The organism is Planococcus sp. CP5-4_YE (assembly GCF_019042655.1).
Taxonomy (GTDB): domain Bacteria; phylum Bacillota; class Bacilli; order Bacillales_A; family Planococcaceae; genus Planococcus.
In genome coordinates this window covers 1-52098 of sequence record NZ_JAHPZO010000016.1, presented here as the reverse complement: position 1 = coordinate 52098, position 52098 = coordinate 1, and the positions used below count along the sequence as shown (strand labels likewise).

The 52098-nt window shown below is 49.1% G+C and carries 47 protein-coding genes, 1 tRNA gene and 2 rRNA genes; 45 read left to right on the top strand and 5 right to left on the bottom strand.

What is annotated here, in order from left to right; all coding sequences use genetic code 11:
* Window positions 1-99: 99 nt before the first annotated feature.
* From rrf to rsmI, 12 genes are all read left to right on the top strand, one after another.
* A 5S ribosomal RNA gene (gene rrf / locus KTG14_RS15040) occupies window positions 100-215 on the top strand.
* A gap of 143 nt (window positions 216-358) precedes the next feature.
* On the top strand, window positions 359-1777 hold the full coding sequence (locus KTG14_RS15035; RefSeq protein ID WP_216971657.1) for an aminotransferase class I/II-fold pyridoxal phosphate-dependent enzyme: 1419 nt from the start codon (window positions 359-361) through the stop codon (window positions 1775-1777).
* Window positions 1778-1839: 62 nt separating this feature from the next.
* Window positions 1840-3366, top strand: a complete 1527-nt coding sequence (ppx, locus tag KTG14_RS15030) for an exopolyphosphatase (protein ID WP_216971656.1) — start codon at window positions 1840-1842, stop codon at window positions 3364-3366.
* A gap of 25 nt (window positions 3367-3391) precedes the next feature.
* Window positions 3392-5509: an RNA degradosome polyphosphate kinase gene (locus KTG14_RS15025; RefSeq protein ID WP_216971655.1), complete on the top strand. Its 2118-nt coding sequence runs from the start codon at window positions 3392-3394 to the stop codon at window positions 5507-5509.
* A gap of 84 nt (window positions 5510-5593) precedes the next feature.
* Complete coding sequence (tmk, locus tag KTG14_RS15020) at window positions 5594-6226, top strand: dTMP kinase (RefSeq protein ID WP_216971654.1); 633 nt, start codon at window positions 5594-5596, stop codon at window positions 6224-6226.
* A 173-nt stretch (window positions 6227-6399) separates the two neighbouring features.
* Window positions 6400-6729 carry a cyclic-di-AMP receptor gene (locus KTG14_RS15015; protein ID WP_058382245.1) on the top strand — a complete coding sequence of 110 codons (330 nt, stop codon included), beginning with the start codon at window positions 6400-6402 and terminating at the stop codon, window positions 6727-6729.
* Between the two features lie 84 nt (window positions 6730-6813).
* Complete coding sequence (gene holB / locus KTG14_RS15010; RefSeq protein ID WP_216971653.1) at window positions 6814-7806, top strand: DNA polymerase III subunit delta'; 993 nt, start codon at window positions 6814-6816, stop codon at window positions 7804-7806.
* Window positions 7807-7810: 4 nt separating this feature from the next.
* Window positions 7811-8623: a PSP1 domain-containing protein gene (locus KTG14_RS15005; RefSeq protein ID WP_216971652.1), complete on the top strand. Its 813-nt coding sequence runs from the start codon at window positions 7811-7813 to the stop codon at window positions 8621-8623.
* 13 nt (window positions 8624-8636) lie between these two features.
* On the top strand, window positions 8637-8996 hold the full coding sequence (yabA, locus tag KTG14_RS15000) for a DNA replication initiation control protein YabA (protein ID WP_058382242.1): 360 nt from the start codon (window positions 8637-8639) through the stop codon (window positions 8994-8996).
* A gap of 196 nt (window positions 8997-9192) precedes the next feature.
* Window positions 9193-9933, top strand: coding sequence for a tRNA1(Val) (adenine(37)-N6)-methyltransferase (locus KTG14_RS14995; RefSeq protein WP_216971651.1), 741 nt, complete (start codon window positions 9193-9195; stop codon window positions 9931-9933).
* Window positions 9917-10189 (top strand): GIY-YIG nuclease family protein, encoded by a 273-nt coding sequence (locus KTG14_RS14990; protein ID WP_216971650.1) that lies wholly within the window; start codon window positions 9917-9919, stop codon window positions 10187-10189. Before KTG14_RS14995 ends, KTG14_RS14990 begins: the two co-directional genes overlap by 17 nt.
* Window positions 10186-11058, top strand: coding sequence for a 16S rRNA (cytidine(1402)-2'-O)-methyltransferase (rsmI, locus tag KTG14_RS14985; RefSeq protein ID WP_216971649.1), 873 nt, complete (start codon window positions 10186-10188; stop codon window positions 11056-11058). Before KTG14_RS14990 ends, rsmI begins: the two co-directional genes overlap by 4 nt.
* Before the next feature lie 44 nt (window positions 11059-11102).
* On the opposite strand, the gene KTG14_RS14980 is transcribed toward rsmI, so the two are convergent.
* On the bottom strand, window positions 11103-11381 hold the full coding sequence (locus tag KTG14_RS14980; protein WP_058382238.1) for a transition state genes transcriptional regulator AbrB: 279 nt from the start codon (window positions 11379-11381) through the stop codon (window positions 11103-11105).
* Between the two features lie 309 nt (window positions 11382-11690).
* On the opposite strand from KTG14_RS14980, the gene metG reads away from it, so the two are divergent.
* The 18 genes from metG to KTG14_RS14890 all read left to right on the top strand — a co-directional run bounded on the left by metG (window position 11691) and on the right by KTG14_RS14890 (window position 31851).
* On the top strand, window positions 11691-13658 hold the full coding sequence (metG, locus tag KTG14_RS14975; protein ID WP_216971648.1) for a methionine--tRNA ligase: 1968 nt from the start codon (window positions 11691-11693) through the stop codon (window positions 13656-13658).
* 193 nt (window positions 13659-13851) lie between these two features.
* Window positions 13852-14619 (top strand): TatD family hydrolase, encoded by a 768-nt coding sequence (locus KTG14_RS14970; protein WP_216971647.1) that lies wholly within the window; start codon window positions 13852-13854, stop codon window positions 14617-14619.
* Window positions 14620-14705: 86 nt separating this feature from the next.
* Window positions 14706-16106: a G5 and 3D domain-containing protein gene (locus tag KTG14_RS14965; protein ID WP_216971646.1), complete on the top strand. Its 1401-nt coding sequence runs from the start codon at window positions 14706-14708 to the stop codon at window positions 16104-16106.
* Window positions 16107-16222: 116 nt separating this feature from the next.
* Complete coding sequence (gene rnmV, locus KTG14_RS14960) at window positions 16223-16783, top strand: ribonuclease M5 (RefSeq protein ID WP_216971645.1); 561 nt, start codon at window positions 16223-16225, stop codon at window positions 16781-16783.
* Complete coding sequence (gene rsmA / locus KTG14_RS14955; protein WP_216971644.1) at window positions 16780-17658, top strand: 16S rRNA (adenine(1518)-N(6)/adenine(1519)-N(6))-dimethyltransferase RsmA; 879 nt, start codon at window positions 16780-16782, stop codon at window positions 17656-17658. The genes rnmV and rsmA overlap by 4 nt, the downstream gene beginning before the upstream one ends.
* 161 nt (window positions 17659-17819) lie before the next feature.
* The gene (veg, locus tag KTG14_RS14950; protein WP_058382232.1) at window positions 17820-18083 is read left to right on the top strand and encodes a biofilm formation stimulator Veg; all 264 of its coding nucleotides are present in this window, start codon (window positions 17820-17822) and stop codon (window positions 18081-18083) included.
* Window positions 18084-18224: 141 nt separating this feature from the next.
* The gene (gene ispE, locus KTG14_RS14945) at window positions 18225-19088 is read left to right on the top strand and encodes a 4-(cytidine 5'-diphospho)-2-C-methyl-D-erythritol kinase (RefSeq protein ID WP_216971643.1); all 864 of its coding nucleotides are present in this window, start codon (window positions 18225-18227) and stop codon (window positions 19086-19088) included.
* Window positions 19089-19145: 57 nt separating this feature from the next.
* Window positions 19146-19970 carry a pur operon repressor gene (gene purR, locus KTG14_RS14940; RefSeq protein ID WP_216971642.1) on the top strand — a complete coding sequence of 275 codons (825 nt, stop codon included), beginning with the start codon at window positions 19146-19148 and terminating at the stop codon, window positions 19968-19970.
* Between the two features lies 1 nt (window position 19971).
* Window positions 19972-20349, top strand: a complete 378-nt coding sequence (locus KTG14_RS14935; protein WP_216971641.1) for a RidA family protein — start codon at window positions 19972-19974, stop codon at window positions 20347-20349.
* 147 nt (window positions 20350-20496) lie between these two features.
* Window positions 20497-20781, top strand: coding sequence for a septation regulator SpoVG (spoVG, locus tag KTG14_RS14930; protein ID WP_211652810.1), 285 nt, complete (start codon window positions 20497-20499; stop codon window positions 20779-20781).
* Window positions 20782-21081: 300 nt separating this feature from the next.
* A complete protein-coding gene (gene glmU / locus KTG14_RS14925) occupies window positions 21082-22452 on the top strand; it encodes a bifunctional UDP-N-acetylglucosamine diphosphorylase/glucosamine-1-phosphate N-acetyltransferase GlmU (RefSeq protein WP_216971640.1) in 1371 nt (456 codons plus the stop codon).
* A 17-nt stretch (window positions 22453-22469) separates the two neighbouring features.
* Window positions 22470-23432 carry a ribose-phosphate diphosphokinase gene (locus tag KTG14_RS14920; RefSeq protein ID WP_216971639.1) on the top strand — a complete coding sequence of 321 codons (963 nt, stop codon included), beginning with the start codon at window positions 22470-22472 and terminating at the stop codon, window positions 23430-23432.
* A 96-nt stretch (window positions 23433-23528) separates the two neighbouring features.
* Window positions 23529-24182, top strand: coding sequence for a 50S ribosomal protein L25/general stress protein Ctc (locus tag KTG14_RS14915; RefSeq protein ID WP_216971638.1), 654 nt, complete (start codon window positions 23529-23531; stop codon window positions 24180-24182).
* Between the two features lie 109 nt (window positions 24183-24291).
* Window positions 24292-24852: an aminoacyl-tRNA hydrolase gene (gene pth / locus KTG14_RS14910; RefSeq protein ID WP_216971637.1), complete on the top strand. Its 561-nt coding sequence runs from the start codon at window positions 24292-24294 to the stop codon at window positions 24850-24852.
* Window positions 24853-24961: 109 nt separating this feature from the next.
* Complete coding sequence (gene mfd, locus KTG14_RS14905) at window positions 24962-28495, top strand: transcription-repair coupling factor (RefSeq protein WP_216971636.1); 3534 nt, start codon at window positions 24962-24964, stop codon at window positions 28493-28495.
* Between the two features lie 16 nt (window positions 28496-28511).
* On the top strand, window positions 28512-30092 hold the full coding sequence (locus KTG14_RS14900) for a putative polysaccharide biosynthesis protein (RefSeq protein WP_216971635.1): 1581 nt from the start codon (window positions 28512-28514) through the stop codon (window positions 30090-30092).
* 3 nt (window positions 30093-30095) lie between these two features.
* Window positions 30096-31574, top strand: coding sequence for a bifunctional methyltransferase/pyrophosphohydrolase YabN (gene yabN, locus KTG14_RS14895; RefSeq protein ID WP_216971634.1), 1479 nt, complete (start codon window positions 30096-30098; stop codon window positions 31572-31574).
* Window positions 31561-31851 (top strand): RNA-binding S4 domain-containing protein, encoded by a 291-nt coding sequence (locus KTG14_RS14890; RefSeq protein ID WP_068487915.1) that lies wholly within the window; start codon window positions 31561-31563, stop codon window positions 31849-31851. The genes yabN and KTG14_RS14890 overlap by 14 nt, the downstream gene beginning before the upstream one ends.
* 856 nt (window positions 31852-32707) lie before the next feature.
* Here the strand turns inward: KTG14_RS14890 and argF are convergent.
* The 3 genes from argF to KTG14_RS14875 are packed head-to-tail and all read right to left on the bottom strand — an operon-like array spanning window position 32708 to window position 37813.
* Window positions 32708-33658: an ornithine carbamoyltransferase gene (gene argF, locus KTG14_RS14885; protein ID WP_216971633.1), complete on the bottom strand. Its 951-nt coding sequence runs from the start codon at window positions 33656-33658 to the stop codon at window positions 32708-32710.
* Entirely contained in the window at window positions 33655-36753 is a 3099-nt protein-coding gene (locus KTG14_RS14880) for a carbamoyl-phosphate synthase (glutamine-hydrolyzing) large subunit (RefSeq protein ID WP_216971632.1), read from the bottom strand. Before KTG14_RS14880 ends, argF begins: the two co-directional genes overlap by 4 nt.
* Window positions 36746-37813, bottom strand: a complete 1068-nt coding sequence (locus tag KTG14_RS14875; RefSeq protein ID WP_216971631.1) for a carbamoyl phosphate synthase small subunit — start codon at window positions 37811-37813, stop codon at window positions 36746-36748. Before KTG14_RS14875 ends, KTG14_RS14880 begins: the two co-directional genes overlap by 8 nt.
* A gap of 241 nt (window positions 37814-38054) precedes the next feature.
* On the opposite strand from KTG14_RS14875, the gene KTG14_RS14870 reads away from it, so the two are divergent.
* The 3 genes from KTG14_RS14870 (at window position 38055) to KTG14_RS14860 (ending at window position 39439) form a co-directional block, all read left to right on the top strand.
* Window positions 38055-38471, top strand: a complete 417-nt coding sequence (locus KTG14_RS14870; RefSeq protein ID WP_237150299.1) for an FtsB family cell division protein — start codon at window positions 38055-38057, stop codon at window positions 38469-38471.
* Window positions 38472-38585: 114 nt separating this feature from the next.
* Complete coding sequence (locus KTG14_RS14865; RefSeq protein ID WP_058382215.1) at window positions 38586-39005, top strand: S1 domain-containing RNA-binding protein; 420 nt, start codon at window positions 38586-38588, stop codon at window positions 39003-39005.
* Between the two features lie 251 nt (window positions 39006-39256).
* Complete coding sequence (locus KTG14_RS14860; protein ID WP_216971630.1) at window positions 39257-39439, top strand: hypothetical protein; 183 nt, start codon at window positions 39257-39259, stop codon at window positions 39437-39439.
* Window positions 39440-39628: 189 nt separating this feature from the next.
* On the opposite strand, the gene KTG14_RS14855 is transcribed toward KTG14_RS14860, so the two are convergent.
* A tRNA-Met gene (locus tag KTG14_RS14855) sits at window positions 39629-39702 on the bottom strand.
* 121 nt (window positions 39703-39823) lie between these two features.
* On the opposite strand from KTG14_RS14855, the gene tilS reads away from it, so the two are divergent.
* The 12 genes from tilS to KTG14_RS14795 form a co-directional block, all read left to right on the top strand.
* Window positions 39824-41215 (top strand): tRNA lysidine(34) synthetase TilS, encoded by a 1392-nt coding sequence (gene tilS / locus KTG14_RS14850; protein ID WP_216971629.1) that lies wholly within the window; start codon window positions 39824-39826, stop codon window positions 41213-41215.
* A 22-nt stretch (window positions 41216-41237) separates the two neighbouring features.
* Window positions 41238-41789: a hypoxanthine phosphoribosyltransferase gene (gene hpt / locus KTG14_RS14845; RefSeq protein WP_216971628.1), complete on the top strand. Its 552-nt coding sequence runs from the start codon at window positions 41238-41240 to the stop codon at window positions 41787-41789.
* Window positions 41790-41910: 121 nt separating this feature from the next.
* Window positions 41911-43926: an ATP-dependent zinc metalloprotease FtsH gene (gene ftsH, locus KTG14_RS14840; RefSeq protein ID WP_216971627.1), complete on the top strand. Its 2016-nt coding sequence runs from the start codon at window positions 41911-41913 to the stop codon at window positions 43924-43926.
* 105 nt (window positions 43927-44031) lie between these two features.
* On the top strand, window positions 44032-44799 hold the full coding sequence (locus KTG14_RS14835) for a type III pantothenate kinase (RefSeq protein ID WP_216971626.1): 768 nt from the start codon (window positions 44032-44034) through the stop codon (window positions 44797-44799).
* A gap of 16 nt (window positions 44800-44815) precedes the next feature.
* Window positions 44816-45697, top strand: coding sequence for an Hsp33 family molecular chaperone HslO (gene hslO, locus KTG14_RS14830; protein WP_216971625.1), 882 nt, complete (start codon window positions 44816-44818; stop codon window positions 45695-45697).
* Window positions 45678-46610, top strand: coding sequence for a peptidyl-prolyl cis-trans isomerase (locus tag KTG14_RS14825; RefSeq protein WP_216971624.1), 933 nt, complete (start codon window positions 45678-45680; stop codon window positions 46608-46610). The genes hslO and KTG14_RS14825 overlap by 20 nt, the downstream gene beginning before the upstream one ends.
* Before the next feature lie 97 nt (window positions 46611-46707).
* Window positions 46708-47649, top strand: a complete 942-nt coding sequence (cysK, locus tag KTG14_RS14820) for a cysteine synthase A (protein ID WP_216971623.1) — start codon at window positions 46708-46710, stop codon at window positions 47647-47649.
* Between the two features lie 558 nt (window positions 47650-48207).
* Window positions 48208-49014, top strand: a complete 807-nt coding sequence (gene folP / locus KTG14_RS14815) for a dihydropteroate synthase (RefSeq protein ID WP_374939905.1) — start codon at window positions 48208-48210, stop codon at window positions 49012-49014.
* A gap of 2 nt (window positions 49015-49016) precedes the next feature.
* Window positions 49017-49379 (top strand): dihydroneopterin aldolase, encoded by a 363-nt coding sequence (gene folB, locus KTG14_RS14810; protein WP_216971622.1) that lies wholly within the window; start codon window positions 49017-49019, stop codon window positions 49377-49379.
* Window positions 49376-49882 carry a 2-amino-4-hydroxy-6-hydroxymethyldihydropteridine diphosphokinase gene (folK, locus tag KTG14_RS14805; protein WP_216971658.1) on the top strand — a complete coding sequence of 169 codons (507 nt, stop codon included), beginning with the start codon at window positions 49376-49378 and terminating at the stop codon, window positions 49880-49882. Before folB ends, folK begins: the two co-directional genes overlap by 4 nt.
* Window positions 49883-50024: 142 nt before the next feature.
* Window positions 50025-51509, top strand: coding sequence for a lysine--tRNA ligase (gene lysS, locus KTG14_RS14800; RefSeq protein ID WP_216971621.1), 1485 nt, complete (start codon window positions 50025-50027; stop codon window positions 51507-51509).
* A gap of 350 nt (window positions 51510-51859) precedes the next feature.
* A 16S ribosomal RNA gene (locus KTG14_RS14795) occupies window positions 51860-52098 on the top strand; the annotation flags it as partial.

The following is a 52098-nucleotide window of genomic DNA, read 5'->3' as shown; positions in this document are numbered from 1 at the left end:
GACGAATACTAATCGATCGAGGACTTAACCAATAACTGAAATGCGTTTCCATAATTCAATGTCGATTTATCCAGTTTTGAGCGAACAAGCTCAAACCAGTCCAGTGATGATGGCAAAGAGGCCACACCCGTTCCCATCCCGAACACGGAAGTTAAGCTCTTTTGCGCCGATGGTAGTTGGGGGTTTCCCCCTGTGAGAGTAGGACGTCGCTGGGCAAGTTGAAAGGCCGTTACCGGTTCATTCCGGTAACGGCTCTTTTTGTATTGTTTTTGTAAAAACGCAGCCTGCCTTTTCGAAAAGGCGCCGCGTTCGGTATAATAGAATAAACTATGAATGAAAACGTGAGGATGCAAAAATTATGACTCAAAGACGTCCAGTGGTGGATGCTTTATTGGAATTTCAGAGAAGACGGCCGATTTCGTTTCACGTGCCCGGCCATAAAAATGGCCTGCTATCGGGTTTGCCGAAAGAATTAAAAGCGGCACTTGTCTATGATATGACAGAGTTGGAGGGCCTTGATGATTTGCACGCCCCCAGTTCGGCAATTAAGGAAGCGGAAGATTTGCTAGCCACGGCATACGGTGCAAAAAAAAGCTATTTTCTAGTGAATGGCTCAACTGCAGGGAATTTGGCGATGGTTCATGCGATTTGTGGAGAAGGAGATCATGTGATTGTGCAGCGCAACTCACACAAGTCTATCTTTCATGCGCTTGAACTTGCCCATGTAAAACCTGTTTATGTAGCGCCTGAATGGGATGAAGTCTCTAAAAGTGCAGGAGCTGTTGCCTTATCTACGATCGTGACCGCCATTGATGAGTATCCGCAAGCGACAGCGGTTGTTTTGACGTATCCGAGTTATTACGGCGTTGCTTCTACTGAGTTGGAAGCTATTATTGATTATTGTCATGAACGTAATATTCCGGTGCTGATCGATGAAGCACACGGGGCACATCTGGCAGCAGGGGAGCCGTTCCCTGTGAGTGCGCTGGCTTATGGAGCTGATGTGGTCGTGCAGTCTGCCCATAAAACTTTACCTGCGATGACTATGGGCTCTTACCTTCACGTAGCTGGAGGGTTGGTGAATGAAAGGATGATCAGCAAGTATTTACGGATTTTTCAATCGAGCAGCCCTTCTTACCCCATCATGGCTTCGCTTGACGATGCCAGGGCGTATATCCAGAATTATTCGGTTCACGATAAGCGGGATTTTCTAGAAAAACGCCTTTATTTCATTTCCAGTATTAGACGGATTCCTTCTCTAGAAGTAGTAGAGACGGACGATCCGCTGAAGTTACTGCTGCGTATCGAAAGCAGAGGGGGCTTTCAATTGAAAGCGGCATTGGAACAAGCCGGTATTTTTGTAGAATTGGCGGATCCTTTTCAAGTCTTGCTGATTTTGCCCTTATCCAAGCCGTGGCATGCCTATCCGTATGCAGATATACGCAGTCGGATTAAAGAAGCTGTGCAAGGTGTGCGGCTATTAGAGAAGGGTACGCCAAGCTTCCGTCCCAACAATCCTCCACGGGTGACAGTGCCGGAATTGTCGTTTGAGGAAGTGGATTTATCGGTACAGGAATGGGTGCCTTATGAGAGAGCGATCGGCCGGATCTCAGCAGCTATGGTGACACCTTACCCACCCGGTATCCCGCTCGTCACGGCAGGAGAAAAATGGACGGTCGAAAAAGTGGAGGAGCTGTCGGATTATCTAGGCGCCGGTGCGGAGATACAAGGGGAGCATCGCTTAGCAGAAAAGCTGGTTTCTGTCATTCCGTGGTGAGTAGAACGAACGCTCGGGTGGTATACACTAGCATATGCGATAGCGAATATGGGGGTAATAGTATGGAACAGGAAAAGTACGCAATTATTGATATTGGCTCGAATACCATCCGCTTGGTTATTTATACGCGGGATAAGAGTGGCCGTTTTTCAGAAAGCGAGAACGTTAAGGCGGTCGCCCGTCTGCGCAATTATTTAACGGACGATTTGACGCTTTCTGAAGAAGGCATAGCGGTATTGATCGATACCTTGAAGAGTTTTCAGGAAGTGACGCGCCACCATCAGCTCGAAGCGATTAAATGTGTGGCAACGGCTGCTGTACGGCAGGCGAAAAATCAAGAATCCATCATCGAGCGTGTTGGAGAAGAGACGGATTTTACGATGCGTATCTTATCGGAATACGAGGAAGCGCATTACGGTTATTTGGCGGTTGTCAATTCGATGTCGTACAAAGAGGGCATCACGGTTGATATTGGCGGTGGCAGTACCGAATTGACTTTATTCGAAGGCCGTGAACTCATTCATTTCCACAGTTTTCCGTTCGGTGCCCTATCATTGAAGAAGCAATTTATTGAAGGCGATACACCGAAAAAGGGTGAGTTGAAGGCGTTAAGGGAATTTATTGAAAGCCAGTTCTTATCGCTCGACTGGATCGAAGGAAAGAAATTGCCGTTGATTGGCATTGGGGGAAGCGCACGAAACTTGGCGCAGGTTCACCAGGAACAAATCGACTATCCACTATCTGGTGTGCATCAGTATACGATGAAGCGGAAAGATGTGGAAGAAACGAATAAATGGCTTGGGGCAATGGAATTCGATGAGTTGCAGCGTGTAGAAGGTTTGTCGCGCGACCGGGCAGATATTATCATTCCTGCGGTGGAAGTGTTCAATTGTCTAATGGACTTAATCGATGCTGAGCTCTTTGCATTGAGTCGAAAGGGCTTGCGGGACGGTGTGTTTTACGAAGAAATGACCAAAGACTTCGAGATGCCAGTGTTTCCGAATGTCATTGAAGAAAGTTTTTACGATTTGGCAATCGACTACGATATCAACTTGACGCATGCCATCCATGTGACCAATAGTGCCTTGATGATCGTTAGAGAGCTGGTAGACGAAGGATTTCTTGAATTGTCCGAGAGCGATCACCGCTGGGTCCGTCTCGGCAGTTCCATGTACAATCTCGGTTCGTATATCGACTCCGAATCAAGCAATCAGCATACATTTTATCTATTGGCCAACCGGACCATCGATGGGCTTTTGCATAAAGAACGCATTATCGTCGCGTTGCTTGCTTCCTATAAAAACAAGAACTTGTTTAAGCGCAATGCAGCGCTTTATGAAGACTGGTTTACCGAAGAAGAGCTGGATAAATTCAATATCATGGGTGCAGTCATTAAATTCGCCTACAGCTTGAATGCGACCAAACGCGATATTGTCAAAGACATTCAAATAGAAGACCAAAAAGAAGAACTTGTTTTTTCTATTCAATGCCGGGAAGATTGGAAACCTGAGCAATACCAGGTCGAGAAGCAAAAAAAACATTTGGAAAAATTATTTAAAAAAACCATTACCGTCGACTTTCATGAATAAATGAAACCTGAGGGGGAGTTGTGCCGTGGGAAAGAAAAAAGAAGATATGGTCCAGTTGAACAGTCCTTCCTATTACAATAACCGCGAATTGAGTTGGTTGGCATTCAATGAACGGGTGTTGCAGGAAGCGCTCGACCCGCGCAATCCGTTGCTTGAAAAGCTAAAGTTTCTGGCGATTTTCAGTTCTAATTTGGATGAGTTTTTCATGGTGCGTGTAGCGGGATTGCAAGACCAGGTAAAAGTGGGTTTTAATAAGCCTGAGAACAAAGCCGGGATGACACCGAAACAGCAATTGCATGAAATCGCTATGAAGAACCATCAATTGGTGGATTTGCAATACGAAACTTTGCGTAAAATCGTGTATCCCAAGCTTCAGAAAGAGCACGTCCATTTCCTGAAGGTAAGGGAATTGAGCGATACGCAGCGAGAGGCTTTGGAGACTTACTTTGATGAGCATATTTTTCCTGTGTTGACCCCGATGGCAATCGATGCCTACCGACCGTTTCCGATGTTGCTGAATAAAAGCATCAATTTGGCGGTGGTCTTGGAAGATACCGCAAAAGAAGAGGATTCTGAACAACGGAAGCGAACAGCCATCGTCCAATTGCCTGCGATGCTTGAGCGGTTTGTCCAGTTGCCGGAAAATGGTGGCTTACGAAAGTTAATGCTGCTCGAAGACGTTATCGGTTTCTTTATCGGCAAGCTGTTTCACGGCTATGAAGTCAAATCGACGACTGCGTTCCGCATCACCCGCAACGCTGATATGACGATACACGAAGAAGGCGCGCGCGACTTGCTTAAAGAAATTGAAGAAGAGTTGAGAAAGCGCAAATGGGGAGCTGCTGTCCGGCTCGAAGTGCAAAAGGATGGATTGGATCCTGTTATTTTGGATTATTTAATGGAAGAGTTGGAAGTGCATCCGAAAGATGTCTACGAAATTGATGGATTTTTAGATTTGACGGTGTTTTTCAGTTTCTACAAGAAAATGGCCCCGATATGGGAGCATTTGGTTTACGAAGGAAAAATTTCGCAACTGCCAGTAGGGATGGAAAACGGCAAGGCAATTTATGCGAAAGTCGCAGAAGAAGACGTGTTCTTGCATCATCCGTACGAGTCGTTTGAGCCTGTCGTGGAGTTTATTTCGGAAGCGGCCGATGATCCGGACGTGCTTGCGATCAAACAGACTTTATACCGTGTCAGTGGAGATTCACCGGTGATCAACGCCTTGAAACGGGCAGCGGAAAACGGCAAGCAAGTGACGGTGCTTGTGGAATTGAAGGCTCGTTTCGATGAGGAAAATAACGTGCACTGGGCGAAAGAGCTGGAAAAAGCGGGCTGTCACGTGATTTACGGCATGACCCATTTAAAGACCCACAGCAAAATTACTTTAGTGGTTCGTAAAAAACAAGGGCGCATCGAACGTTTTGTCCACCTCGGTACCGGCAATTACAATGACCAGACAGCCAAAATCTATACGGACATGAGCTTGTTTACTTCTAAAAAAGAAATCGGCATAGATGCCACGAATTTTTTCAATTACTTAAGCGGGTACACGGAAAAGCCGGAATTCCATTATCTATCGGTGGCACCGTTTTCGATCAGGAAAGATATTCTTCATTTAATTGATTCTGAAATTAGGTACGAAAAGAAATATGGCAATGGCCATATTGTGGCTAAAATGAATTCCTTGACCGATAAATCGATTATCATCAAGCTTTATGAGGCCTCACGTGCTGGAGTCAAAATCGATTTAATCGTCCGGGGCATTTGCTGTTTACGGCCGGGGATCCTGGGAGTGAGCGACAATATTCGCGTGCGCAGTATTGTCGGGCGCCTGCTCGAACATAGCCGTGTGTATTATTTTCATCAGAACGGAAAAGAAAAAACTTTTTTGTCCTCTGCAGATATGATGACGAGAAACCTGAACAACCGCATCGAAATCCTTTTCCCGATTCTCGATAAGTGGGTGAAAGGGCAAGTGTGGGATATTCTTGAGCTCGGGCTGAGAGATAATGTTAAAGCCCGCGAACAAGACGAAGAAGGCAATTATGGCTATGTCCGGAGAATCGAAGGACAAGCAGTGATTGATAGCCAAATGGAACTGTTCGAGCGCGCATACCAAGTGGCTGAAGACGAGGAATAAGGTCAAAAGGAAGTTGTGAAACCGCTCGTTTTTGCGTTATAGTGGATAAGGTTTTAGTTAAAAGATAAGGAAACAGGTGAAAATATGAGTTATTTTATTACGCTAGAAGGCGGCGAAGGTTCGGGTAAGACAACGGCGCTGGTAAAGCTGGCAGAACGTTTGAAAACTGATGGGTTTGAAGTGTTGACGACGCGTGAACCGGGGGGCATTGAAATCGCGGAAAAAATACGCGAAGTCATCCTGGACCGGACGCATACGGCGATGGATGCCCGCACGGAAGCGCTATTATACGCAGCGGCACGGCGCCAGCATTTGGTGGAGCGCGTAATGCCGGCGCTTCAAGCAGGGAAAATCGTGTTATGCGACCGTTTTGTCGATAGCAGTCTGGCATACCAGGGCCATGCGCGCGGGCTTGGCCTGGACGATGTGCTGGCAATCAATGAATTCGCTATTGAAGGACATATGCCTGAGTTAACTTTGTATTTTGATGTCAATCCGAAAACGGGGCTTGCGCGCATCGACCTCGATCAAGGCCGTGAATTCAATCGCCTGGACGAGGAGTCACTGGCGTTTCATTACAAAGTAAGAGAAGGTTATTTGCTATTACTTGGCCGTTACCCGGAACGCATGCAGTTGATCAATGCGGAAAATGAGTTGGATGAAGTGGTAGCGGATGCGTATGAAGCATTGCAGCGCTTTTTAGCCGAAAAACAATAATGAAGTGCCTGCAGCCCTGTTCGTCAAGGGCTGTTTTTTCATGGACGGAATGAAAGGCTTTGTGCATATAGTCATGAATTTTTCGCATCGCCTAAAGGAAAGATGTGACGGCACCTTCGCCGTTCGTGTTATACTAATACATAGACAAGCAACCAAAAAAGGAGTGAGTGCTGATGAAACTCGTCGTTGCAGTAGTACAGGATCAAGACAGTAACCGCTTATCCAATGCGTTGACGAAAAATGATTTCCGGGCTACCAAGCTTGCCAGTACGGGAGGGTTCTTGCGCTCAGGAAATACCACCTTTTTGATCGGGGTAGACGATAGCCGTGTCCCGAAATTAATGGATTTGATCCGCGACAATTGCCGTGCGCGCGAACAGATGGTGGCGCCGGTTTCCCCGATGGGCGGAAATGCGGATTCCTATATACCGTATCCGGTCGAAGTGGAAGTGGGCGGGGCGACGATTTTCGTCTTGCCGATCGAACAGTTCCAGCAATTTTAAGAAACAGCCATGTTGTTTCTTCGTCCGCACTACCCGTGATCCATCTGGAACACGGGATTTTTTGCAAAGTTTGAAGGTGGAATCATGCACAAAACCATAGAAGAATTACAGGACATGCAGCCTGTCGTATTGAAGAGACTGCAAGGGGCGTATGCCAATGACCGTCTGGCCCATGCGTATTTATTGGAAGGGCCATCGGGTTCCGGAAAAAAGGAATTGACTCATTTTTTCGTCAAATTATTACTATGCGAAACACCAATCGACAATGTTCCATGTGAAACATGCCGCAGCTGCAAATTGTATGAAAGCGGCAATCACCCGAATATTTTGTTCATCGAACCGGATGGCCAGAACATCAAAATCGACCAGATCCGCGACTTGATTTATTCGATGAATAAAACGGCGTTAAATGCTGGGCGCAAAGTCTATGTTATTGAGCAGGCAGATCGGATGAACAATTCTTCCGCCAATGCCTTGCTAAAGTTTTTGGAAGAACCGGAAGCGAATGTAACAGCGCTACTGCTCACAGAACGCTTGAACGCCATCATGAGTACGATTCGCTCCCGCTGCCAGTTGCTATCATTTCAGCCGCTCTCACGACCTAAGTTGATGGAGCGATTGATAGCGGAGGGCATGACAGGATCGATGGCTGCTACAGTGAGCATGTTGACGCAAAGCGAACAGGAAGCAAAGCGATTGAGCGAAGAAGAACAGTTTGCTGATGAGCGGAAATTGGTGTTGAAGCTGGTCGAGACGGTAGGAGGCAATGTCCATGAGGCATTACTTTTGATCCAATCTGATTGGCTTCCCTTGTTCAAGGAAAAAGAAGATGCCGAAAGAGGTCTCGACATGTTATTATTTGCATATCGGGACATCGCGACAGTGAAAGCGGGTCTTGAAACTGCACGCACATATCCGGACATGGAAGAAACTTGGAAGCAGATGGCGCTTCAACGTTCGTTCGATGTATTGTCCAGGCAGTTGCAGGCAGTGTTACAAGCCAAACAGCAATTGCCGCGCAATATGAACCGGACACTGTTGATGGAGCAATTAATGCTGAATCTGCAGGAGGGGTAGACAATTGTATAAAGTAATAGGAGTCCGCTTCAAGAAAGCGGGTAAAATATATTATTTCGATCCAGGCGAAGCCGTGATCGAAAAAGACGATTATGTCATTGTGGAAACAGCGCGGGGCATTGAATATGGCAAAGTGGTCGTCCCTGTGAAAGAAGTCGGCGAAAACGATGTCGTTCTGCCGCTTAAGCAAGTGGTTCGCGCCGCCACTGAGCGCGACCGCTTGCAAGTAGAAGAAAACCGCTCGGAAGCGGAGCGCGCGTTTGAAGTCGGAACGGAAAAAATCGAGTCACATCGTTTGGACATGAAGCTGGTCGATGTGGAATACACATTCGACCGCAATAAAGTCATTTTCTATTTCACCGCAGAAGGTCGCGTCGATTTCCGTAACCTGGTGAAAGACTTGGCATCGATTTTCCGTACGCGTATTGAACTGCGCCAGATCGGCGTGCGCGACGAGGCGAAAATGCTCGGCGGCATCGGGCCATGCGGGCGCATGCTATGTTGTTCGACGTTCCTCGGCGATTTTGAGCCAGTGTCGATCAAGATGGCGAAAGACCAGAACTTGTCGCTGAATCCCTCAAAAATCTCAGGGCTTTGCGGGCGTTTGATGTGCTGCTTGAAATACGAGAACGACGAATACGAACAAGCGAAAAAGGAAATGCCGGATATCGGTGCGCGTGTCGAAACGCCAGATGGCACTGGCCGCGTTGTCAGCTTGAACTTGCTTGAGAGAGTATTGAAAATCCGCCTGGCAGAACAAGACCAGACGCTGGAATATACATTGGATGAAATCATGAACCAAGGGACGAGAGCGTGAGGTGGTGGTATCAGTGAAAGAAAAGAACTTTTTGGATACAGTCATGGATTTTGAACAGCAATTGGAATCGATGCAAGAGCAGTTCCGTGATTTGAAAACAGTGGTAGCGCGTACGATGGAAGAGCATCATGCGCTGCAATTGGAAAATCACCATTTGCGTGCCCGCCTCGATGAACTGAACGAAAAAGTGCCGGAACCGGAAAAAGTCGACCCGGTCAAATTGAAGAAAGCCGTGATGGACATCGGCGAAGGCTACGATAACTTGGCGCGCCTGTACCATGAAGGCTACCACGTCTGCAACGTCCATTTCGGCAGTTCCAGAAAAGGCGACGACTGCTTATTCTGCCTATCGTTCTTGAACAAGCAGAATTAATGAAGAAAAGTGAGAGCAGCCGTTTAGACCCGACAAGCACAAGACGGTTTGCTGGAGCGGCGTCCTTTGCCGCATAAGCAAACTGGCTTGTGACCTTGAGGGTCTGGTTGCTGCAGCTAGACATAAAGAAATAGAACCAACAGGCTTCCGACACTCCGTGTGGCGGCAGCCTTTTATTATGGCAGGAGTGAACGACATGTTAACAGACGATGAACGCTTGGATTATTTATTAGCGGAGAATTTACGCATCATCCAGAGTCCTTCGGTATTTTCCTTTTCCTTGGACGCGGTTTTATTGGCGCGTTTTGCGTATGTGCCGAAAAAGCGGGGACGGATTGTCGATCTATGCACCGGCAACGGCGCAATTCCATTGTTTTTGAGCGACCGCACTGAATCAACGATTACGGGTGTCGAATTGCAGCCCCGCCTGGCGGGAATGGCGCGCCGCAGCATCGAATTCAACGGCCTCGAAGAACAAATCGATATCATCGAAGGCGATGTGAAGGAAATTCCGACGCAACTCGGCTACGAGAAATTCGATACGGTGACTTGCAATCCGCCGTATTTCCCTGCCCATGACATGAGCGATAAAAACTTAAGCGAGCATATGGCAATCGCGCGCCACGAATTGCATCTGACCTTGGATGAAGCGGTGCGGTCTGCAAGCCAGCTGTTGAAGCAAGGCGGCAAGGCGGCGTTTGTGCATCGTGCGGGAAGATTGATCGACATCATGGCGGCGATGCGTAACAACCGCCTGGAGCCAAAACGTATCCGGCTCGTCTATCCAAAAGCCGGCAAAGAAGCGAATACCTTATTGATCGAAGGCATCAAGGATGGCAAGCCGGATTTGAAAGTGTTGCCGCCGTTGATTGTTTACGGGGAAGACGGTGAATACACGGAAGAAGTGCGGGGCTTGCTGTATGGAAGTGAACAATGAGCATTATTTCTACGTGCTTGAATGCGGGGACGGGTCGTATTATGCCGGATATACAAATGATTTAGAGAAGCGCTTGGCAAAGCATGAAAGCGGAAAAGGCGCGAAATATACGCGCTCCCGCGGCCCGCTTACGCTCATTTACCACGAGTCATTCGAAACAAAGCCGGAAGCGATGAAAGCGGAATATGCCTTTAAACAATTGAGCAAGGCAGAAAAAATCGCCTATATTCGGGATGGAAAGGCGGAACGGATATGAAATCACAGAAAAGTTTCAGCGGCGAACAAACGACGCTTTATTTAGTGGCGACGCCGATCGGTAATTTGGAAGATATGACGGTGCGAGCGTTGCGGCTGTTGAAAGAAGTAGACGTCATTGCGGCGGAAGATACACGCAACACAAAAAAGCTGTGCAATTATTTTTCCATCGACACGCCGCTAGTCAGCTATCATGAACACAACCAGGACAGTGGGGGAGAGAAAATCCTGCACTATTTGGCGCAAGGCAAGTCGGTGGCGCTCGTCAGCGATGCCGGCATGCCATGCATTTCCGACCCAGGAGAAGACATTGTGAAAAAAGCAGTCGATGCGGGTTACCCGGTCGTCCCGGTACCGGGTGCGAATGCGGCACTCAGCGCATTGATCGCTTCTGGCATCACGCCACAGCCGTTTCTGTTCTACGGGTTTCTATCGCGCAATAAGAAAGCGCGCCTTGCGGAACTCGAAAAATTGAGCCAGAAAGAAGAAACGCTGCTATTTTATGAAGCGCCACATCGTTTGAAAGACAGCTTAAAAAGTTTGGTGGCCACATTTGGCAGCGAACGGCGCGTCGTGTTGGCGCGGGAAGTGACCAAAAAGTTTGAGGAGTTTCTACGCGGGAGCTTGGAAGAAGCTGTTGCCTGGTCAGAGTCGAATGAAATCCGCGGTGAGTTTTGCTTGGTTGTTGAAGGCAACTCGGAGCCTGATGTACTGGAAATGGATGAGTGGTGGAAAGAACTGACATACGCACAGCATGTCACTCAGTTAATGGAACAAAAACAAATCTCTTCAAAAGAAGCGATCAAGGAAGCAGCGAAAGCGCGCGGCCTGCCGAAGCGGGATGTATACGAAGCATTCCATAAAGACTGAATCGAGCCCATAAAAAAAGCCGGTGTGCATAGGCACGCCGGTTTTTATTTCTTCAAATTGCTTTGGATTTCTTTAACAAGCTGTTCCGCGCCTTCTGGGCTGAGGATCAATTTGCCGCCAACCAATTGCATGTTCTCATCGGAAACTTCGCCAGTTACCGCACATGTCATATTTGGCATATACTTTTTCAAGATAATTTTGTCGTCGTCGACATAAATCTCCAACGCGTCTTTCTCTGCGATTCCAAGCGTACGACGCAATTCAATCGGAATAACTACGCGGCCGAGTTCATCTACTTTACGAACAATACCAGTCGATTTCATAATCATTAGCCCCTTTCAATTTTAGCGGTAGAATTCGTCAAAATTCGACATTTACCACTTCTTGTCATAAATCATACCAAGTAATGTCAATTTGGTCAATAAAAAACTATGGATTTCATAATAAATTTTGGGTTATTGAGGCAAATACCCATTATTTCGTTGTTTTTTTGTCAATTATTTTCCTGCAACCCTGTTTTGGGAAGAAGATCCAATTCTGGAACTGGGCTTTTCCTAGGGGGAGGAAACATTGTACAAAATTCGTGACTTCGTTAAAATAAAGGATATACAAAAAAACTGGAGGGATTTTTCGTGACTGCCAAGAATAAGACATTTTACCTGACGACTCCCATTTACTATCCGAGCGGAAAATTCCATATCGGGACGGCTTATACGACTGTTGCCTCCGATGCAATGGCCCGTTACAAACGCCTGCGCGGCTTTGATGTCCGTTTTTTGACGGGCATGGATGAACACGGCCAAAAAATTGAAGAAAAAGCCCGCGAAGCTGGCAAAGAACCGCAAGTCTTTGTGGATGATATGGCACAAGCGGCGAAAAAGGTATGGGAAGTCATGGACATCAGCTATGACGACTTTATCCGGACGACTGAAGCCCGCCATAAAGAAGGGGTAGAGAAAATCTTCCAAACCTTTCTCGACAACGGCGATATCTACAAAGGGGAGTACGAAGGCTGGTATTGCACGCCTTGCGAATCCTTCTTCACTGAATCTCAGCTGGAAGACGGCAATTGCCCGGATTGCGGACGCCCAGTCCATAAAGTAAAAGAAGAATCATATTTTTTCAATATGAAAAAATACGCCGACCGCTTGCTCGATTACTACGACAAACATGTCGAATTTATCGAGCCGGAATCGCGCAAAAATGAAATGGTCAATAATTTCATTAAGCCAGGCCTTGAAGATTTGTCTGTTTCCCGGACTTCATTCGATTGGGGCATCCCAGTCCCTGGAGATCCAAAGCATGTCATCTATGTATGGGTCGATGCATTGTCGAATTACATCACGTCACTCGGCTATGGCTCGAATGACGAAACCAATTTCAATAAATACTGGCCGGCGGATGTGCATGTGGTCGGGAAAGATATCGTGCGTTTCCATACAATCTATTGGCCGATCTTCCTGATGGCGCTTGACTTGCCGTTGCCGAAGAAAGTATTCGCACACGGCTTCATCATGATGAAAGACGGCAAAATGTCGAAATCGAAAGGCAATGTCGTTTATCCGGAAATGCTCGTGGAGCGCTACGGGCTGGATGCGGCGCGTTATTTCCTATTGCGCGAGCTGCCGTTCGGATCCGACGGCGTGTTTTCCCCGGAATCTTTCGTCGAACGTACCAATTATGATTTGGCGAATGATCTGGGGAATTTATTGAACCGTACTGTCTCAATGGTCAATAAATACTTCGATGGCGAAGTGCCGCAAGTTGACGGTTTTAAGACCAATTTTGATGAGACTTTACAAAACGTCGCGAAAAATACAGTGGCCGTTTACGAAGAGCATATGGAAAAAATGCAGTTTAGCCTCGTGCTTAGCGAAGTGTGGACTTTGATTTCCCGCACGAATAAATACATCGATGAAACACAGCCCTGGGTACTGGCAAAAGATGAAGGTGACCGCACGCAACTCGCATCGGTCATGGGGCATCTCGTGGAGAGCCTGCGCATGACAGCTGTTATGCTGCAGCCGTTCTTGCCGAATGCACCGAAGCAAATCATCGAGCAGCTCGGTCTTACGCCGGAATTCCTCGAATGGCAGACATTAGAATCATTCGGCGCGATTCCTGCAGGTACGACCGTCGTGAAAAAAGGCACGCCGATTTTCCCGCGTCTTGAAGTGGAACCGGAAGTGGCGTATATCCGCGACCAAATGCGCGGAGGGGCAGCGCCGAAAGAAGAGCAAGCATCTGTAGAGACCGTCCCGGAAAAGCCGGAGACCCCTGAAATTGCGATCGATGATTTCATGAAAGTGGATCTGCGGGTGGCAACAGTTACGGCATGCGAACCGGTGAAGAAGACCGATAAGTTATTGAAGCTGCAAGTGGACATGGGCTATGAAACGCGCCAAGTCGTATCCGGCATCGCTGAGCATTACAAACCGGATGAACTCATCGGCAAAAAAGTCATCCTTGTCGCCAACTTGAAACCGGTCAAGCTACGTGGTGAATTATCGCAAGGCATGATTCTTGCTGGACAGCAAAATGGCTACTTAACCATTGCTTCCGTAGACCAAAAGTTACCGAACGGCACACAAATTAAGTAAATATTCACGTGACAGCCTGCTCAGTTGAGTAGGCTGTTTTTTTGTGTTTTGTGACTTAAAGACTATTAAAACAGCTAAAAATGGCGAAATGACTTCAAAACATCATGTTTTGTAATCCAAATGTAATATGGCTGTGAAGAAAGAAATGGCCTCAACCCGTACAATGTAATCTATGCAAAGGAGACTGATGAAGATGTTTATCGATACCCATGTCCATTTAAACGCCGATCAATACGACGAGGATTTGCAAGAAGTCATAGATCGTGCGCTAAACAGCAAGGTGGAGAAAATGGTCGTCATCGGTTTTGACCGGAAAACGATCAAACGCGCTATTGAATTGGCTGAGCACTATGACTTTATCTATGCCGTCGTCGGCTGGCATCCTGTCGATGCGATCGATTGCACGGATGAAGACCTCGAATGGATCGAACAATTGGCCGCACACGAAAAAGTGGTCGGCATCGGCGAAACGGGCCTCGATTACCATTGGGATAAATCACCCAGAGATATCCAACAACAAGTATTCCGCAAGCAGATCCAACTCGCGAAACGCGTCAAGTTGCCAATCATCATCCATAACCGGGAAGCGACAGAAGACGTATTGACGATATTGCACGAGGAAGACGCACAGGAAGTCGGAGGCGTCATGCATTGCTTCGGCGGCAGCGTCGAAACAGCGCAAGAGAGCATCAAGATGAATTTCATGATTTCGCTTGGTGGGCCGGTAACATTCAAAAATGCCAAAAAGCCAAAAGAAGTGGCCGCTGAAATTCCGCTGGAGCATTTGATGATCGAAACCGATGCGCCTTATCTCGCACCGCATCCTTACCGTGGCAAGCGCAACGAACCTTCGTATGTGCCGCTGGTGGCGGAAGAGATCGCCCGCTTGAAAGAGTTGCCGGTCGAAACGGTCGCTGAAGCAACAACGGAAAATGCAAAACGATTTTATAAGTTGTCATAAATGCTGGTTAATTAAAAAAACATATGCGTTGACATGCAAGTGGGGCGCACCTATAATCACTCAGGTGTATAAAGGAGGAGTTATTTTTGACAAAAGAGGAAAACAATTCCAATAAAAATAAATCATTTAAAAGAAAGTCGGCAGCAGTTAGCATCGCGACGGTTCTCTTGTTTGCCGCAGTATTGGCTTTCGCGATTTTCGAAGGCACTAAAAATACGGTAACAATTACAGCGAACGGGGAAACAGAAGAAATTCGCACACATGCTGAAACAGTTGGCGATGTATTGAGCGAGCAGGCGATTGAAGTCGGGAAAGACGATTTCCTTAGCCAATCAGCCGATACAAAGATCGAAGGCGACGCCGCGATCGAATGGGATGAAGCAGAACAATACGCAGTAACCGTTGACGGAGAAACCCGTTCAGCGTGGACGACTGAGAACACCGTCTCCGCTATTTTGGAAAAAGCGGAAATTGAAGTGACAAAGCATGACAAAGTAAGCCCTGCACTCGATGAAACCGTCGATGAAGAAACAGTGATCGACGTAGAGAAAGCGTATGAAGTAACCATCGTGGATGGCGGAAAAGACAAAAAAGTCTGGTCCACTTCGACTACGGTCGCTGACTTTTTAAGACAGCATAGTATTGAGCTAAGCAAACTGGACCGCGTAAAACAAGATATGGAAGAACTCGTTCTTCCAAACTCGGAAGTTGAGGTCGTGCGTGTAGAAAAAGTCACCGATGTAGTGGAAGACGCTGTGAAGTATGCAGTGGAAACGAGAAAAGATTCTTCTCTCTTGAAAGGCAGCGAAAAGCTCGTCCAAAAAGGGCAGAATGGGTTGGTTGAGAAAACTTACGAAATCGTGAAAGAAAATGGCAAAGAAGTAAAACGTGAATTGAAAAAAGAAAAAGTTGTCAAAGAACCGAAACAGCAGATTTTGGCTGTCGGTACGAAAACAGTTGTAGCTAGCGTTTCGCGCGGCACAGCGAAAAAAGAAACAGTCGCGCCTAAACAGGCATCGGTGAAAAAAGCGGCAGCGCCAGTGAAAAAAGAAGCAACACCAGTGAAACAAGCTTCGGTGAAAACCGAGAAAGTTGCAGCTCCAAAAGCGGTAGTAAAAGCTCCTGAAAAAGCTCCTGAAAAAGCGAAAGCTGCACCACAGCCAGCGAAAAAAGAGGCAGCTTCTGAACCTGCAGGCGGCAAGGAATTCTATGTCTCTGCAACAGCTTACACGGCTAGCTGCACAGGCTGTTCCGGCATCACGGCAACGGGCATCAACTTGAAAGCGAACCCAGGCCTTAAAGTGATCGCAGTTGACCCTAGCGTCATTCCACTCGGTTCTAAAGTATGGGTGGAAGGCTACGGCAATGCCATCGCAGGCGATACGGGCGGAGCGATCAAAGGCAACAAGATCGATTTATTCATGCCGAACCGTTCCGATGCCATCGCATTCGGGCGCAAGCAAGTGAAAGTTAAAATCCTTAACTAATCGAATAGAGTATTATTATAGAAGGAAAAGCTTTCCCGGAGTGTCGGGAAAGCTTTTTACATGTTTGCCGGAAGCGCGGTAAAATGGATGAGATCTGCAGAAACGAGGAATAGACCATGAAGATACAAGAAGTGATTGTAGTCGAAGGAAAAGATGATACAGTGGCGATTAAGCGGGCTGTAGGCGCCGATACGATTGAAACGAACGGGTCCGCCATCTCAAACGAGACCTTGCGCCGCATTATGCATGCCCAGGAGAAGCGAGGCGTCATCGTCTTTACCGACCCCGATTATCCGGGCAGGCGAATTCGTGCTATTATTGAAGAACATGTGCCGAAAGCCAAGCACGCCTTTTTGGCGAAAGAAAAGACCATCGCCAAAAACGGCAAAGGGCTGGGCATTGAACATGCCAGTGATGAAGACATCCGGCAGGCTCTAGAGGCGGTCTATACGCCGCTTGCTGCAGAGCGGCCGGTGGAGATCACCTTAGAGGATTTGATCGCCGCCCGGCTCATCGCCCATCCATCAGCGAAAGTTCGCAGGACCGAGCTCGGGGAAGCGCTCAACATCGGCTATACGAACGGCAAGCAGCTGCACAAGCGCCTGCATGTGTTCGGCATCACCAAACAGCAGTTTATCGACGCAGTGCAAGCGTTAACCCAGGAGGACAGAACATGACCAAAGATATAGCAACACCGATCCGTACGCAAGAGATCATGGCCAAACACGGCCTGACGTTCAAGAAGAGCCTCGGCCAGAACTTTTTGATTGACCCGAATATTTTACGCAAGATCGTCTCGCAAGCGGGCCTTACAAAAGACTCGGCCGCCATTGAAATCGGCCCCGGCATCGGTGCATTAACCGAACATTTGGCGAGAGACGCCGGAAAAGTATTGGCGTTTGAAATCGACCAGCGGCTATTGCCAGTATTGGCGGACACCTTGTCGCCTTACGACAACGTCAAAGTGATCCATTCCGATATTTTGAAAGCGGACGTCGAAAGAGCGATACATGAAGAATTGGCCGGTTTTGACGATATCATGGTCGTCGCCAACTTGCCTTATTACGTGACGACACCGATCATTCTCAAATTATTGCTCGAGAAACTGCCGATCCGCGGCATGGTCGTCATGCTGCAAAAAGAAGTGGCGGAGCGCATCACGGCGAAACCCGGCACGAAAGCATACGGCTCTTTGTCGATCGCCATTCAATACTATACGGAAGCCGATTACGCCATGACCGTGCCGAAGTCGGTGTTCATGCCCCAGCCGAATGTCGACTCCGCGGTCATCCGCATGATCAAACGGCCGGAACCGATCGTCAACGTTATCGACGAAGACTTTTTCTTTTCGGTGACGCGCGGGTCATTTGTCCAGCGCCGCAAGACGATCCTCAATAATTTGCAAAGCGCTATGCCGAACGGAAAAGCGAAAAAAGACCTCATCCTGCAAGCGCTCGACGAAGCGGGCATCGACCCGACGCGCCGCGGCGAAACGCTTAGTATCAAGGAATTCGGGCTCCTTTCCGATAAATTATATCCTCATTTCAGTTAAACCGTGAAACCGTAACAGTTTTGGCACAGTTTTTTTCGGAAGTAGAATATTTCGGATAAATAAGTGTTGCAATTCTTGAAAAGCATTGGTAAAATTAAAAATTTATTTGACTCTGCGGTCATTTTATGCTAGACTTTAGACTATAGTGAGGTGTAGACAAAATGCCCAAAACTTTGGCGGAGATTAAAAAGTCATTAGACCTGCATTTAGGGAAAAGGTTGCTGTTAAAAGCAAACGGAGGTCGCAAAAAGACGGTAGAACGTGCCGGAATTCTGCGTGAAACCTATCACTCCGTGTTCGTGATTGAATTAGATCAAGATGAACATGCATTTGAACGCGTATCTTATAGCTACGCGGACATCTTAACTGAAGCGGTGGAAATCACTGTCTTTGAAGGAACAGAAGACGCACTCGTCGTTAAATAATTGAACTTTATTTCATACTTACTTTACAACCCGCTTCGGTGATTTCACCGGAAGCGGGTTTTTTTCTATTGTTCCGGCTCTTCGGAAGCCATGTGTCTGTGTTAAAATAGTTTTCATTAGAACAGAAAAGGAGTCAGTGGAATGCTCTATATAAAAGCGCCTGCCAAAATCAATTTGACGCTCGATGTCTTATACAAGCGTCCGGATAATTACCACGAAATCGAAATGATCATGACCACCGTCGACTTGGCGGATCGGATCGGCCTGCAAGGGACAGCGAAAGGCATACATATCCAGTCAGCGGACCGTTTTGTGCCGAATGATTCGCGCAATCTGGCATATCAGGCTGCGCAATTGATCAAGGATACATTCAATATCAAAACGGGTGTCATCATTTCGCTCGACAAACAAATCCCAGTGGCTGCAGGACTTGCCGGCGGCAGCAGCGACGCAGCGGCCACCTTGAAAGGGCTCAACCAGTTGTGGCAATTAAACCTGTCGCTCGACGAGTTAGCAGAGCTCGGCGCAAAAATCGGCTCTGACGTGTCGTTTTGCGTATACGGCGGAACGGCTCTTGCGACAGGGCGCGGCGAGGTCATCGAAGAATTGCCGGCGCCTCCGCATTGTTGGGTCATCTTGGCGAAACCGTCGCTCGGCGTCTCTACGGCAGACGTTTACGGTGCGTTCGATCCCGCTAAAGCGGACCATCCGGACACACAAGCGATGATTTCGGCGCTTCGTGAAGGTGACTACGAAGCAATGTGCGGTCATTTGGGCAATGCTCTCGAAAGTGTGACGATGAACCTGCACCCTGAAGTAGGGCAAATTAAAGAGCAAATGATCAAATTCGGCGCCGATGCGGTGCTGATGAGCGGCAGCGGTCCGACTGTCTTCGGCTTAGTCAACCAGGAAGCGCGCATCCCGCGCATCTACAACGGCTTGCGCGGCTTTTGTTCCGAAGTTTATGCAGTGCGACTGCTCGGTGACCGGGAGCCTCTTGCTTAAATACGTATATTTATGGTAAGTTTTCATTAGAATATTCGTGTTTAGGAGAGGGTAGTAGTGAAATGGAAGCGCAGTGAACGCTTGGTCGACATGACGCATTATCTATTGGAACATCCGCATCAATTGATTCCGTTGACATATTTCTCTGATCTGTATCAGTCAGCGAAATCTTCGATCAGCGAGGACCTAGGCATCGTCAAGGAAACCTTTGAAGAAAAGGGCATCGGGCTATTGATGACCGTACCGGGGGCTTCCGGGGGCGTCAAATACGTGCCAAAGATGAAGGGTCCTGAGATTCGCCAAGTAATAGATGAACTGATTACCGAATTGAGCCAATCGGAACGGCTGCTGCCGGGCGGTTATTTGTATATGACCGATGTGCTCGGCAATCCCCAAATGATGAACCGTGTCGGTAAAGTATTCGCCAGCGCATTTGCAGGCGAGAAAATCGATGCCATCATGACGGTCGCGACAAAAGGCATCCCGATTGCCCAGGCGATCGCGCGCCATTTGAATGTGCCGGTGGTCATTGTCCGCCGCGACAGCAAAGTGACGGAAGGCTCCACGGTTAGCATCAATTACGTCTCGGGTTCAACGCGGCGCATCCAGACTATGGTACTGTCGAAACGCAGCATGAAGAGCGGCCAGCGCGTGCTCATCACCGACGATTTTATGAAAGTCGGCGGCACGATGAACGGTATGAAAAACTTGCTGGAAGAATTCGACTGCACGCTAGCGGGTGTTGCAGTGCTCGTGGAAGCGGAGCATGCGGATGAGCGCCTCGTGGAAAAATACCTCTCCCTTGTTAAATTGGACGAAGTCAGTGAAAAAGACCGGACCATTACATTGCGGGCCGGAAATTATTTTGAAGGAGCCGATTAAGATGAAATACGTAGCGACAGAAAAAGCAGCAGCGGCGATCGGGCCGTATTCTCAAGGTGTCATTTCAGGAGATATGTTTTATAGCTCGGGGCAAATCCCGTTGAAAGCGGATGGAGAGCTCGTACAAGGCGGCATTGCAGAACAGACGTATCAAGTGTTCGCAAATCTTCAGGCAGTTTTGGAGGAAGCAGGATCATCGCTTCAGCACGTTATCAAGACGACGGTCTTCATCAAAGACATGAACGATTTTGCAGAACTGAACGCTGTTTATGCTTCTTATTTCGGCGATCATAAGCCGGCGCGCTCCACAGTTGAAGTGGCACGCCTGCCAAAAGATGTGAAAGTGGAAATTGAAGTCATTGCGAAAGTTGCACAATAAAACCACCTTTTGGGTGGTTTTTGTTTTATTTTCATTTAATAAGTAAATTTTCTAATAAATTCTGTAATTTTTGAAGGAATTTAGTCCTCTTCCTCGAATACAAATAAAAGCGCCAAAAAATACAACAAGAGAAGGGGAGATCTGAGAATGGAAGTAACTGATGTAAGATTGCGCCGCGTTCAGACTGATGGACGTATGCGGGCAATCGCTTCAATCACGCTCGACAATGAATTCGTGGTCCATGACATCCGCGTCATTGATGGCAACGATGGGTTATTTGTGGCCATGCCGAGTAAGCGGACACCGGACGGGGAGTTCCGCGATATTGCACATCCGATTAATTCCGGCACGCGCAATAAATTGCAAGAAGCCGTGCTCGAAGCATATGGACAAAGTGAAGAGCAGGCAGTACTTGAGAATGCCGGCATCTGATACGCCGAAGAACCTTCCACTTCTAGAGAAGGTTCTTTTTTATGGACAAAATCCCATCGGCAAGAAACCAAGTTCTCAATCGCCTTGTTCAAAAGATGAAAAAAGCTCGAAATTGCGCTCACTTCGGGCTTTGTCATGGGATTGTCATGTCCTGTAACCTTGAAAATCAAGGGTTTTTCAGCTATAGTCAATAAGGAAACGTGAAAGTGGCATTTTTTTGCCTAGAACGGGTAGCCCTTTCGCCAGACAATCATTTTTCAGTTAACCAGTTTAAATACATGAAATGGAGGGATTCGACCGATGGACCATACATATGCGGTAATTTTGGCGGCCGGACAAGGCACGCGCATGAAATCGAAATTGTATAAAGTACTCCACCCAGTGTGCGGCATGCCGATGGTAGAGCATGTAACGGGGAATGTCCACCGACTTGGCGTCGAAAAAATCGTCACAATCGTTGGGCACGGAGCAGAGAAAGTAAAAGACCAATTGGGGAACATGAGCGAATATGCACTCCAGGAACAGCAGCTCGGCACAGCCCATGCCGTGCAGCAAGCAGCACCGCTGATCGAAGGGAAGGCTGGAACGACGATTGTTGTGTGCGGCGATACGCCATTGATCCGCGCGGAAACGATGCAGGCACTCATCGACCACCACAAAGAAACCAGTGCTAAAGCGACCATCCTGACGGCTATCGCTGAAGACCCAACAGGTTACGGCCGTATCATCCGGGGCGCTGCGGGAAGCGTCGAGAAAATTGTCGAGCAAAAAGACGCATCAACAGCAGAGCAAGCCGTGAAAGAAATCAATACAGGAACTTACTGCTTTGATAACGAAGCGCTTTTTGAAGCTTTGAAAAATGTCTCGAACGATAATGTCCAAGGTGAATACTATTTGCCGGACGTCATCGAAATTCTGCAAAAACAAGGCGAAACTGTTGCGGCACACGCGACCGACAGCTTCGAAGAGACGCTTGGCGTCAACGACCGCGTAGCGCTAAGCCAAGCAGAAACATTTTTGCGCCGCCGCATCGTCGAACAACATATGCGTGCTGGTGTATCGATTATCGATCCGGCGACAGCTTATATCAGCGCACAGGCAAAAATTGGGGCAGATACGATCATCCACCCGAACGTCACTATCGAAGGTGAGACGGTCATCGGAGAAGATTGCGTCATCACATCGAATACACGCATAGTCGGCAGCACGATTGGTGACCGCACCGAAATCCGCAGCTCCGAGGTATATGACAGCACGATCGGAAATGACACGGCTGTCGGGCCATTCGCTCATATCCGTCCGCAATCCGCGCTCGGAAATGAAGTCAAGATCGGCAATTTCGTGGAAGTGAAAAAAGCCGAACTCGGCACAGGCAGCAAAGTGTCCCATTTGAGCTATATTGGAGATGCGTTAGTCGGCAGCGGCGTCAATATCGGCTGCGGGACGATCACCGTCAATTATGACGGCAAGAACAAGCACCTCACGACCATTGAAGATGACTCGTTCATTGGCTGCAATTCGAATTTGATTGCACCGGTCACCATCGGCAAAGGTTCTTATGTGGCAGCAGGTTCGACCATCTCGAAAGATGTGCCTAATGAGGCCATGGCAATCGGCCGGGCGCGCCAGGAAAATAAAGAAGGCTACGCAAGTAAACTAAACCGCAAATAATAGGAGGGTTCCCCTTAATGGGCATTCAAAATACTAACTCGAAGTTGAAAATCTTTTCGTTGAACTCGAACAAAGAACTGGCTGAGCAAATTGCTGAGCAAGTGGGCTTGCCGCTTGGCAAAAGCTCGGTCACACATTTTAGCGACGGGGAAATCCAGATTAACATCGAAGAAAGCATCCGTGGCTGCGACGTGTTTATCGTCCAATCAACTTCACAGCCGGTCAACGAAAACTTGATGGAGCTATTGATCATGATCGATGCCGTTAAGCGTGCATCTGCGCGTACCGTAAACGTAGTCATCCCATACTACGGCTACGCACGCCAGGACCGCAAAGCACGCTCACGTGAGCCGATCACGGCAAAACTCGTCGCCAACCTGCTCGAAACAGCCGGCGCGACGCGTGTTGTCGTATTGGATCTTCACGCTCCGCAAATCCAAGGGTTCTTTGATATTTTGATTGACCATCTAGTTGCTGTACCACTCCTATCCGATCACTTCCTGAACGATTCGAACATCGATCTCGAAAACGCAATCATCGTATCGCCTGACCACGGCGGCGTAACGCGTGCTCGCAAGATGGCGGACCGCCTGAAAGCGCCGATCGCCATCATCGATAAGCGCCGCCCGCGCCCGAACGTCGCCGAAGTCATGAACATCGTCGGGAACGTCGAAGGCAAAACAGCGATCATCATCGATGACATCATCGACACCGCAGGCACGATTTCGATTGCGGCGAGCGCGTTGATCGAAAGTGGAGCGAAAGAAGTCTACGCTTGCTGTACGCACCCCGTCTTGTCAGGGCCGGCCGTCCAGCGCATCCAGGATTCCGTCATCAAGGAATTGGTCGTTACCAACTCAATCGCTCTTGCAGATGAGAAGAAAATTGACAAGATCAAGCAATTGACTGTCGCACCGCTTCTTGCGGAAACGATCATCCGTGTACATGAACAGAAATCAGTCAGCACACTATTTGATTGATGGTGTTGGCATATGCCAGAGTCTTCCAGGTTTTAGCTTGATATGAACAGGGTAGTTATAAACTATGCGTTTAATATAACTGGAGGTTGAAATTATATGGCTACTAAAATGACAGCAGCGAAACGAGAAACAGGAAAACCGCATTCGGCATTGACCGATTTGCGCGGCGAAGGCAATGTGCCGGGCGTCGTATACGGTTACAAAATGGAAACAACACCGATTGTGGTGTCTGAGATTGACTTGATCAAAACTTTGCGTGAATCTGGACGTAATGGCGTCATCAGCTTGGAAATCGGCGGCAAGAGCACGAACGTCGTCTTGAGCGATTACCAAATGGATTCATTGAAAGGCAGCTTCAAGCACGTTGACTTCCTGGCAATCAATATGTCTGAGGAAATCGATGTGGATGCAACTGTTCACTTGATCGGCGAATCACCAGGCGAAAAAGAAGGCGGCGTGGTCACACAGCCGAACCGCGAAGTACACATTCGCGTCAAACCGAGTGATATTCCGGATTCAGTTGACGTTGATATCAGTGGGCTCGCAATCGGCGACTCTGTATCGGTCAGCGACATTCGCGACAAGTTCAGCTTTGAAATCTTGAACGACGATGACTTCCTGTTGATCTCTGTTACTGCACCACGTACAGAAGAAGAGCTGGAAGAGCTTGAAACAACTGACGAAGGCGAAGAAGAGCCTGAAGTTATCGGCGACAACGAAGACGAAGCTGCCGGTGAAGAAAAAGAATAACTTACAACAATGCCCAGACAGGGACTGCCAACAGGCAGTCCCTGTTTTTATTGCATAGTTGAAGATTATGTTAAAATAAAAGGCAGTGAAGAAATAAAAGGAGTTTGCTATGAAAATGATCATCGGCCTGGGGAACCCAGGAAAGACATATGAAGAAACACGCCACAATATCGGCTTTCACGTAATCGACCGGTTGGCGAAAGACTGGAACGCGCCACTGACACAATCTAAATTCAAGGGCATGTATTCCGTCGTCCATCGCCCGGAAGGCAAAGTGATGCTCGTCAAGCCGCTTACTTATATGAACTTATCCGGCGAATGCATCGGCCCCTTGATGGATTATTACAACGTCGATACGGAAGATATTGTGGTCATCTATGATGACTTGGATTTGCCGGCAGGCCAGCTCCGGCTGCGCCAAAAAGGCAGCGCAGGGGGGCATAATGGCATCAAGTCGCTGATCCAGCATCTCGGCACGCAGCAGTTCAACCGGATGCGCATCGGCATTAACCGCCCACCGGCAGGCATGAAAGTGCCGGATTACGTACTTGCTAAGTTCAGTGCTGAAGAAAAGCCATTGATGCAAGAGGCGGTCGTAAGAAGTGCGGGTGCGTGCAATTACTGGCTGTCGAAACCATTTGTTGAAGTCATGAATGAATACAACGGTTAATCGCTTTGGCGCATGCGTGCGTCCAAGGCTTTTTTCCGTTTCCCACCATTTTTAAAAGGGTACTATAGCCAGTAAACAACTTTATTTTAGACAGGAAGGAGGAATCTTCATGAAGCACATTTTGCAGACATTTTTAGGGGATTCCCATACTCAATCATTTATCAACGAACTGAAAAAAGGCCAGGACCATCAGTTGATCTCCGGCTTATCTGGCAGCGCGCGACCGATTTTTTACCAGACGGTTCATGAAGAGCTAGACAAACCACTGCTCGTCGTAACACCGAACTTGCTGCATGCCCAACGCGTCTATGACGATTTGGTCAGGCTCATGGGAGAGCAGCGCGTACGGTTGTACCCGGCAGAAGAAACAATCGCTGCGGATATTGCGTTTTCAGGGCCGGAACTTCGTGCCCACCGCATCGACACGCTCGACCATATGAAATCGACCGGCACAGGAATCTATGTCACGCCGGTTTCCGGCTTACGTAAATTATTGCCATCTCCTGCACAATGGGACGGGGCGACTTTGCGCGTTGCGGACGGCGATGAACTCGACACCGAAAGTTGGCTATTAAAGCTTGTCGCAATGGGCTATTCCCGTACGACCATGGTAACTTCTCCTGGCGAATTTGCCCTGCGCGGCGGCATTCTCGATGTCTATCCGTTGCACTTTGAGCATCCAGTACGCATCGAACTATTCGATACGGAGGTCGATTCCATCCGCTTGTTTTCAGCAGAAGACCAGCGCTCACTGGAAAAGATTCAATCGCTGTGCATTTTGCCGGCTGTCGAATTGGTCCTGTCGGAAGGGCAGAAGCGAATGCTTGCGGACCGCATCGAAGACCAATTGGCGGAGAGTCTGAAAAAACTCAAGGATGACGATACGAAAGAGTTGATGCTTCAATACATCCAAAACGACATCGATACGCTCAGAAGCGGCGATGAGCCCGAACAGCTGGCAAAATATGCCGCTTTGGTCGACTCGCAATCCGCTTTTCTCGGGGATTATTTCCCTGAAGACGGCGTCGTGTTTTTCGATGAGCTCGGGCGCATCCAGGAAATGACTGAAACGCTGGAGCGCGAAGAAGCGGAATGGACGGTGTCGCTCCTTGAAGAAGGCAAGTTCCTCCATGATGTGCCGCTGGCGTACCCGTTCCGTGAGGTGTTGTCGAAACTCCAACAGCCGGCTAATTTCCTGTCGCTCTTTACGCGGACTTTCCCGCTCGTGACGATTAAGAAATCACTCGCTTATTCTTGCAAGCCGATGCAATCGTTTCACGGGCAGATGAATTTATTGCAAGCTGAAATGGAACGCTGGACGCTCGGCAAGTTCCGTGTATTTGTCGTAGCAAGTGGCGAAGAGCGTATGCAAAAAGTCCGCTCCGTGCTGGAAGATTACGAGATGGAAGCGGAAATCATTACCGAAAAAACCATCGTGCAAGATGGAAAAACCTATCTCGTCGACGGCGAATTGTCGAGTGGCTTTGAAATGCCGCTGCAGCGCATGGCCGTCATTACCGATGCGGAATTGTTCAAAAAGCAGCCGAAGAAAAAAACCCGCGCACAAAAATTGACCAATGCTGAGCGCATCAAGAGCTATTCGGAAATCAAGCCGGGTGACTACATCGTCCATATCCATCACGGCATCGGACGCTTTGTCGGCATTGAGACATTGGAAAGCGGCGGCGTGCATAAAGATTATCTTCACATCGTCTATAAAGGCGATGATAAATTATTCGTGCCGGTCGACAAAATTGACCTCGTCCAGAAATACATCGCCTCGGAAGAAAAAGAACCGAAGCTCCATAAGATGGGCGGCGTCGAATGGAAGAAAACGCGCACGAAAGTATCGGCCGCCGTACAGGATATCGCCGATGACTTGATCAAGCTGTATGCGGAACGCGAAGCGCTTGAAGGCTTCACGTTCAGCGAAGACCAGGACATGCAGCGCCAATTCGAAACGGAATTCCCTTACGAGGAAACGCCTGACCAATTGCGCTCCATCGACGAAGTGAAAAAAGACATGGAGAGAAAACGCCCGATGGACCGCTTGATCTGCGGCGATGTCGGCTACGGCAAAACGGAAGTCGCCATTCGAGCGGCGTTCAAAGCGGTGCTAGACGGCAAGCAAGTGGCGTTCCTTGTGCCGACCACCATTCTCGCTCAGCAGCATTTTGAAACGATGAGCGAGCGTTTCAAGGATTATCCGATGGAAGTCGGCCTCATGAGCCGCTTCCGTTCAAAAAAACAGCAAACTGAAACGGTTAAAGGCTTGAAGAACGGTTCGGTCGACGTCGTTGTCGGCACGCACCGCATCTTATCGAAAGATGTTGTGTATAAAGATCTCGGCTTGTTAATCATCGATGAAGAGCAGCGTTTCGGGGTGACCCATAAAGAGAAAATCAAGCAGCTGAAATCGACGGTCGATGTCTTGACCTTGACCGCGACGCCGATTCCACGGACTTTGCATATGTCGATGATCGGCGTGCGCGACCTGTCCGTCATCGAGACGCCGCCTGCCAATCGGTTCCCGGTACAGAGCTACGTTATGGAAAATAACGGCGGGCTCGTACGGGAAGCAATCGAACGCGAGATGGCGCGCGGAGGACAAGTGTTTTATTTGTACAACCGAGTCAGCGATATGAGCCGCAAAGTAGATGAGATCCAGCAACTTGTGCCGGAAGCTCGCGTTGGCTATGCGCACGGGCAGATGTCTGAGACCGAACTCGAATCGATCATTCTCGGCTTTCTCGACGGCGAGTACGACGTCTTAGTGACGACAACGATTATCGAAACCGGCATCGACATCCCGAACGTCAACACGCTCATCGTCTATGATGCCGATCGCATGGGCTTGTCGCAGCTTTATCAATTGCGTGGGCGCGTCGGGCGCTCGAGCCGCGTGGCCTATGCCTATTTTATGTACCAGCGCGATAAAGTGCTGACCGATGTTGCGGAAAAGCGCTTGATGGCGATCAAAGAATTTACCGAACTCGGCTCAGGCTTTAAAATCGCCATGCGCGATTTGTCGATCCGCGGGGCGGGCAATTTGCTAGGCTCCCAGCAGCACGGCTTTATCGATTCGGTCGGTTTCGATTTGTATTCACAAATGCTCGAAGAAGCAATCGAGGAACGCCGAACCGGCATGAAGAAAGAAGTCGTGCCAGAAGTGGAAATCTCGCTGGCAGAAGATGCCTATATTCCAGACAGCTATATTGCTGATGGCTACCAAAAGATTCAAATGTACAAGCGCGTCAAAAACATGGAAACAGCAGAAGAAATGCGCGATTTGCAGGATGAATTGATCGACCGTTTCGGTGATGTGCCGATGGAAGCCGAACAATTGCTGCGCATTGCCCGCATGAAAGTCTGGGCGCGCGCTGCCGGTGCCGACTCGATCAAACAGCAAGGCGATCGCGTGACGATCAAATTGAGCGATGCCGGAACCGAAGCGATCGATGGTGGAAAAGTTGTTGAAGCTTCCGGCAGCTACGGGCGCGCAGTCGGCTTTACGATGAGCGGCCAGGCACTCGTTTTGACTATCGACGGCAAGAAGACCGGCAAGCACCATCCATTTGACGTGCTTGAAGGCATGATGGAGATTTTAGCGGATGCCGTCAGGGAAGAAGCATCTGTCGGGTGATGAGAGGCAGAGGCAGATGACGGCACAACATTCGATGGCCAACTTCATGAAAGGTGCCGCGTTGCTTACGCTCGCAGGATTTGTCGTCAAACTGCTGAGCGCTGTTTACCGGGTGCCGTTTCAGAACCTGGTCGGTGACGAGGGCTTTTATATTTATCAACAAGTGTATCCATTTGTTGCGATTTTCGGCATTTGGACGTCCTACGGTTTTGCAGTCGCCGTGTCGAAATTATTGGCAGAGTATCAGGACATAGAGCACGCAGGCATTTTGCGCGCTGCATTTTGGCTCATCGCCATCATTTCGGCTTCCGCGTTTGCTGTGCTTTACTTGGGTGCTGGCGTGCTCGCGGGCTGGATGGGCGACCCTTTGCTTGCCGGATTACTGCGGGCGGGTGCGTTTGCGGTCGTCTTCATGGCGCCGCTTGCGATTATGAAAGGCCGACTTCAGGCAACTGGCAATATGGCGCCGGTCGCCACTGCGCAAATCACAGAACAGGCAGTGCGCGTCGCAGTCATTCTGATTGGCGCATTTGCTGCAGTCAGCTCGGGATTGTCGCTTTATGCGGCAGGGCAAGTGGCCATCGCAGCGGCAGGGGCCGGTGCATTCGCGGCTGTGTTATTATTATGGCGTTCTTATCGGAGTCAAAGAGAGCGTCCGATTGATACTTTCCACCGTGGAACGGCGAAGAAACTGCTCGTTACGAGTCTCAGCGTCAGTATGAGCTCGCTGTTATTGGTACTGTTTCAGCTTGTCGATTCGTTTACTGTCTATCGTCTGCTCGAACAGCCGCTCGGAACAGAGGCCGCCATGGAACAAAAAGGCATCTACGATCGTGCGCAACCGCTCGTGCAATTCGGGATTTTATTGGCGACTTCTTTGACGCTGTCGCTCGTGCCGCTTATTGCACATACGATGCAGGAAAAAAGCGGCCGCAGCCCGGCACTTTATGCGAGCCTGGCTTTGCGTGTGTCGGTGTTGTTTGCTGTCGCCGCGTCCGCCGGGTTGACGCTGGTTATGCCTTATGTGAATGAAGCTTTATTCCAGACCCCAGACGGATCTGTTGCACTCATCGTTTTTAATTGGCAAATCGTTTCGATGTCACTTGTGCTGGTGCTGACGGCGATTCTGTACGGTTTCGGAAAAATCCGCGTGCCGGCGCTGTTATTGTTTATCGGCTTGATTCTGAAACTGGCTGGCAATTTATTGCTCGTGCCACTGTACGGCATCACCGGAGCAGCGCTTGCCGGCAATATTGGCTTGGTCTTTATTGCGGCAGCGCTCATCCGGTATTTTAAGAAAGTTTGGCCGCTGCAATTTGCTCGCGCCCGTTTTTATGGCTGGCTCCTGGCAGCGTCCGTGGCGATGACGATCGCGGTGTACGCCTTTGTAGTGGTGATCGTGCCGCTATTGCCATGGTCCGGTCGGTGGGAAGCCGTATTCATCACACTGACCGCCGTGCCGCTCGGCGCTGCCGTGTTTTTACTGGTGGTGGCAAAATCACGGATCATCACCGAAAGGGAATGGTACATTATCCCGTTCGGACGCCGGCTGGCTGCGTTGCAATTGGCGCTCAATCCACGAAAGAAAAGGAGTTAGACAATGCATACCATTCATATACTCGGCCTCGGCGCCGGGGATCTTCTGCAATTGCCGCTCGGCGTATACCGTACCTTGAAAGAGGCGGACCCGCTTTACTTGCGGACAGCGGATCACCCGGTCGTTACAGAGCTGGAGACAGAAGGCTTACGTTACGAGAGTTTTGATGCAATTTACGAAAAGCATGACGATTTTGCGCCGGTTTATAAGGAAATCGCCGAGACGCTTATTGCGCTTGCGGAAAACGCATCCGTTTATTACGCAGTGCCGGGACATCCGCTCGTTGCGGAACAGACGGTGCAATTTTTGATCGAAGCAGAAAAACAAGGACGCTGTGAATTGTCGATCGCCGGGGGGCAAAGCTTTTTGGACGCCATATTCGGTGCATTGCGCATCGATCCGATCGAAGGCTTCCAGCTGGTCGACGGCATCGGCCTCGACAGCGACCGGTTGAATATGACCGAACACATTTTGATCGCGCAAGTGTATGACCAATTCAGCGCATCCGAAGTGAAACTGTCGCTAATGGAGAAATACCCGGAAGATTACCCGGTAACGATTGTTACAGCCGCAGGGGCCACTTCAGAGCGCCTGCGTACGGTGCCGCTCCACGAACTCGACCGTTCGGCGGAAATCGATAATTTGACGACTGTCTATGTGCCGCCTGCAACGGAGCAGACGCAGCGTTTGAAAGAATGGCAGACATTTCGTGAGATTATCGCGAAACTGCGCAGTCCTGAAGGCTGCCCATGGGACCGCGAGCAGACACATGAATCACTGCGCCCTTATTTACTCGAAGAAGCGCACGAATTGCTGCAGGCGATCGAAGAGGAAGATGACGAAGCTATCGCGGAAGAACTCGGCGATGTGCTGCTGCAAGTATTCTTGCACGCGCAAATCGGCCAAGACAGCGGCTATTTCCAACTCGAAGATGTGCTAGAAGCCATTAGTGATAAAATGATTCGCCGTCATCCGCATGTGTTCAGCGATGTGGAAGTGGCGTCGGCAGATGAAGTGGTCGATAATTGGCAAGCGATCAAACACCAGGAAAAACCGGCAGGAGAATCGCTGCTCGATGGCCAGGACCGCTTTAGTTCGTCGCTTTTGACCTCGTATAATTACCAGAAGAAAGCGGCGAAAGCAGGCTTTACGTGGAAAGACGCGGACGGTGCATGGGCGAAGTTCGAAGAGGAATTGCAGGAGTTCAAGGTTGAAGTGGCGAATGGTTCCAAAGACCAGCAGCTCGATGAATTCGGCGATTTGTTGTTCACGCTCGTCAACATCGCACGTTTTTACGGCTTGTCGCCCGAACAGGCGATGGTCCAGGCCAACCACAAATTCCGTATGCGCTTTTCGCACGTGGAACGCCGTGCACAAGAAGACGGCCGCACATTTTCAGATTACACATTAGACCAGCTCGATAGCTTCTGGAACGAAGCGAAAGCTGGACATGGAGAGGACGAAAATCATGAGACTCGATAAATTCCTGAAAGTATCCCGTTTGATCAAGCGCCGCACTTTGGCGAAAGAAGTAGCCGACCAAGGCCGCATTTTGGTCAATGGCAATAAAGCAAAAGCGAGCAGCGTCATCAAAGAAGGCGACGAACTGCAAATCCGTTTCGGGCAAAAAGTGGTTACTGCCCGCATCGACCAATTGCGCGAAAACGTCCGCAAAGAACAAACCGCGGAAATGTACACGATCCTGAACGAAGAAAAGCTTGATAAAGTAGACCCGAGCTTTGTGGACGACGAAGCATAAAGAATGAAAAAGAACCCAGCCGGTTAGCGGTTGGGTTCTTTTTGTGCTGTGCAACTTTTGGCGTGTAAGAGTTACGGGTGGAGATTGCGCTTCGGGCGGACGCTTGCCTAGGGGCGGGCATCGAGCAATGTGCCGCAAAAAAGCGCGACACATTTGTCTCTCCAGTCCCGCTCGATCCCCCAGGAGTCAGCAGTTTCCGCTTCATCTCTAGATTTAGATTGGTAAGTAGTTGTGTCATCCTCTCCACTCAGCAAATGAAGAAATAAAGTGCACTTTTTCTCTGTAGACCAGTTTACTGATTTTGTTCAGCACATGCATTGCCAACTAAGCGACATACTCAAAGGCAGACGAGTTATACAAAACCGGAACCATCTTACTTATTTACTTCAATGAAATATCCAAGCCGCCACGCGCACAAGGGTGAGCCGAAGCAATGAGACAGCGGGTTTCTGGCTCATTGCGAAAGGCCAACCCCAAGCGAGGCAGCGACTAACAAAGCGATGCAAAATACAATGAACGAACCTCGTCGCACATAAACTTCATGACCCAACTCGCTTAACCAATTAAGCTACTTACCCAAAAGTGGACGAACCATCCAAAACCGAATCCATCTGACTCACTAGATTCAACGAAATGTCCAAGCCCCTCGCGCTTAAGGGTGAAGCGAAACCAAGAGACAGGTGTTCTTTCTGGCTCATGGCGAAAGCTCAACCCCAAGCGAGGCGGTGGCTACCAAGGTGATGACAAAACACAGCTTCCTCCTCCATACATGAAAACGCCACTCCGCTAAAATTCGCCAACCCGAATGAAGAGCCTCGCCAGTTGCAGGCAAGGCTCTTCATTCGTATCAATAAGTTCAATCTCCCATCAAAGTTACGAGCACTGCTTTTTGGGCATGCAGGCGGTTTTCGGCTTCCTGGAAAATGACCGAATGGGGGCCTTCCAAAATATCGGTCGTTACTTCTTCCTCGCGATGCGCCGGGAGGCAGTGCATAAAGATGTAATCCGCTTTCGCGTGCTGAACCAGTTCCGCGTTCACTTGGAATCCTTCAAAATCATTCAAACGTTTAATGGCTTCCGCTTCCTGACCCATGCTCGCCCAGACATCTGTATAGATTGCGTCGCTATTGTTCACGGCTTCGGCGGGATCATTGGTCACCGTCACTACAGAACCGGTATCTTTTGCGATGGCCCGTGCGAGTTCGACCATTTCCGCTTGCGGCTCGTAGCCTGCCGGGGCAGCGATCGCGATATCGAGTCCGACTTTTGCAGCGCCGATCATCAAGGAATTGGCCATATTATTGCCATCTCCGATATACGCTAGCTTGCGGCCTTTGAGCTCGCCGAAATGCTCTAAGAGCGTCATTAAATCGGCCAGCACTTGGCACGGGTGGTAATCATCAGTCAAGCCATTGATGACGGGAATCGAGCTGAACTCAGCGAGCTCTTCAACGGCGGATTGATGGAAGGTGCGGATCATCAATCCGTCCAAGTACCCGGATAATACACGGGCCGTATCGGCAATCGTTTCACCGCGTCCGAGCTGGGTATCCTGTGAACTCAAGAACATCGCGTGGCCGCCGAGCTGCAGCATACCGGCTTCGAACGACACACGCGTGCGGGTCGACGATTTCTCAAAGATCATGCCGAGCACTTTTCCTTTCAAGAGCGGCAAGTATTTATTTTCGGGTTTTTTCAACTCAATCGCCAAATTCAGCAAATCGAGGATCTCCTCGGTGCGATAGTCTTTCAATGATAGAAAATCTTCCTGGGCAATAGTGGGGGCAAGCGGCATGATCATCGTCATTGGGCAAGCACTCCTTTCAAACGTTCAGATTGGATTTTTTGGCTTGCGGCGTAAGCGCCCGCAGTCTCCGGGCGTGACCAGGCATGCAGGCGGTGGATAGCCGCTTGCGCCATGCGGCCGGCGTCAGGCGTTTCGGAAAAATCGATATAGGCGGCGGCATCTTTCGATAATAACCACTCGTCAAAAGAAAGTTGGTCTTCGGTGACGATCGTGAAGCCTTGTGCGCGCCAAGAATTGAGTTGCTCATAATCGGCGCTGTCCTGGGCGGCGAATAGCGTTGAGCCTGTTGCAAGTTTCGCCAGCTGGACGGAAGCGCCGGTCAATGCTTTTTCGAGCGCGTCTTCAAACAGCTTGGCTGTGCCAATCACTTCGCCGGTCGACATCATCTCGGGCGACAGGACAGGGGACAGGCCAGGCAATTTAATATGGGAGAACACCGGCGCTTTGACGCTGAAGTCCGGTTGTCCGTTATACATGTCTTCAATGCCGAGCTCATCGTACGGCACACCGAGCAATAAAGCGGTAGCGTGCTGAACGAGCGGTACATCCGTCACTTTCGAGCTGATCGGTGCTGTGCGCGACGCCCGCGGATTGATTTCCATGACGAACAATTGATCTTCTTCGTAGACGAATTGAATATTGAATAGCCCTGTGTAGTCAAGCTGCCTCGCAATATGCTTTGCGGTATCGATCAGCTTTTGCTGCTGGACATCTGTTAATGTCACGGGCGGCGTGCTCGCGATGCTGTCGCCGGAATGGACACCGGTTCCTTCGAGATGCTCGAAGATCGCCGACACCCAGACGTTGTCGCCGTCCGTTAAAATATCGGCTTCGGCTTCTTTGCCGGTGACGAAATGGTCGACCAATACTGGAAATGCTTTATCCGCGCCCGCGAGCCAAGCATCCAGCTCCGATTGGTCGTGGAGCACGATCATGCCGCGTCCGCCAATGACATAAGAAGGGCGAAGCAAGACCGGGAAGCCGAGCTTGGAAGCTGCCGGCTGTACGTCTTCTGGCGCATTCGCCGTCGTCCCGGGGATGATCGGCAAGCCGATCGACTCGAGAAACGCATAAAAGCGGTCGCGGTCTTCCATTTGATCCAGCAAATCGACCGATGAACCAAGTACCGTGATGCCGGCTTGTTCTAGCGCTTTCGCTAAATTAAGCGAAGTCTGGCCGCCGAATTGGAGGATGACTTGGTGGATGCCCTCAAATTCCAGGACGTTCAAGACATCTTCCGCCGTGATCGGTTCGAAATAAAGCGCATCGGCCACTTCGTAATCGGTGCTGACGGTTTCTGGGTTGTTGTTGATCATGACCGCTTCATAGCCAAGCTTCTGTGCAGCCATGACGCTGTGCACACAGCAATAATCGAATTCGATGCCTTGCCCGATGCGGATTGGGCCGGATCCGACGACCGCGACTTTTTTCGCATCATTCGAGCGGTCGACGTCTGCGGCATTGTCCCATGTAGAATAGAAATAATTTGTATTCGAACGGAACTCAGCGGCGCATGTATCGATCATCCGGTAAGCTGGCGCAATTTTATAGCTTCTGCGCTGCCCCCAAATTTCAACTGCCGACACATTCCAAATATCGGCCATTTGCTGGTCGCTGAAACCGAGTTTTTTGGCTTGCAGCAAACGCTCAGCGGTGACGTCGTGCCAGCGGATTGAGCAAAGATCTTGCCATTCTGTAACGATATTCGACAACACATACAAAAAATAAGGCGTGATGCCGGTGAAGGCATGCAGTTCATCGATAGACTTTCCGCGGATAAGCAATTCGAACAGCACGAACAAACGGCGGTCGTCCGGCTTCATTGCGAGTTCCAATAAATCGCCCGTTGGCAATGAGGAGATGGCGGGAAGGCGGAACCCGTCTATCGGCAGCTCAAGCGAGCGCAGCGCTTTTTGCATAGCGGCTTCCATGCGGCGTTCGATCGCCATCACTTCGCCGGTCGCCTTCATCTGCGTGCCAAGCGTGCGGTCCGCTAAAGGAAATTGGTCGAACGGCCAGCGCGGGATTTTCAAGGCGACGTAATCGAGTGCCGGCTCGAAGCTGGCGTAGGTCGTGCCGGTCACCGGGTTCTTCAATTCATCGAGCGTATAGCCGATTGCGAGCTTGGCGGCGATCTTCGCGATCGGGTAGCCGGTCGCTTTGGAAGCGAGCGCGGATGAGCGGCTGACGCGCGGGTTGACTTCAATCAAAAAATAATCGGAGGTTTCCGGATGGAGGGCGAACTGCACATTGCAGGCGCCGATGATGCCGAGCGCTTCGATGATGTTGATGCAAGACGTGCGCAACATGTGAAAATCCGGATCGTTCAAAGTTTGGCTCGGGGCGACGACAACCGAATCGCCGGTATGCACACCGACCGGATCCAAGTTCTCCATATTGCAGACCGTGATGCATGTGCCCGCTGCATCGCGCATCACTTCATATTCGATTTCCTTATAGCCGGCGATGCTCGTCTCGACGAGGCATTGCTTGATCGGGCTCGCCGACAAGCCTTGCGTGACCAGCTTGATATAAGCTGCTTCGTCGCTTGCGATGCCGCCGCCGAAACCGCCGAGCGTATAGGCCGGGCGGACGATAACGGGATAGCCCGTGCGCTGTGCAAAAGCGAGCGCCCCGTCGAGTGAATAGATGATGTCGGAATCTGGCACCGGTTCGCCGAGTTGCTTCATCAAGGAGCGGAACTGGTCGCGGTCTTCCGCTTTTTTGATGGCGGTCATATCGGTGCCGAGCAATTCGACGCCGTATTGCTCCAAGATGCCGGCATCCGCGAGCGCCATTGCCAAATTCAAGCCGGTCTGGCCGCCGACAGTCGCAAGCAGGCCGTCCGGACGTTCTTTCTCGATGATGTTCGTAGCGGATTCGAGTGTCATTGGTTCGAAATACACTTTGTCCGAGACGCTTTCATCGGTCATGATCGTTGCCGGGTTGTTATTGATGAGCACTATTTCGATGCCTTCTTCTTTTAGAGCCAAGCACGCTTGAGTGCCGGAATAGTCGAACTCTGCGGCTTGCCCGATGACGATAGCGCCGGATCCAATGACGAGCACTTTTTCAATAGAGTCTAATTTAGGCATGCATTTTCACCTTCTTCATTTCATTTGCGGTCTCTAGGAACTGGTGGAACAAAGCAAGGTGATCCGCTGGGCCGGGAGCTGCTTCCGGGTGGAATTGAACCGTCGTAATCGGCAATTGCGGATGGATCAAGCCTTCGATGCTGCCGTCGTTAACGTTTTCGTATAACACTTCAAACGGCGTGTCCGACAAGCTTGCTGCTTCGACGACATAGCTGTGGTTTTGGGAGCTCATGCTGACGCGTCCGGTCTTGTTATTTTTAACGGGATGATTGGCGCCGCGGTGCCCGTATGCGAGCTTTGTGGTTGTTGCGCCGAAAGCGGCTGCTAGCACTTGGTGGCCGAGGCAAATGCCGAAGGACGGATAGCGCTCTGCCCATGCTCGGTACACCGGCAGCCAGCTGTTCAGCGCTTTGGGGTCTCCCGGTCCGTTTGAAAATAATAGACCATCGATTTCCAAATCCTCAGGAATCTCGATTGCCGCGTTATAGGGAATGATGCTGACCGTGCAGCCGAGAGCGAGCAATTCTTTTAAAATAGAAGCTTTGTAATGGAAATCGACCAGGCCGATATGCAAAGGGCCTTCGCCGAGCTGCTTCGTCTCTGCCGCTTCGCTGGCCGGGAAAAAGTCGGTCTTAATCATTTGCCACGGCTGTTCAGTCGTGTTCTCGTGAAGCAGCTGCGCCGGCATGGTGCCCGTTTCACGGACATGTTGGATGACTGAGCGTGTATCGATGCCGCTCAGGAGCGGAACGCCTTGCGCTTCGGCGAATTGTGCCAGCGAAATTGCCTGTTTGGGTAACGGGCCCGCATACAGCTCTGCAACGATGATGCCCGAGGCTTGGATTTTTTCAGATTGTGCATAAAGTGATTCGATGCCGTATTGTCCGATCAATGGATAGGAAAAAACGATGACCTGCCCTTTATAGGAAGGGTCGGTAATGACTTCCTCATAGCCTGTCATGCCAGTGAAAAAGACGACCTCTCCCTGTACCGCTGTTTGCGTGCCGTGCCACATTCCCGTAAATGATGTTCCATTCGCCAAAACCAATTTCCCCGTCATACTCCACACTCCTTTCATGAATATATATGCAATATAACTAATTTTTATAATAAAAGATGTGTCCTGTATTATAGTGTTGCATAAAAATTAAGTCAATAGCATTTTTATTAAATAATGGAGGCATGGTTAAATTCCGTTAAAATGCAAGAAAAAAGGAGAAAGGGCTTACAGAAAATCTTTTTATATGGAATGTTTTTCATGTATAATAATCACAAAATCAATTGGGAAGGGGCGTCCATAAGTGAAGAGAGAGAAAATGCACGAAAATCAGGGAGTGACCCCGCTGCAAAATGAATACACGCGGGCTGTAGAAATCGAAGACGCACGGAAAAAACGGCATCAAGTGGTTTTGTACAGGCGGCTAGCGGTGTTTGGCTTGGTTGTGCTATTGACGAGCATTTGGCTTGGGTCGACCATTTATGCACAATCCCAAACCATTGCCGGCAAAGAACAGCTGCAAGAGGAAAAATTGGCTGAGCTTGAAGAAGTGCAAAAGCAGCAAGCCAAGCTTGAAGAACAGATCCGTTTGTTGAATGATGACGATTACGTTTCAAAGCTTGCGCGCAAGGATTATTTCTTGTCGGATGAAGGTGAGGTCATATTCACTTTGCCGAATGATGCCGAAAAACCACAAGAAGATAGCGAAGAAAAAGAGTAGTCGGTTGACACTCTTCCTTTCATCGCTATAATTAAAGGTGGGATTAGTCCCGCAAACTGTCAATTTGGCCCGAATCCGGAGTCATCTTAAATTTTAAGGAGGAGCATTTTTTTTATGTCGATTGAAGTAGGCAGCAAGTTAGAAGGAAAAGTCACGGGTATTACAAACTTTGGAGCGTTCGTACAGCTTCCAACCGGTGCAACAGGCCTCGTGCATATTAGTGAAGTCGCCGACAACTATGTGAAAGATATTAACGATCACTTGAAAGTTGGCGAAATGGTAGAAGTGAAAGTGATGAATGTAGAAGCAGACGGGAAAATCGGTTTGTCGATCCGCAAAGCGAAGCCTCAGCCAGAAGGCGGTACCAGCCGTCCAAGCCGTCCGCGTCCGAACAATCGTTCTTTTGACCGCGCCCCTAAGGAAACCTTCGAAACGAAGATGGCAAAATTCCTGAAAGACAGCGAAGACAACCTGTCGACGCTTAAGCGTGCCACAGAATCTAAACGTGGCGGTCGTGGTGCGAAAAGAGGCTAACTTGCTAGCTGTTTTAATAGCATAGAGAAAATGCTTCAACTTAGTTGAATATGAACATGGAACGCCTCTCCTTTCGGGGGAGGGCGTTTTTTTATCGGCCGAAAAACACGAAGCGGTAGGAGAACGGAGTGTGTGTAAAGGGATGAAACAACAGCAAGTTCTTCAGGCATTTGACGAGTACGAAGTCTATATGGAATCGTAGCAAGTAGACTCTATCTGAATCCGATGATGCACACAAGCTGATCGCGCAGATGGTCATGCATCTCGCGGAATGGAATCGTTTGATCCGGGACGAACACTTGCCGCATATGACAGCAGGGGCGCATCTGGAACCGTTGCTAGAAGTTGATTCAACCGATGCGCAATCGATAAAGCCAAGACGATGGATTTTCCGGCCATCATCAGCCAAGCCATTGAAGAACGGCGAATGTTGAAGCAAAGGCTTACTGCTGCAACTCCAGAAAAGTGGACAGCAGTATTTACGTCGGGGGAAAGAAATAACCATGAGTCGCTAGTTCAGAAATCTCACGAAACACGACGCCCACCATTCCAAGCAGATGGATACTTTTTTAGCATAAAAAAAGCAGCGCCCTCCGTGATGGAGGGCGCTGCTTATAACAGGATGGCGGCAGAGGGGATCGAACCCCCGACCTCACGGGTATGAACCGTACGCTCTAGCCAGCTGAGCTACGCCGCCTTGTTCAAACGAACAGTTTATATCATACTATCCTTAATACATATGTGTCAATCAGCATTTTATGTTTTTACGATATTTATTTTATTTGAAGCGCAATATATACAGAACAGGAGGGTGTGCCGTGGACCATTATGAACAAACGCTGCTTGCATACCATAAAAAACACAGGCTATTTGAAAAAGGCGATCGTCTCGTCATCGGTGTTTCGGGCGGCATCGATTCAATGGTTCTGTTGCATTTTCTCTCGAAAAAACGGCATCAATTGGGCGTGCATCTAACAGCGGTACATATCGATCACATGCTGAGGGGCGAACAATCTGCAGAAGACCGCCGTTTTGTCGAGCAGCAATGCCAGCTGTGGGAGGTGCCATGTGAAAGTTTTGCAGTCCCTATCCCTGCGATTTTAGCTGAAAATGGCGGAAACACGCAAAGTGTCTGCCGGGAAGAACGTTACCGGGTATTCGACCAAGTGATGGAAAAAACCGAATCCACGATCCTCATCACGGCCCATCACGCAGACGACCAATTGGAGACCATTTTGATGGAAGGCATGCGCGGCAGCTTGCATAAAGGGGCTTTTGGCATGCGCATTAAGCGACCATTTGGCGGCGGCATGCTCGTCCGGCCGCAGCTTGCTGTCACCAAAGCGGAAATTGCCCAGTATGCAGAACTAAACAAAGTGCCATACCGCGAAGACCCGAGTAATGCCAGTGACACTTACACGCGCAACCGCATCCGCAAGACCATCGGGCCGGCGATGGCACAGGAAAATCCTCGCGCTTCGTTACACTTTTCTGAGCTTGCCGAACAACTCAATGAAGATGCAACGTTCCTTCAGCAGCTCGCTGAACAAACGCTAAAAGAATTGTTGTTGTCAGATAAGGAATTGCGTATTTCTGCCGAAAGTTTCAGAAGCCAGCCCTCTGCTTTACAAAAAAGGATGGTTCTACTACTATTAAACTATCTATATGATGACAAGCGAGTGTTAATAACGAGCCATTTGGTGGAACAAGTGCGCGAGCTGCTGCAAAGTTCCTCGGGCACTGTTTTTTTACATTTGCCGCAAAATTATATGATGACACGCCAATACGACCAGGTATCCTTCGAAAAACCAAGAGAATACCTGGAGTGCCAGCGGGCAGATATCGGCCATGTTTGGTCCCCGCCTGTCCTTGGTTCCCGTTACCGGATCGTGCCAGTCGGCGAAGAACCGGAAGTAGAGAATGCTGTTTTTTGGTATTTTCAATCCGAGGAGACGGATTTCACACTCCGCGGAAGGGAACCGGGCGACCGGATCTTGCTTGCGGGCATGAACCAGGCGAAAAAACTGGCGCGGTTGATGATTGACGAAAAGATTCCGTCATACCAACGGGACAACTGGCCAATCATCGTGGCCGGAACACATCGAGTATTACTAGTGCCCGGTTTGCGCATCGCCGCTTGCCTGAGTCGGACCAAGCGTCCGGAAGACAACCGAGTATTAGTTGAACAATGCATAGACTATGCAAAATGAGGAAGAAACTAGGAGGCCCACCATGCTACAAAAGGACATTAAAGAAGTATTGATCAGTGAAGAACAACTTCAAGAAAAAGCACGCGAACTCGGCGATACATTGACGCGTGATTATGAAGGGAAATATCCGCTTGCCATCGGCGTATTGAAAGGCGCCATGCCATTTATGGGCGACCTCATGAAACGCTTTGACGGTTACGTCGAAATGGATTTCATGGATGTTTCAAGCTATGGAAACGCAACAGTTTCTTCAGGCGAAGTCAAAATCGTCAAAGATTTGAACGCAAGCGTCGAAGGCCGTGACTTGCTGATCATTGAAGATATCATCGACAGCGGGCTGACACTGAGCTATTTGGTGGATTTGTTCAAATACCGCAAAGCGAATTCCATTAAAATTGTTACGCTTCTCGACAAGCCTACTGGACGTAAAGTGGATTTAAAAGCGGATTATATCGGCTTTGAAGTGCCGGATGCGTTCGTTGTCGGCTATGGCTTAGACTACGCAGAAAAATACCGCAACCTTCCTTATATTGGGATTCTTAAGCCGTCCGTTTACAGCAGCGAAGAGGAATAGTCAAAGAACGTTCAAAGAACCGATGATTTCAAGCATGCGGTAAAGGCTTTTCATTGTATGCATTTTTGTCCCTGTGTTAGTATTTAGTATAGTTTTGGGAAACTTTGTGAGGAGGCGCGGGATGAATCGAATATTCCGATACACCATATTTTATCTACTGATATTCCTAGTCATCATCGGTATTCTAGGAACTTTCAATAATAGCAACCAACCGACGCAAAATATTAGCTATAACGAATTCTTGGAATCACTCAACGCGGGCGAGATTGAGAATGTCACGATCCAGCCTGATGCACAAGTGTACGAAGTGACCGGTGAAATGGCCGATTACGATGAAGGCGAAACGTTTGTGACTAATGTTCCGATTGAAAACGAGGCATTGGTGGCGCAAATTGACGAGCTCGCGACAGCCCAAGAGGGAGTGGAAGTCGAGTTCTTGAAAGCGCCGCAAACAAGCGGCTGGGTTTCATTCTTCACAGGCATCATTCCATTCATCATCATTTTCATCCTGTTCTTCTTCTTGTTGAACCAATCACAAGGCGGCGGTGGCGGCCGAGTGATGAACTTCGGGAAAAGTAAGGCGAAATTGTACGATGACCAGAAACAAAAAGTTCGCTTCGATGATGTAGCTGGAGCGGATGAAGAAAAGCAAGAGCTTGTCGAAGTAGTGGACTTCTTAAAAGATCCGAAACGCTTCGGTGAGATCGGTGCACGCATTCCGAAAGGGATCTTGCTTGTCGGGCCTCCGGGTACCGGTAAAACCTTGCTTGCCCGCGCAGTAGCCGGCGAAGCAGGCGTGCCGTTCTTCTCCATCAGTGGTTCAGACTTCGTCGAAATGTTCGTTGGTGTCGGGGCTTCACGTGTTCGTGATTTGTTCGAAAACGCGAAGAAGAATGCACCATGTATCATCTTCATCGATGAAATCGATGCAGTCGGCCGCCAGCGCGGCGCCGGCCTTGGCGGCGGGCATGATGAGCGTGAACAAACGCTCAACCAATTGCTCGTCGAAATGGATGGCTTCGGCGCAAACGAAGGCATCATCATCATCGCTGCAACCAACCGTCCAGATATTCTGGATCCGGCACTTCTGCGTCCTGGCCGTTTTGACCGCCAAATCACAGTCGGCCGCCCGGATGTTAAAGGACGCGAAGAAGTGTTGAAAGTCCATGCGCGCAACAAGCCGCTTGACGACACGGTCGACATGAAGGCAATCGCCCAGCGTACGCCTGGCTTCTCCGGTGCAGACCTTGAGAACTTATTGAACGAGGCAGCTCTTGTAGCCGCTCGCCGCAATAAAAAGAAAATCGACATGTCCGATATCGACGAAGCGACAGACCGCGTTATTGCCGGTCCAGCTAAGAAGAATCGTGTCATTTCGAAAAAAGAACGCAATATCGTCGCTTACCATGAATCAGGTCATACGGTTATCGGATTGATCTTGGACGATGCGGATATCGTCCATAAAGTAACGATCGTGCCGCGCGGCCAGGCTGGTGGATATGCCGTCATGCTGCCACGTGAAGATCGTTACTTCATGACCAAACCAGAACTTCTCGATAAGATTGCCGGCTTGCTCGGCGGTCGTGTGGCAGAGGATATCGTCTTTGGCGAGGTATCGACTGGTGCACATAATGACTTCCAGCGTGCAACAGCGATTGCCCGCAGCATGGTAACTGAATATGGGATGAGCGATAAGATCGGCCCGATTCAATTCGGCCAATCCCAAGGCGGCAACGTCTTCCTTGGACGCGATTTCAACTCGGATCAAAACTATTCTGATGCCATTGCATTCGAGATCGATCAAGAAATCCAACGCATCATCAAAGAGCAATATGTCCGGACAAAAGAGATCCTCACGGAAAAACGCGAGCTTCTCGAACTGCTCGCCAACACATTGCTCGAAGTGGAAACACTCGATGCCGCTCAAATCATGCATTTGAAAGAACACGGAACTTTGCCGGAACGTTCTTATGAAGCCTTGAACGGCCGATATGAAACAGACGAAGAAAGCGAAACGGAAACAGACGAGGTAAACCCGGACGTAACGGGCGCACCGAATGATCCGTCATCAGGAGATTTGCCGGAAGAAGGCTCATCAACTGATTCGCAAGGACCGATCCGAGAAGACCGTAAATAAACAAAAGCCGGTGCCATCCCTGAAAGGGGCTTGGCACCGGCTTTTTGCTTTTGCGGAATTATGGTATGATGTGTTGGAAATTCAGCAGATAAATGGGGAGAATTTATGATCTTAGTGATGGATACCGGCAATACCAATATCGTCCTTGGCGTATACGATAACGATACACTCCTGCACCATTGGCGGATGGAAACCGACCGCCACAAAACCGAAGATGAATACGCCATGCAGATCAAAGCGTTTTTAAATCACGTCGGCTTGGGCTTTGAATCAATCGATGGGGTCATCATGTCGTCCGTCGTCCCGCCGATCATGTTTGCACTTGAGCGCATGGCACAAAAATATTTCCATACCAAAGCACTAGTCGTCGGACCTGGCGTCAAAACCGGCCTCAACATCAAATACGAAAACCCGCGTGAAGTGGGCGCGGACCGCATTGTCAATGCCGTCGCAGCTATACAGGAATACGGCGGCCCTTTGATCATCGTCGACTTCGGCACTGCTAATACATTCTGTTATATTGACGAAAACAATCAATACCAAGGCGGCGCCATCGCACCCGGGATCCAAAGCTCAACCGAAGCGTTATACACCCGGGCATCGAAATTGCCGCGCATTGAAATCACGCGTCCCGATTCGGTCGTCGGGAAAAACACCATTTCAGCGATGCAAGCGGGCATCGTCTATGGCTATGTCGGCCAGGCGGAAGGCATCATCACCCGCATGAAAAAGCAAAGTAAGCAACACTCGACAGTCATCGCAACAGGCGGACTTGCGCCGCTGATTGCAGCAGAGTCGGATATGATCGACCACATAGACCCGTTTTTGACATTAAAAGGCCTGCATTTCATTTATAAACGCAATCAAGCGTAAGGAAAGGGAGAATCACATGCCAGATTATTTAGTTCGCGGACTCGGCTTTAATGGAAACGTCCGTGCATTTGCAGTCAACACGACACAAACGGTCGGGGAGGCGCAGCGCCGCCACCAGACATGGCCTGCTGCAACAGCAGCTCTTGGCCGCTTGATGACAGGCGGCGTCATGTTCGGCGCCATGCTAAAAGGAGAAGACCGTGTCACTCTGAAAATCGAAGCAGGCGGTCCGGTTGGGCATCTATTGGTCGACAGTGACGCCAAAGGCAATGTGCGCGGTTATGTCGCCAATCCGCAAAGCCATGTCGACAGCAAAAGCGGCAAACTCGATGTCAGAGGCGTTGTCGGCACGGATGGCATGCTGTCGGTCGTCAAAGACCAAGGCATGCGCGATTATTTCACAGGACAGACGCCGATTGTCTCCGGGGAAATCGCGGAAGATTTGACCTATTATTTCGTCGTCTCCGAACAAGTGCCTTCATCTGTTGGGCTTGGTGTGCTCGTCGATACCGACAATTCCGTGCTCGCAGCAGGCGGCTTTATCATTCAATTGATGCCGGACATCGACGACGAAACCATTACATTGATCGAACAACGCTTGGCGAACATCGAACCGGTTTCCTCCATGATTCAGCGAGGGCTCACGCCTGAAGAGATTTTGGAAGAAGTACTAGGAAAAGACAATGTTCAAATTCTCGAAGAAATGCCCGTGCAGTTTCAGTGTACGTGTTCTAAAGAAAAATTCGCAGAGGGCATCATAGGGCTTGGTAAAGAAGAAATCCGCCAAATGATCGACACAGACGGGCAAGCAGAAGCTGAATGTCATTTCTGTCACGAAAAGTATCATTACAACAAAGAAGAATTGGAAGCGCTGTTCAATGAACTCGAATCGAAATAACACGACACCGCTGAAACAGAAGCGCCACTTGAAAACGAAACCCGTATTAATGGTCATCGGCATTTTATTGCTGGCCAATGTACTATGGTTCATCGCTTGGCTCATCCCGAATGGCAGCAGTGCCGCAAATGAAGAAGTCGCAGCAGTCGATGGGGAAGAAATTACGCGTGCTGAATGGATGGCATCGATGGAACAGCAACATGGCCGAAGCGCCCTTCTCGAATTGGTCAATGAAAAAGTCATGGCCGCAGCGGCAGATGATTACGGCATTGAAGTATCCGATAAGGAAATCGATCTGGAATTGGCTATGATGCGGACCGCACAGGACGGGACTGAAGAGTTGCTGTATGCGAGTGACAGCGAACGTCAGCGTGACAAAGTAAAAGCGCAATTGATCTTGGAGAAAGTCTTGACGAAAGATGTCCTCATCGAAGACCAGGCTATCGAAGATTTCTATGAAGACAATCGCACAATTTACGATGTCAAAGATTCCTACCGTACGAGCATGATCGTCTTGAATTCCAAAGCAGAGGCAGAAGAAACGATTAAAGAACTCGATAACGGCTCCAGTTTCGAAGCACTCGCCCGCGAGCGCTCGATTGATAATGCCACAGGCAATCTCGGCGGCGATATCGGCTTTGTCTCTCCAGGCCAAGCGTCGATTGATCCGCAAATCGCGCAAACGGTGGAAAGCATCGAACCGGGTTCGTGGTCGGCTCCATTAGCCTTAGAAGATGGCCGGACTGCCGTCATTATGGTAAAAGAAAAAATTGAAGGCCGCACATTCGACTTCGATGAAGTGAAAGAGCACATCAGCCGTGAACTGGCCCTTGAACAATTGCCCCAATCCGTCTCGCCAGAAGCTTTCTGGCAAGAGTTCGACGCTGAATGGTTTTATGGCGAAGGGGAATAACGCAGTGACGTGCCTCGAAAATTGACAGCTCATGCGGCAATTGATACGATGGAACAAATAATGTCGACAAAAATAGTAGGGATTAGGAGTGGTAAACATGGCACGAGTAGGAAATTCAATTACCGAATTGATTGGGCAAACACCGATTGTTAAATTAAACCGGCTAACAGGACCTGAAGATGCGGAAGTTTACGTTAAATTGGAATACTTCAACCCAGGCTCTAGCGTCAAAGACCGGATCGCGCTTGCGATGATCGAAGCAGCTGAAAAATCCGGCGACTTACAAGAAGGCGATACGCTAATCGAACCGACAAGCGGCAACACCGGCATTGGACTGGCCATAATCGCAGCAGCAAAAGGCTACCGCAGCGTGCTCGTCATGCCTGAAACAATGAGCATGGAACGCCGCAACTTGTTGCGCGCATATGGTGCAGAGCTGGTCTTAACACCAGGACCCGATGGCATGAACGGACCGAACGGTGCTATCAAAACGGCTGAAAAATTGGCAGCCGAAAACTCCTGGTTCATGCCTCAGCAGTTTAACAATCATGCAAACCCAGAAGTTCACCGGTTGACAACGGGTCCTGAAATCGTGGAAGCGATGGATCAATTGGATGGCTTCATTGCGGGCATCGGGACAGGCGGTACCATTACTGGGGCTGGCCAAGTATTGAAAGAACATTTCCCGAACGTCCATATCGTAGCGGTTGAGCCGACCGATTCTCCCGTTTTATCTGGTGGAAAACCCGGTCCCCACAAAATCCAAGGCATCGGCGCCGGTTTTGTTCCAGCGGTATTAAACACCGAAATCTACGACGAGATTATGCAAGTAAGCAATGATCAATCCTATGAGTTTGCCCGCAAAACGGCCCGCGAAGAAGGCATCCTCGGAGGTGTCTCATCAGGTGCAGCGATTTACGCCGCGCTTGAACTCGCGAAAAGACTCGGCAAAGGCAAAAAAGTCTTGGCGATCTTGCCATCAAACGGCGAACGCTATTTGAGCACGCCACTTTATCAATTTGATGAAAATAACGGATAAGCGAAAGAGCCCTTGAAAAAAGGGCTCTTTTCAGAGTGTTGAATAAGTCTACAATCTACTATCACTTTTAAAAAAGTGATTGCGTTTTGACATTTTAAAATCAAAAATCTAGCTTAGTATTTGGAGAAGCGTTTGCTCGTAAAACCTTCTGCTCAATAATGCTTCGCATTACTTAGCAAAGATAAGTTCTCACGTAGTTCGACCTTATCTTTCCTGTGGGAGCAGCGAAGCAGCGGGTTTGAGAGACCCCGCAGGCAATGAATGAGCGAAGCTGTGCTGAGTTCAGTCATTTGCGATACTCGAACGAAGTGAGAGTTGAGCACAAGGGTTTCGATAGCGGCTGAGGAGGCTCGATTCCCGCCCCGCGGAAAGCGAGCGATAAGCTTCGGAAAATACGACTTCTTACCTTTCTTGACAGCCTGGAAAGAGCCCTTGAAAAAAGGGCTCTTTTTTGTGCAGAAAAAATGGATTCACGATAAGATGGAGTCAGTTTACAGAAAAGTATTTCCTGGGAAATGCTTGTATTCCTTCAATCCTTATATGGACGGTGAATCGAAAATGAATTTAGAGATGAACACAAGAACACTCGTGATGGGCATTTTGAATATCACGCCGGATTCGTTTTCTGATGGCGGACAGTTCGATAATGTGGAACAAGCAGTTGCGCACGCAAAGCAAATGCTTGTAGATGGGGCGGACATCATTGACATAGGCGGCGAATCGACACGCCCCGGGCATACGCAAATTTCGGATGAGCAGGAGATTGCCCGCGTCGTTCCGGTCATACGGGCGCTTGCACAACAAACAGAGGCGGTTATTTCCATCGATACATATAAATCTACTGTCGCGCGTGCTGCTGTTGAAGCGGGAGCACATATCATCAATGACGTCTGGGGGGCTAAATACGATTCCGAAATCGCCCGAGTAGCGGCAAATACTCAAACGCCGATTATCTTGATGCATAACCGCCCCAAAGCGAGCTACGATAATTTTTGGCAAGAAGTTAAAGAAGACCTCGAGGCAAGCATTTACATTGCGCGAGAGGCGGGAGTGCCTGACGAACATATCTGGATCGACCCCGGCATCGGATTCGCCAAAACCTTGGCGCAAAATGTCGAGATGATGCAACGGCTCGATCAGTTTGTCGCACTGGGCTACCCGGTGCTTCTCGGCACATCCCGAAAATCGTTTATCGGCAAGCTGCTGGACGTCAACGTCGATGAGCGGTTAGAAGGCTCGCTCGCTACAGTGGCATTCGGCGTCATGAAAGGCTGTCGAATCGTCCGAGTGCACGATGTAAAAGAAACGGTACGAACGGTCCGCATGATGGATGTCTTAACAGGAATGAAAAAGGTGGAGGGATAAACATGGATTATATTCATTTAAATGAAATGGCGTTTTATGGCTATCACGGTGTTTTTCCGGAAGAGCAGAAACTGGGTCAGCGTTTCCGGGCAACTGTAACACTGGCAGTCGATTTAACGCGCGCCGGGGAAACCGATGAATTGGAATACACCGTTCATTACGGCGAAGCGTACGAAGCATGCCGCGAAATTATTGAAGGAACACCGAAAAAACTAGTCGAAGCCGTGGCTGAAACAGTAGCGGCTAAATTATTGAGCCAGTTCTCGCTAGTTCAAGGAGTGCGCGTCCAGTTGATCAAACCAGACCCGCCAATTCCTGGCCATTATCAATCAGTGGCCATCGATATTACTCGGGGCAACTTCTGATGAACGTAGCTTATCTATCCCTTGGCTCGAATTTGGGAGACCGAAAAGCGCAACTTCAAGAAGCGGTTCGCTTGCTCCAAGCGAACCCGGCTATTTCTAATATAGAAATATCATCTATTTATGAAACGGCACCGGTAGGCTACTTAGACCAGGGAGCATTCCTGAATATAGCAGTCCGGCTAGAAACCAGCCTGTCGCCATTGGAGTTATTGGATGCCTGCCAAGAAGTTGAGCAAACTTTACGGCGGGAGCGACTCGTTCGCTGGGGGCCGCGAACGGTGGATCTGGATATATTGTTGTATGGTCAAGAGCAACTCATAACAGAGAAGCTCACGATTCCACACCCGCGTATGTATGAGCGGGCATTTGTGCTCGTGCCTTTACGCGAACTATTGCCATCACTAGTGATACCAGCAGAACTAGAAACACAAGAAGTAGCTTTATGGGAAGCCTATAGTAGCGTAACGGCCTTTTTAAGGACGGAAATTGATTCACTGGATTAATTACGATAAACAGAACGACAGAGAATCCAGTTAGAGGCGGCCAAGAAAACGGCAACTTTTCTTATGTAACGGTACGGAAAATTGTGTACAATGGATAAATACACGAAAGCACGTGGTTTTAATAGAAAAAGGAGTGTAGGATATGTCAGAAGAATTGAATGACCAATTAGTGGTGCGCCGCCAGAAAATGCAAAACTTCCGCGAACATGGACTCGATCCATTCGGAAAACGTTTCGAACGCACGCATCTCTCGCAAGAAATCGTTGAACAATATGATCAGTTCTCGAAAGAAGAGCTAGAAGAAAAATCTGTGGAAGTTATTATTGCCGGACGCATCATGACGAAGCGTGGAAAAGGTAAAGCAGGATTCGCGCATCTTCAAGATTTGAAAGGACAAATCCAAATTTACGTCCGCAAAGACGCAATTGGAGAAGATTCCTATGAATTTTTCAACACAGCAGATTTGGGAGACATCATCGGCGTTCGCGGTACTGTTTTCAAAACAAATGTCGGCGAACTTTCCATTAAAGCACAAGAAGTAGAATATCTCACGAAAGCCCTTCGCCCATTGCCAGAGAAATTTCACGGTTTAAAAGACGTGGAACAGCGCTATCGTCAGCGCTACCTTGACTTGATTGTTAGCGAAAACAGCAAAGAGACGTTCATCTTACGCAGCCGCATTATCCAAGCGATGCGTCGCTATCTAGATAACCAAGGTTTCTTGGAAGTTGAAACGCCAATGCTTCACTCAATTGCTGGTGGAGCCACTGCACGTCCATTCATTACGCACCACAATGCGCTAGACATGCAATTATATATTCGTATCGCTATCGAACTTCATTTGAAACGCCTCATTGTAGGTGGCTTAGAAAAAGTTTATGAAATCGGGCGCGTCTTCCGTAACGAAGGAATCTCCACCCGTCATAATCCAGAATTCACGATGCTCGAACTTTATGAAGCATATGCTGATTACAATGACATCATGTCTTTGACCGAGAACTTGATTGCCCATACTGCACAAGAAGTTCTTGGCACAACTACTGTGCGTTATGGAGAAGAAGACATCAATCTGGCCCCGGGCTGGAAACGCCTGCATATGGCAGACGCTGTTAAAGAATACACGGGTATAGACTTCTGGCAGCAAATGTCGAAGGAAGAAGCACAAGCACTTGCTAAGGAACATGGCATCGAAATCAAACCGACCATGGAAGTTGGACATATTCTTAATGAATTCTTCGAACAGAAAGTCGAAGAACAATTGGTTCAGCCTACATTCATCTATGGGCATCCGGTGGAAATTTCTCCGCTTGCCAAGAAGAACCCGGAAGATGGGCGTTTTACAGATCGTTTTGAACTCTTCATTGTCCGCAGAGAGCACGCAAATGCCTTTACAGAATTAAACGATCCGATCGATCAGCGCGAACGTTTCGAAGCGCAACTCATTGAAAAAGAAGAAGGAAACGATGAAGCTCATGAAATGGATGAGGACTTTATCGAAGCATTAGAATACGGGCTTCCTCCAACTGGCGGGTTAGGAATTGGGATTGACCGCTTAGTTATGTTACTAACCAATTCAGCATCGATTCGTGATGTGCTACTATTTCCTCAGATGCGACCAAAAGAATAAAGTGCTTATGGAAACCGGAGAAGCTAAGTAGCTTTTTCGGTTTTTTTAAAAAAACTATTGCGTTCACCGTGATAAGGTGATAAGATATTTCTTGTCGCGTTTTTAGTAAAAAGCGAGATGAAAAGAAGTGAAAAATAACTATTGACTCTTTTTAGGAAGTTTGGTAGTATTTAAAAGTCGCTGTCACATTAAGCGAATTAACATATGAACCTTGAAAACTGAACAGCAAAACGTCAATAATACAGTCGCGAGCGATCGCGACACAACTTACTGATCAGCGTATGCAGATCAAGCGAATCGTGTGTCTTCGGACGGCGATACGCCAGCAGTATTGAGCAATCAACTACTCTATAATGGAGAGTTTGATCCTGGCTCAGGACGAACGCTGGCGGCGTGCCTAATACATGCAAGTCGAGCGGAACCATTGGAGCTTGCTCCTTTGGTTTAGCGGCGGACGGGTGAGTAACACGTGGGCAACCTGCCCTGCAGATCGGGATAACTCCGGGAAACCGGTGCTAATACCGGATAACATTTTGAACCGCATGGTTCGAAATTGAAAGGCGGCTTCGGCTGTCGCTTATGGATGGAC

Bases quoted from the DNA above. Each gene is read 5' to 3' on its own strand.
- KTG14_RS14995 (WP_216971651.1), top strand. From the start codon at position 9,193: ATGTTAACAGACGATGAACGCTTGGATTATTTATTAGCGGAGAATTTA.
- ftsH (WP_216971627.1), top strand. From the start codon at position 41,911: ATGAATCGAATATTCCGATACACCATATTTTATCTACTGATATTCCTA.
- KTG14_RS15035 (WP_216971657.1), top strand. From the start codon at position 359: ATGACTCAAAGACGTCCAGTGGTGGATGCTTTATTGGAATTTCAGAGA.
- spoVG (WP_211652810.1), top strand. From the start codon at position 20,497: ATGGAAGTAACTGATGTAAGATTGCGCCGCGTTCAGACTGATGGACGT.
- rsmA (WP_216971644.1), top strand. From the start codon at position 16,780: ATGACCAAAGATATAGCAACACCGATCCGTACGCAAGAGATCATGGCC.
- KTG14_RS14880 (WP_216971632.1), bottom strand. From the start codon at position 36,753: ATGCCTAAATTAGACTCTATTGAAAAAGTGCTCGTCATTGGATCCGGC.
- cysK (WP_216971623.1), top strand. From the start codon at position 46,708: ATGGCACGAGTAGGAAATTCAATTACCGAATTGATTGGGCAAACACCG.
- KTG14_RS14890 (WP_068487915.1), top strand. From the start codon at position 31,561: ATGAGACTCGATAAATTCCTGAAAGTATCCCGTTTGATCAAGCGCCGC.
- KTG14_RS14980 (WP_058382238.1), bottom strand. From the start codon at position 11,381: ATGAAATCGACTGGTATTGTTCGTAAAGTAGATGAACTCGGCCGCGTA.
- holB (WP_216971653.1), top strand. From the start codon at position 6,814: ATGCACAAAACCATAGAAGAATTACAGGACATGCAGCCTGTCGTATTG.
- ppx (WP_216971656.1), top strand. From the start codon at position 1,840: ATGGAACAGGAAAAGTACGCAATTATTGATATTGGCTCGAATACCATC.
- KTG14_RS14990 (WP_216971650.1), top strand. From the start codon at position 9,917: ATGGAAGTGAACAATGAGCATTATTTCTACGTGCTTGAATGCGGGGAC.
- KTG14_RS14875 (WP_216971631.1), bottom strand. From the start codon at position 37,813: ATGACGGGGAAATTGGTTTTGGCGAATGGAACATCATTTACGGGAATG.
- hpt (WP_216971628.1), top strand. From the start codon at position 41,238: ATGCTACAAAAGGACATTAAAGAAGTATTGATCAGTGAAGAACAACTT.
- KTG14_RS14860 (WP_216971630.1), top strand. From the start codon at position 39,257: ATGGTCATGCATCTCGCGGAATGGAATCGTTTGATCCGGGACGAACAC.
- KTG14_RS14835 (WP_216971626.1), top strand. From the start codon at position 44,032: ATGATCTTAGTGATGGATACCGGCAATACCAATATCGTCCTTGGCGTA.
- KTG14_RS14915 (WP_216971638.1), top strand. From the start codon at position 23,529: ATGGCTACTAAAATGACAGCAGCGAAACGAGAAACAGGAAAACCGCAT.
- tmk (WP_216971654.1), top strand. From the start codon at position 5,594: ATGAGTTATTTTATTACGCTAGAAGGCGGCGAAGGTTCGGGTAAGACA.
- lysS (WP_216971621.1), top strand. From the start codon at position 50,025: ATGTCAGAAGAATTGAATGACCAATTAGTGGTGCGCCGCCAGAAAATG.
- argF (WP_216971633.1), bottom strand. From the start codon at position 33,658: ATGACGATGATCATGCCGCTTGCCCCCACTATTGCCCAGGAAGATTTT.
- KTG14_RS15015 (WP_058382245.1), top strand. From the start codon at position 6,400: ATGAAACTCGTCGTTGCAGTAGTACAGGATCAAGACAGTAACCGCTTA.
- folB (WP_216971622.1), top strand. From the start codon at position 49,017: ATGGATTATATTCATTTAAATGAAATGGCGTTTTATGGCTATCACGGT.
- mfd (WP_216971636.1), top strand. From the start codon at position 24,962: ATGAAGCACATTTTGCAGACATTTTTAGGGGATTCCCATACTCAATCA.
- glmU (WP_216971640.1), top strand. From the start codon at position 21,082: ATGGACCATACATATGCGGTAATTTTGGCGGCCGGACAAGGCACGCGC.
- rsmI (WP_216971649.1), top strand. From the start codon at position 10,186: ATGAAATCACAGAAAAGTTTCAGCGGCGAACAAACGACGCTTTATTTA.
- pth (WP_216971637.1), top strand. From the start codon at position 24,292: ATGAAAATGATCATCGGCCTGGGGAACCCAGGAAAGACATATGAAGAA.
- hslO (WP_216971625.1), top strand. From the start codon at position 44,816: ATGCCAGATTATTTAGTTCGCGGACTCGGCTTTAATGGAAACGTCCGT.
- folP (WP_374939905.1), top strand. From the start codon at position 48,208: ATGAATTTAGAGATGAACACAAGAACACTCGTGATGGGCATTTTGAAT.
- KTG14_RS14970 (WP_216971647.1), top strand. From the start codon at position 13,852: ATGTTTATCGATACCCATGTCCATTTAAACGCCGATCAATACGACGAG.
- KTG14_RS14935 (WP_216971641.1), top strand. From the start codon at position 19,972: ATGAAATACGTAGCGACAGAAAAAGCAGCAGCGGCGATCGGGCCGTAT.
- KTG14_RS14865 (WP_058382215.1), top strand. From the start codon at position 38,586: ATGTCGATTGAAGTAGGCAGCAAGTTAGAAGGAAAAGTCACGGGTATT.
- veg (WP_058382232.1), top strand. From the start codon at position 17,820: ATGCCCAAAACTTTGGCGGAGATTAAAAAGTCATTAGACCTGCATTTA.
- KTG14_RS14825 (WP_216971624.1), top strand. From the start codon at position 45,678: ATGAACTCGAATCGAAATAACACGACACCGCTGAAACAGAAGCGCCAC.
- KTG14_RS14900 (WP_216971635.1), top strand. From the start codon at position 28,512: ATGACGGCACAACATTCGATGGCCAACTTCATGAAAGGTGCCGCGTTG.
- ispE (WP_216971643.1), top strand. From the start codon at position 18,225: ATGCTCTATATAAAAGCGCCTGCCAAAATCAATTTGACGCTCGATGTC.
- rnmV (WP_216971645.1), top strand. From the start codon at position 16,223: ATGAAGATACAAGAAGTGATTGTAGTCGAAGGAAAAGATGATACAGTG.
- yabN (WP_216971634.1), top strand. From the start codon at position 30,096: ATGCATACCATTCATATACTCGGCCTCGGCGCCGGGGATCTTCTGCAA.
- KTG14_RS14920 (WP_216971639.1), top strand. From the start codon at position 22,470: ATGGGCATTCAAAATACTAACTCGAAGTTGAAAATCTTTTCGTTGAAC.